The sequence below is a fragment of the Streptomyces sp. NPDC054975 genome, from assembly GCF_053609105.1.
On the sequence record NZ_JBSGWV010000026.1, the window covers coordinates 1 to 56068 of the forward strand.

At 72.3% G+C, this 56068-nt stretch carries 50 protein-coding genes (1 of these 50 cut by a window edge); 24 read left to right on the forward strand and 26 right to left on the reverse strand.

All coding sequences use genetic code 11. The features are described from left to right. Positions 1–243: 243 nt before the first annotated feature. Both murC and msrB read left to right on the forward strand, forming a co-directional pair. Entirely contained in the window at positions 244–1635 is a 1392-nt protein-coding gene (gene murC / locus ACWF79_RS22155) for a UDP-N-acetylmuramate--L-alanine ligase (protein ID WP_453729847.1), read from the forward strand. Between the two features lie 10 nt (positions 1636–1645). Then, entirely contained in the window at positions 1646–2074 is a 429-nt protein-coding gene (gene msrB / locus ACWF79_RS22160) for a peptide-methionine (R)-S-oxide reductase MsrB (protein WP_453729848.1), read from the forward strand. Positions 2075–2086: 12 nt separating this feature from the next. Here msrB and ACWF79_RS22165 read toward each other — a convergent pair whose 3' ends face one another. Further along, complete coding sequence (locus tag ACWF79_RS22165) at positions 2087–3337, reverse strand: benzoate/H(+) symporter BenE family transporter (RefSeq protein WP_453729849.1); 1251 nt, start codon at positions 3335–3337, stop codon at positions 2087–2089. A gap of 115 nt (positions 3338–3452) precedes the next feature. Here ACWF79_RS22165 and ACWF79_RS22170 point away from each other — a divergent pair, with 115 nt between their 5' ends. Continuing rightward, positions 3453–5009 carry a TerD family protein gene (locus ACWF79_RS22170; RefSeq protein WP_453729850.1) on the forward strand — a complete coding sequence of 519 codons (1557 nt, stop codon included), beginning with the start codon at positions 3453–3455 and terminating at the stop codon, positions 5007–5009. 7 nt (positions 5010–5016) lie between these two features. Here ACWF79_RS22170 and ACWF79_RS22175 read toward each other — a convergent pair whose 3' ends face one another. Next, on the reverse strand, positions 5017–5409 hold the full coding sequence (locus ACWF79_RS22175) for a VOC family protein (RefSeq protein ID WP_453729851.1): 393 nt from the start codon (positions 5407–5409) through the stop codon (positions 5017–5019). Positions 5410–5456: 47 nt separating this feature from the next. Between ACWF79_RS22175 and ACWF79_RS22180 the strand changes: the two genes are divergently transcribed. Further along, positions 5457–6092, forward strand: a complete 636-nt coding sequence (locus tag ACWF79_RS22180) for a nucleoside/nucleotide kinase family protein (protein WP_453729852.1) — start codon at positions 5457–5459, stop codon at positions 6090–6092. 26 nt (positions 6093–6118) lie between these two features. Here the strand turns inward: ACWF79_RS22180 and ACWF79_RS22185 are convergent, their stop codons facing one another. Next, on the reverse strand, positions 6119–6841 hold the full coding sequence (locus tag ACWF79_RS22185) for a CTP synthase C-terminal region-related (seleno)protein (RefSeq protein ID WP_453729853.1): 723 nt from the start codon (positions 6839–6841) through the stop codon (positions 6119–6121). Positions 6842–7084: 243 nt separating this feature from the next. Between ACWF79_RS22185 and ACWF79_RS22190 the strand changes: the two genes are divergently transcribed. The 3 genes from ACWF79_RS22190 to ACWF79_RS22200 all read left to right on the forward strand — a co-directional run bounded on the left by ACWF79_RS22190 (position 7085) and on the right by ACWF79_RS22200 (position 10274). Then, the gene (locus ACWF79_RS22190; RefSeq protein WP_453729854.1) at positions 7085–7957 is read left to right on the forward strand and encodes a LysR family transcriptional regulator; all 873 of its coding nucleotides are present in this window, start codon (positions 7085–7087) and stop codon (positions 7955–7957) included. 115 nt (positions 7958–8072) lie between these two features. After that, positions 8073–9044, forward strand: a complete 972-nt coding sequence (locus ACWF79_RS22195) for a hypothetical protein (protein ID WP_453729855.1) — start codon at positions 8073–8075, stop codon at positions 9042–9044. A 39-nt stretch (positions 9045–9083) separates the two neighbouring features. Beyond that, positions 9084–10274, forward strand: coding sequence for an aminopeptidase P family protein (locus tag ACWF79_RS22200; RefSeq protein WP_453729856.1), 1191 nt, complete (start codon positions 9084–9086; stop codon positions 10272–10274). Between the two features lie 11 nt (positions 10275–10285). Here ACWF79_RS22200 and ACWF79_RS22205 read toward each other — a convergent pair whose 3' ends face one another. The 3 genes from ACWF79_RS22205 to ACWF79_RS22215 all read right to left on the reverse strand — a co-directional run bounded on the left by ACWF79_RS22205 (position 10286) and on the right by ACWF79_RS22215 (position 14068). Then, complete coding sequence (locus tag ACWF79_RS22205; protein WP_453729857.1) at positions 10286–11119, reverse strand: bestrophin-like domain; 834 nt, start codon at positions 11117–11119, stop codon at positions 10286–10288. A gap of 135 nt (positions 11120–11254) precedes the next feature. After that, positions 11255–13006 (reverse strand): malto-oligosyltrehalose trehalohydrolase, encoded by a 1752-nt coding sequence (treZ, locus tag ACWF79_RS22210; RefSeq protein ID WP_453729858.1) that lies wholly within the window; start codon positions 13004–13006, stop codon positions 11255–11257. 72 nt (positions 13007–13078) lie between these two features. Beyond that, complete coding sequence (locus ACWF79_RS22215) at positions 13079–14068, reverse strand: GNAT family N-acetyltransferase (RefSeq protein ID WP_453729859.1); 990 nt, start codon at positions 14066–14068, stop codon at positions 13079–13081. A 153-nt stretch (positions 14069–14221) separates the two neighbouring features. On the opposite strand from ACWF79_RS22215, the gene ACWF79_RS22220 reads away from it, so the two are divergent. The 3 genes from ACWF79_RS22220 to ACWF79_RS22230 all read left to right on the forward strand — a co-directional run bounded on the left by ACWF79_RS22220 (position 14222) and on the right by ACWF79_RS22230 (position 18330). After that, a complete protein-coding gene (locus tag ACWF79_RS22220; protein ID WP_453729860.1) occupies positions 14222–14770 on the forward strand; it encodes an FHA domain-containing protein in 549 nt (182 codons plus the stop codon). A 109-nt stretch (positions 14771–14879) separates the two neighbouring features. Further along, the gene (locus ACWF79_RS22225; RefSeq protein ID WP_453729861.1) at positions 14880–17096 is read left to right on the forward strand and encodes an MMPL family transporter; all 2217 of its coding nucleotides are present in this window, start codon (positions 14880–14882) and stop codon (positions 17094–17096) included. 139 nt (positions 17097–17235) lie between these two features. After that, entirely contained in the window at positions 17236–18330 is a 1095-nt protein-coding gene (locus tag ACWF79_RS22230; RefSeq protein ID WP_453729862.1) for a cytochrome P450, read from the forward strand. On the opposite strand, the gene treY is transcribed toward ACWF79_RS22230, so the two are convergent. Next, positions 18314–20701 carry a malto-oligosyltrehalose synthase gene (treY, locus tag ACWF79_RS22235; RefSeq protein ID WP_453729863.1) on the reverse strand — a complete coding sequence of 796 codons (2388 nt, stop codon included), beginning with the start codon at positions 20699–20701 and terminating at the stop codon, positions 18314–18316. The two genes, ACWF79_RS22230 and treY, sit on opposite strands and share 17 nt — an antisense overlap. Before the next feature lie 90 nt (positions 20702–20791). Here treY and ACWF79_RS22240 point away from each other — a divergent pair, with 90 nt between their 5' ends. Beyond that, positions 20792–22051 (forward strand): MFS transporter, encoded by a 1260-nt coding sequence (locus ACWF79_RS22240; protein ID WP_453729920.1) that lies wholly within the window; start codon positions 20792–20794, stop codon positions 22049–22051. Here the strand turns inward: ACWF79_RS22240 and glgX are convergent. Beyond that, on the reverse strand, positions 22035–24155 hold the full coding sequence (glgX, locus tag ACWF79_RS22245) for a glycogen debranching protein GlgX (RefSeq protein ID WP_453729864.1): 2121 nt from the start codon (positions 24153–24155) through the stop codon (positions 22035–22037). The two genes, ACWF79_RS22240 and glgX, sit on opposite strands and share 17 nt — an antisense overlap. Positions 24156–24597: 442 nt before the next feature. On the opposite strand from glgX, the gene ACWF79_RS22250 reads away from it, so the two are divergent. Then, positions 24598–25848 carry an SAV2148 family HEPN domain-containing protein gene (locus ACWF79_RS22250; RefSeq protein ID WP_453729865.1) on the forward strand — a complete coding sequence of 417 codons (1251 nt, stop codon included), beginning with the start codon at positions 24598–24600 and terminating at the stop codon, positions 25846–25848. Between the two features lie 86 nt (positions 25849–25934). Then, positions 25935–26657, forward strand: a complete 723-nt coding sequence (locus ACWF79_RS22255; protein ID WP_453729866.1) for an exonuclease domain-containing protein — start codon at positions 25935–25937, stop codon at positions 26655–26657. Positions 26658–26693: 36 nt separating this feature from the next. On the opposite strand, the gene ACWF79_RS22260 is transcribed toward ACWF79_RS22255, so the two are convergent. Both ACWF79_RS22260 and ACWF79_RS22265 read right to left on the reverse strand, forming a co-directional pair. After that, positions 26694–27524 (reverse strand): alpha/beta fold hydrolase, encoded by an 831-nt coding sequence (locus ACWF79_RS22260; RefSeq protein WP_453729867.1) that lies wholly within the window; start codon positions 27522–27524, stop codon positions 26694–26696. A 53-nt stretch (positions 27525–27577) separates the two neighbouring features. Then, positions 27578–28441, reverse strand: coding sequence for a phosphotransferase enzyme family protein (locus tag ACWF79_RS22265; protein ID WP_453729868.1), 864 nt, complete (start codon positions 28439–28441; stop codon positions 27578–27580). A 149-nt stretch (positions 28442–28590) separates the two neighbouring features. Between ACWF79_RS22265 and ACWF79_RS22270 the strand changes: the two genes are divergently transcribed. The 7 genes from ACWF79_RS22270 to helR all read left to right on the forward strand — a co-directional run bounded on the left by ACWF79_RS22270 (position 28591) and on the right by helR (position 37267). Further along, positions 28591–29520: a carbohydrate ABC transporter permease gene (locus ACWF79_RS22270; RefSeq protein WP_453729869.1), complete on the forward strand. Its 930-nt coding sequence runs from the start codon at positions 28591–28593 to the stop codon at positions 29518–29520. Then, positions 29517–30359, forward strand: a complete 843-nt coding sequence (locus ACWF79_RS22275; RefSeq protein ID WP_453729870.1) for a carbohydrate ABC transporter permease — start codon at positions 29517–29519, stop codon at positions 30357–30359. The genes ACWF79_RS22270 and ACWF79_RS22275 overlap by 4 nt, the downstream gene beginning before the upstream one ends. After that, positions 30359–31651, forward strand: a complete 1293-nt coding sequence (locus tag ACWF79_RS22280) for an ABC transporter substrate-binding protein (RefSeq protein WP_453729871.1) — start codon at positions 30359–30361, stop codon at positions 31649–31651. The genes ACWF79_RS22275 and ACWF79_RS22280 overlap by 1 nt, the downstream gene beginning before the upstream one ends. 79 nt (positions 31652–31730) lie before the next feature. Then, complete coding sequence (gene mgt, locus ACWF79_RS22285; protein ID WP_453729872.1) at positions 31731–32927, forward strand: macrolide-inactivating glycosyltransferase; 1197 nt, start codon at positions 31731–31733, stop codon at positions 32925–32927. A gap of 224 nt (positions 32928–33151) precedes the next feature. Then, complete coding sequence (locus tag ACWF79_RS22290) at positions 33152–34354, forward strand: S8 family peptidase (RefSeq protein ID WP_453729873.1); 1203 nt, start codon at positions 33152–33154, stop codon at positions 34352–34354. Between the two features lie 71 nt (positions 34355–34425). Beyond that, on the forward strand, positions 34426–34980 hold the full coding sequence (locus ACWF79_RS22295) for a DUF1697 domain-containing protein (protein ID WP_453729874.1): 555 nt from the start codon (positions 34426–34428) through the stop codon (positions 34978–34980). 136 nt (positions 34981–35116) lie between these two features. Then, a complete protein-coding gene (gene helR, locus ACWF79_RS22300; RefSeq protein WP_453729921.1) occupies positions 35117–37267 on the forward strand; it encodes an RNA polymerase recycling motor ATPase HelR in 2151 nt (716 codons plus the stop codon). On the opposite strand, the gene ACWF79_RS22305 is transcribed toward helR, so the two are convergent. Next, the gene (locus tag ACWF79_RS22305) at positions 37264–38115 is read right to left on the reverse strand and encodes an aldo/keto reductase (RefSeq protein ID WP_453729875.1); all 852 of its coding nucleotides are present in this window, start codon (positions 38113–38115) and stop codon (positions 37264–37266) included. The genes helR and ACWF79_RS22305 overlap by 4 nt on opposite strands. A gap of 72 nt (positions 38116–38187) precedes the next feature. On the opposite strand from ACWF79_RS22305, the gene ACWF79_RS22310 reads away from it, so the two are divergent. Then, on the forward strand, positions 38188–38760 hold the full coding sequence (locus ACWF79_RS22310) for a TIGR03086 family metal-binding protein (RefSeq protein WP_453729876.1): 573 nt from the start codon (positions 38188–38190) through the stop codon (positions 38758–38760). A 9-nt stretch (positions 38761–38769) separates the two neighbouring features. Here ACWF79_RS22310 and ACWF79_RS22315 read toward each other — a convergent pair whose 3' ends face one another. Beyond that, positions 38770–39315 (reverse strand): hypothetical protein, encoded by a 546-nt coding sequence (locus ACWF79_RS22315; protein WP_453729877.1) that lies wholly within the window; start codon positions 39313–39315, stop codon positions 38770–38772. A gap of 128 nt (positions 39316–39443) precedes the next feature. Here ACWF79_RS22315 and ACWF79_RS22320 point away from each other — a divergent pair, with 128 nt between their 5' ends. Then, positions 39444–40547: a hypothetical protein gene (locus ACWF79_RS22320; protein ID WP_453729878.1), complete on the forward strand. Its 1104-nt coding sequence runs from the start codon at positions 39444–39446 to the stop codon at positions 40545–40547. Here ACWF79_RS22320 and ACWF79_RS22325 read toward each other — a convergent pair. The 14 genes from ACWF79_RS22325 to ACWF79_RS22390 all read right to left on the reverse strand — a co-directional run bounded on the left by ACWF79_RS22325 (position 40544) and on the right by ACWF79_RS22390 (position 54468). After that, entirely contained in the window at positions 40544–41419 is an 876-nt protein-coding gene (locus ACWF79_RS22325; protein WP_453729879.1) for a sirohydrochlorin chelatase, read from the reverse strand. The two genes, ACWF79_RS22320 and ACWF79_RS22325, sit on opposite strands and share 4 nt — an antisense overlap. Positions 41420–41427: 8 nt before the next feature. Next, positions 41428–42306 carry an ABC transporter permease gene (locus tag ACWF79_RS22330; RefSeq protein WP_453729880.1) on the reverse strand — a complete coding sequence of 293 codons (879 nt, stop codon included), beginning with the start codon at positions 42304–42306 and terminating at the stop codon, positions 41428–41430. Further along, the gene (locus tag ACWF79_RS22335) at positions 42293–43087 is read right to left on the reverse strand and encodes an ABC transporter ATP-binding protein (RefSeq protein ID WP_453729881.1); all 795 of its coding nucleotides are present in this window, start codon (positions 43085–43087) and stop codon (positions 42293–42295) included. Before ACWF79_RS22335 ends, ACWF79_RS22330 begins: the two co-directional genes overlap by 14 nt. A 43-nt stretch (positions 43088–43130) precedes the next feature. Next, complete coding sequence (locus tag ACWF79_RS22340; protein ID WP_453729882.1) at positions 43131–44237, reverse strand: ABC transporter substrate-binding protein; 1107 nt, start codon at positions 44235–44237, stop codon at positions 43131–43133. A gap of 203 nt (positions 44238–44440) precedes the next feature. Beyond that, positions 44441–45793: a sulfate adenylyltransferase subunit 1 gene (locus ACWF79_RS22345; protein ID WP_453729883.1), complete on the reverse strand. Its 1353-nt coding sequence runs from the start codon at positions 45791–45793 to the stop codon at positions 44441–44443. 2 nt (positions 45794–45795) lie between these two features. Beyond that, positions 45796–46731, reverse strand: coding sequence for a sulfate adenylyltransferase subunit CysD (gene cysD / locus ACWF79_RS22350; RefSeq protein WP_453729884.1), 936 nt, complete (start codon positions 46729–46731; stop codon positions 45796–45798). A gap of 91 nt (positions 46732–46822) precedes the next feature. Further along, positions 46823–47407: an adenylyl-sulfate kinase gene (gene cysC / locus ACWF79_RS22355; RefSeq protein ID WP_453729885.1), complete on the reverse strand. Its 585-nt coding sequence runs from the start codon at positions 47405–47407 to the stop codon at positions 46823–46825. Then, positions 47389–48099 (reverse strand): phosphoadenylyl-sulfate reductase, encoded by a 711-nt coding sequence (locus ACWF79_RS22360; protein ID WP_453729886.1) that lies wholly within the window; start codon positions 48097–48099, stop codon positions 47389–47391. Before ACWF79_RS22360 ends, cysC begins: the two co-directional genes overlap by 19 nt. Next, positions 48096–48275, reverse strand: a complete 180-nt coding sequence (locus ACWF79_RS22365; RefSeq protein ID WP_453729887.1) for a hypothetical protein — start codon at positions 48273–48275, stop codon at positions 48096–48098. Before ACWF79_RS22365 ends, ACWF79_RS22360 begins: the two co-directional genes overlap by 4 nt. Then, positions 48272–49969: a nitrite/sulfite reductase gene (locus tag ACWF79_RS22370; RefSeq protein WP_453729888.1), complete on the reverse strand. Its 1698-nt coding sequence runs from the start codon at positions 49967–49969 to the stop codon at positions 48272–48274. Before ACWF79_RS22370 ends, ACWF79_RS22365 begins: the two co-directional genes overlap by 4 nt. A gap of 126 nt (positions 49970–50095) precedes the next feature. Beyond that, entirely contained in the window at positions 50096–50179 is an 84-nt protein-coding gene (locus ACWF79_RS22375; protein ID WP_352077884.1) for a putative leader peptide, read from the reverse strand. A gap of 147 nt (positions 50180–50326) precedes the next feature. Next, complete coding sequence (locus ACWF79_RS22380; RefSeq protein ID WP_453729889.1) at positions 50327–50896, reverse strand: GNAT family N-acetyltransferase; 570 nt, start codon at positions 50894–50896, stop codon at positions 50327–50329. 383 nt (positions 50897–51279) lie between these two features. Then, positions 51280–52608 (reverse strand): GAF domain-containing protein, encoded by a 1329-nt coding sequence (locus ACWF79_RS22385; protein WP_453729890.1) that lies wholly within the window; start codon positions 52606–52608, stop codon positions 51280–51282. Positions 52609–52830: 222 nt separating this feature from the next. Further along, complete coding sequence (locus ACWF79_RS22390; RefSeq protein WP_453729891.1) at positions 52831–54468, reverse strand: acyl-CoA dehydrogenase family protein; 1638 nt, start codon at positions 54466–54468, stop codon at positions 52831–52833. A 17-nt stretch (positions 54469–54485) separates the two neighbouring features. Here ACWF79_RS22390 and ACWF79_RS22395 point away from each other — a divergent pair, with 17 nt between their 5' ends. Further along, positions 54486–55601, forward strand: coding sequence for a YihY/virulence factor BrkB family protein (locus tag ACWF79_RS22395; RefSeq protein WP_453729892.1), 1116 nt, complete (start codon positions 54486–54488; stop codon positions 55599–55601). A 22-nt stretch (positions 55602–55623) separates the two neighbouring features. Continuing rightward, positions 55624–56068 carry the 5' portion of a helix-turn-helix domain-containing protein gene (locus ACWF79_RS22400; RefSeq protein WP_453729893.1) on the forward strand. Its footprint extends 287 nt past the window's final position, so 445 of the gene's 732 nt are visible here — the first part of the coding sequence; it begins with the start codon at positions 55624–55626; the stop codon falls past the right edge of the window.

Sequence of the window (56068 nt, forward strand, 5' to 3'; positions counted from 1 at the left end):
GAGGCGCGGTGCCAGGGCCCGCGAGCCCGGCATGATCCAAACGAGAGGCCCTAGGCCAGACGGCGACCGCCGTGTCCGCGCCGCCCCCGGACGGGCGGCGCGGACACGCACGGGAAGCGGCGGGTCGGTGAGGCCCGCGCCGAGGTCGGGGAGGCCCGCGCCCCGGGGCCGTCGGCCCAGGGCTGTCACAGGGAGCCACTAGGCTGGGGACCTCCTGTACGTCGTCCCCCGGGGAGAACACTCATGGCACCCGCCATCCCTGCCGCCATGGAACGGCCGCACTTCATCGGCATCGGCGGTGCCGGAATGTCGGGCATCGCGAAGATCCTCGCCCAGCGCGGAGCGAAGGTCGCCGGCAGCGACGCGAAGGAGTCCGCGACCGCCGAGGCGCTGCGCGCGCTCGGGGTCACGGTGCACATCGGGCACGCCGCCGCCCACCTCGCCGACGACGCCTCTGCCGTCGTCGTCTCCAGCGCCATCCGCGCCGACAACCCCGAGCTGGCCCGCGCCGCCGAGCTGGGCATCCCGGTCGTCCACCGCTCCGACGCGCTCGCCTCCCTCATGGACGGCCTGCGCGCCATCGCCGTCGCCGGTACGCACGGCAAGACCACGACCACGTCCATGCTGGCCGTCGCGCTCACCGAGCTCGGTCTCGACCCCTCGTACGCCATCGGCGGCGACCTCGCGGGGCCGGGCACGAACGCCCGCCACGGCGCCGGGGAGGTCTTCGTCGCCGAGGCGGACGAAAGCGACCGCAGCTTCCAGAAGTACGACCCCGAGGTCGCGATCGTCCTCAACGTCGAGCTGGACCACCACGCGAACTACGCCTCCATGGACGAGATCTACGAGTCCTTCGAGGCCTTCACCGCCAAGATCCGCCCCGGCGGCACCCTGGTCGTCGGCGAGCACCCCGGCGCCCTCGAACTGGCCCGGCGCGTCTCCGGCAACGGCGGCCCGCACGTGGTCACGGTCGGCGAGACCGAGGGCTCCGACGTGTGGATCCGCTCGATCGTCCCGAACGGCATGACCAGCGAGGTCACCGTGGTCATGGACGGCGCCGAGCACACCTTCACCGTCTCCGTCCCCGGCCGCCACTACGCCCACAACGCCGCCGCGGCCCTCGCCGCCGGCTCGCGCGTGGGCATCGACCCGGCGGAGCTGGCCCAGGCCCTCACCGCGTACACCGGTGTCGGCCGCCGCCTGCAGCTCAAGGGCGAGGCGGCCGGCGTGCAGGTCATCGACTCGTACGCGCACCACCCCACCGAGATGACCGCCGACCTGGAGGCCATGCGCGGTGCCGCCGGGGACGCGCGCCTCCTGGTCGTCTTCCAGCCGCACCTCTTCTCCCGCACCCAGGAGCTCGGCAAGGAGATGGGCGACGCCCTGGCCCTCGCCGACGCCTCCGTGGTCCTGGACATCTACCCGGCCCGCGAGGACCCGATCCCCGGCATCACCAGCGAGCTGATCATCACGGCGGCCCGCGCGGCGGGCGCGGACGTGACGGCCGTGCACGACAAGGGCACGGTCCCGGACGTCCTCGCGGGAATGGCCAAGGCCGGTGATCTCGTTCTGACGATGGGCGCGGGCGACGTCACGGAGCTCGGTCCGGAGATCCTCGCCCGCCTGTCGAACTGAGGAGCGTGTGATGGCGGCGTACGAGGTCGAGAAGCCGGACGAGCAGTGGCGTGCCGAGCTGACCCCGCAGGAGTACCAGGTCCTGCGCCAGGCGGGCACCGAGCCCGCGTTCCGGGGTGAGTACACGGACACGAAGACGAAGGGCGTCTACTCCTGCCGGGCGTGCGGCGCCGAGCTGTTCACGTCGACGGAGAAGTTCGAGTCGCACTGCGGCTGGCCGTCCTTCTACGACCCGAAGGAGAGCGAGGCGGTCGAGCTGATCGAGGACCGCTCGCACGGGATGGTGCGCACCGAGGTCCGCTGCGCCCGCTGCGGCTCGCACCTGGGCCACGTCTTCGAGGGCGAGGGCTACCCGACCCCCACGGACCAGCGGTACTGCATCAACAGCATCTCGCTGCGGCTGACGCCGGACTCGGAGCCGTCGGCGACGGAGTCGTAGACGGAACAGGGCTCAGCGGTTCAGCGAGTCCTGCGCCGCCTCGGACTTCGGGGCGGCGCTCCGAGGCTCCTCGGCGGAGCGGCCCTTGCGCCGGGCGAGGTCGCCCACGGCGAGCGTCAGGACGCCGGCGAGGAGACCCCAGAACGTCGAGCCGATGCCGAAGAGCGTGAAGCCGGACGCGGTCGCGAGCAGCGTGACCACGGCCGGCTCGCGCAGGCGGTCGTCCCGGAGGGCCGAGGTGAGGGAGCCGCCGATCGTGCCGAGCAGCCCGATACCCGCGATGCCCAGGACCAGGGCCGGCGGCATCGCGGTCAGCAGCCAGCCGACCGTTCCGCCGAACAGGCCGACCAGCAGGTAGAAGACGCCCGCCCAGACGCCGGCCACGTATCGCTTCCTGGGGTCCGGGTGCGCGGCCTCGCCGCTGCAGATCGCCGCCGTGATGGCGGCCAGGTTCAGGCCGAAGCAACCGAAGGGCGCGAGGACGGCGTTGACCGTTCCGGTCCAGGTCAGCAGCGGGGAGATCGGCGTGGAGTAACCGGCGTTGCGGAGCACGGCCACCCCGGGGAGGTTCTGCGAGGCCATGGTCACGGCGAAGAGCGGCAGCCCGACGCCGACGAGCACCTGCCAGTCGAACTCCGGGCGTACGAAGGACGGTTCGGCGAGCGTGAGCTCGAAGCCGTCCAGCTTCCAGGAGCCCTGCCACGCCGTCGCCGCGACCCCGACGGCGAGCGCCGCGACGACCGCGTACCGGGGGAACCAGCGCCGGCCGACCAGATACGCCAGGAACATGGGAACGGCGATGACGCCGTTCCGCTCCATCTGCGTGAACAACTCGGTGCCGAACTGGAGCAGGACACCGGCGAGCAGCGCCGAGGCGAGCGGGACGGGGATCCGGTTCATGATCCGCTCGAACCAGCCGGTGACCCCGCTGATCACGATGAGCACGGCGGACAGCAGGAACGCACCGACCGCCTGCGCCATCGTCACGCCCTGCAGGCCGGTGGCGAGCAGGGCGGCGCCGGGCGTCGACCAGGCGGTGACGACCGGCGCGCGGTGGCGCAGCGACAGGCCGATGCAGGTGACGCCCATCCCGATGCCCAGGGCGAAGACCCACGAGGTGAGTTCGGCGGAGGTGGCCCCCGCGGCCTTGGCGGCCGTGAAGACCACGGCCACGGAGCTGGTGACGCCGATGAGGACGGCGAGGAATCCGGCGGAGACGGCGGTGGTCGGCGCGGCGGATCGGAAGTGTCGTATGAAAGCCATGGCTTGGGCATCCTGGCACACCGCGTCGATGGTGCCCGAGGGGTTTTCCACAGGCCTTGTCGAGGGGGCCTCGATGGCCGCAAGATCCAGGAGTGATCCATTTTGGGGAGGGGAAATGATCAAGGGAGACAACGCCTTCGTACCGACGGTGCCGCTGCGGATCGCGGTGCGGGGCGGGGTTGATGTCGCGGTTCTGCTTCTGACCGAGGCGGGCCGGGTCCGGGGGGACGCGGACATCGTGTTCCACGGAGCGCCGGTCCATCCCTCGGGCGCGGTGCGCCTGTCGGGGGAGGAGCACGGCACGGGCACGGTGTGGCTGGAGACCAGCCTCACGCACATCGAGGCGCAGATCGCGCACGTCCTGGTGGTCGGGTCGACGGAGAACGGCGCGCTGCGGGACGCTCGCGGCCTGTCCGTGGAGGCGTTCGCGCCGGACGGCACGTCGGTCGCGCGGTACGACGTGACGGACGCGGGCGGCGAGACGGCGATGGTGCTCGGCGAGCTGTACCGGCGGGCGGGGGGCTGGAAGGTCCGCGCGGTGGGCCAGGGCTGGCTTAACGGCCTCGCCGGCCTGGCGAGGGACTACGGCGTGGACGTGGCGGACGAGCCGCCGACTGCGGGCGGGGCCTCCGCCCCGGCCCCGGCTTCGGTTCCTGGGCCGGGGTCGGCCCATGGCCCGGCTCCGGCTTTCCAGGCGCCGCCCCCGGCGCCGACCGCGTACCCGGCGCCCGCTCCGGCACCGGCTCCTGGGCCGGTTCCGTTCCAGGCCCCGGCGCCCGCTCCGGCACCGGCTCCTGGGCCCGTCCCGTTCCAGGCCCCGGCGCCCGCGCCTGCTCCGTACCAGGCTCCGCCTCACGCTCCGGTCCCGGCACCGGCTCCGGCTTTCCAGGCGCCTCCGCCCGCGCCTGTGCCTCCGCCCGTGCCCGGGCCCGCGCCGGGGTTCGCCGTGCCCGGCGGGGAGCCTCCCGCGGAGCCGGTGCCGCCGCAGCCGAGCGAGGCGGACTGGACGTTCGGAGGGGTCTTCCCGCCGTACACACAGGACGGCCGGGACAACGACGTGCTCACCGTCGACGGGCTCCCGCCCGGGCCGGTCGTCGTCGAGCTCGAGATCAGGGGAGACGGGTACACCGGTCTGTGGCCCCTCACCCGGTTCAACAAGGAGGGGTCGAGCCTCGTCAACTCGACCGAGGAGAACTTCCGGGGCCGCATGCTCGCCATGGTCCCCGAGAACGGCCGTCTGCGGCTGAAGCTGAGGGCCGAAGGTCCCTGGCGGTTCCAGGTGCTGCCGCTGGCCGCCGCGGCGCGCCTGACCGAGCAGGAGATGGAGAACCGCGGCCCCGACGTCCTTCTCCACACGGGCGGAGCGGCCGACCTCGCCCTCCACTACCGAGGCGACGAGAACCTCATCATCCACGTCTACGAACTGGCGGGACACGACGATCCCACGACCCTGCCCTCCTACGACAACGCGGTCAACGAGATCGGCAAGCGGCGGGAGACGGTTCCGCTCCCCGAGGGCCCGGTCATCGTGCACATGGAGATGGCGGACGGGCCGTGGCGGGCGCGGTTGAAGCACCTGCAGCCGCACAGCCGGCCGTCGGGCGACGGCGGGCTGGCGCCGGTGACCGACATAGGCAAGGCCCAGGGCTGGCTGCGGCGGGGGAGGCGCTGACCGCTCCTCAGCCCGTCGGCTCCAGCAGGTCCCAGCGGTTGCCGTAGAGGTCCTCGAAGACCGCCACCGTGCCGTACGGCTCGTGGCGCGGTTCCTCCAGGAAACGGACGCCCGCGGCGGTCATCCGGGTGTGGTCGCGGCTGAAGTCGTCGGTGTGGAGGAAGAAGCCGACCCGGCCGCCCGTCTGGGCGCCGACGGCTTCCTCCTCCGCCGCGTTCTTCGCGCGGCCCAGGACCAGGGCCGTGCCGGCGGGGCCGCCCGGCGGGCGGACGACGACCCAGCGGGTGCCGTCGCCGCGGTCGGTGTCCTCGACGAGGTCGAAGCCGAGGGCGTCGGTGTAGAAAGCGACGGCCTCGTCGTAGTCGCGGACGACGAGAGTGACGAGAGCGATGAAAGACATGCTCCGAGGTTATACGTATGACCGGAGGGGCGCCATGCGGTGCGACAATGCACCGCATGGACGCCCGCCTGCTCGCCGAGCTCACCGACCGCGCCCTGCTCCTCGCCGTCCCCGGTCGGCGGCGGATCCTCGGGCTCGCCGGGGCGCCCGGGGCCGGGAAGTCCACCCTCGCGGCCCGCCTCGTCGCCCGGCTCGACGGGCTCGCCGTTCTCGTGCCGATGGACGGCTTCCACCTGGCGCAGGCGGAGCTGGAGCGGCTCGGTCGCGCGGAGCGCAAGGGGGCGCCCGACACCTTCGACGCCGCCGGCTACACCGCCCTGCTCGCCCGCCTCCGCGCCCCCGAGCCGGGCACCACGGTCTACGCGCCCGCCTTCGACCGGACCCTTGAGGAGCCGATCGCCGGAGCGGTACCGGTCGCCCCCGACGTCCCGCTCGTCGTCACCGAAGGGAACTACCTGCTCCACGACGAGGCCCCGTGGGCCGGCGTCCTGCCGCTGCTCGACGAGGCGTGGTTCCTGGAGCTCGACGACCACCGCAGGGTGCCCCGGCTCGTCGAACGCCACGTCCGCTTCGGCAAGGAGCGCGCCCATGCCGAGCGCTGGGTCCGCGACTCCGACGAGGCCAACGCCCGCCTCGTCGCCCGCGGCCGCGACCGGGCCCACCTCGTCGTCCCCATGGCGTAGCGAGGCCTGCGGGAGGCGGGCAGGGGTCAGCCCGCGTGCGTCGTCGCCGCCTGCGCCAGCGCACGGACGATGGGGTGCGGGCGCGAGCCGTCACCGGCGAGTTCCGGCTGGAAGAGCGTGGCCAGGAAGAAGGGGTGGCCCGGCAGTTCCGCGATCCGGACCTGGCCGTCCTCGTCCTCGCCCGTGAACCGCAGCCCGTGCGCCCGGAGCCTCTCCAGGTGGCGACTGTCGGCGGCGTAGGCGCAGTGGTACCGCTCCGTCGTCCGCTCGGCGCCGAGCACCGACTCCGCGAGCGAGCCCGGCGTCACCCGCACCGCGCCTTCGTGCCCCACCAGGGAGCAGGCGAGCGGAGTGATCAGCAGGTCGTCGTCGGCCGCCGACGGGTCGTTCTCGGCGTGCGCTGCGGAGGTCAGACCGCAGACGTCGCGGGCGAACTCGAGCAGTGCGTGCTGGAAGCCGCCGCAGGTGCCGAGGAAGGGGATGCCGTCCTCGCGGGCCGTGCGGATCGCCGCGAGCGCGCCCGCCTCGCTCTCGTACGGGCTTCCCGGCAGCACCCACACGCCGTCGAAGCCCTTCACCGCGCCCGGCGCCTCCGCGTCGCGGGTCGGGATCCAGTACGCGTCGAGGACGAGCCCGTCGCGCTCGGCAAGGGCGTCGAACAGGGCGGGGATGCGGACATGGGACGTCACGTGCGGGGAACGGTCGCCGACGAGAGCGATCCGGGGAGTGCGGGTCGTTGCCTGGGTCATGCCGACCATGCTGGTCGGCGGGGCAGGTTCACGTCCAACGATGATTCCTGCACTCCCGATCGCGAACGCTTATGCCCAGGCGGGGGCGGGGCGAGGTCGAGTGCGAGGTAGCCTCGCCACCGCACACTGTCCCGGGGGAGCGCCTCGCACATGAATCCGATCTCGTTCGAACTCGCCCACATGGACGCCCATCACGACGGCGGACGCTTCCTGAGCCGCCTGGACGTCCCGGACTTCTGACCCATGGACCCGCACCACCTCCGTACGTTCGTCACCGTCGCCCGGCTCGCCTCCTTCTCCGAGGCCGCCCGCGCACTCGGGTACACCCAGTCCGCCGTCTCCCAGCACATCGCCGCCCTGGAGAACGACCTCGGCCTTCCGCTCCTCGGCCGCCGACCCGTCGTTCCCACACCGGCGGGCGAGCGTCTGCTCGAACACGCCGGGTCGCTGCTCCTTCGGCTCGACGCCGCCCGCGCCGACCTCGCCCGGTTCGCCGCCGCGCCGCCCGAGACGCTGACCCTCGCCGCTTCCCCGCTCGCCGTCCACCCCCGTACCCTCGCCGCCCTGCCCGCCGCCGGCGTGACCCTGCGGATCCTGCCCCGCGAAGAGGTGGCCGCGGCCGTCGCGACCGGAGCGGCCGACCTCGGCCTGGTCGACGGACCGGCCGCCCCCAGCGACCCGTTGCGGCTCCCCGACGTCGCCCCGCTCACGGCCACGCGTGTCACCGAGGAACCGCTCGCCGTCGTCCTGCCCGTCGGTCATCCGCTCGCCGCCCGCCCCGGTCTGCGCCTCGCCGACCTCGTCGACGCCCGTTGGCTCGACGCCCCCGAGGCCGGTGTCCCGCTCGACCGGCTGCGCGCCGCGCACGGCGGCCCGGCCGGCCAGGGCTTCCGTACCGCCCTGCGCCACGAGGGCACCGACAGCCGGGTCGTCGGCGCCCTGGCCGCAGCCGGGCACGGGCTGACCCTGCTGCCCGTCTCCCTCGCCGCCGCGGTCACGGGAGCCGTCGCCGTACCGCTGATCGCCCCGCGCCTCGTCCACCGCGTCGAACTCCTCCACACCGGCACCGAACCCGACGGCCCGGCGGCGGAGTTGGCCCGCCGACTCGCCGCGTGACCGGCGACACCCCAGGGGGCGCCCGGCGGGTCGGAGCCGGGGCCACGGCTGTCCGACCCCGACCCGCCGGACACCCCCTAGGCTGGTGTCACGGCGAGTGGGAAGGCGGGCTGACGTGGGACTGTTCAGGCGAGGGCCACGGCGTGACGGTGAGGACGCGCCCAGGGACCCCGAGTTCTCGTACTTCTCCGTCCGCGAGGCCGCCCTCTTCCGCAGCCGTGTTCGCGAGGCGTTCGCCGAACTCGGCCTCGAAGTCACCGTCTACGCCGACCTGGTGCGCGACGCCGACGGCCGCGCCTTCGGTCTCGGCAACCTCGCCGCCGTCTGCCACAACGACCGGCGCGGCCCGCGCGTCTGGCCCGCGCTGATCCGCCGTCATGTCGGCCTGGTACTGCGGACCATGGACGGCCCCTCCGCGCTCGACACCCTCCGGCCCGAGCAGATCCGCGCCCAGCTCTACCCGCGCGTCGTCAGCGGCGAGGGCATCGACCCCAACACCTTCGGCTACGCCCGGAGCATGGCGCCCGGACTGTACGAGATCCTCGCCCTCGACCTCCCCGAGAGCGTCATGATGCTCACCGACGACGCGCTCGAACCCCTCGGAGACCTCGACGACCTGCGCGACCGGGCGCTCGCCAACCTGCGGGGGCTGCCCGTCGAAGGCCACGAGACGGTACGGGACGCCGACGGCATGTGCTTCGAGGTGATCCTCGGCGACTCCTTCTACACCGCGAGCCGCGTCCTCGACCTGGACGCCGTCGTGCGGCGCGTCACCGGGCAGCCGCTCGGCGAGCACGGTGCCCTGGTCGCCCTGCCGTTCCGGCACCAGCTGGCCTTCCACCCGATCCGCGACACGACGATCGTCCCCGCGCTCGGCGCGATGGCCTCGTTCGCCGCCTCCGGCTACGAGGACACGCCCGGCGCCATCAGCCCGTACGTCTTCTGGTGGCGCGGCGGCACGCTGACGCAGCTCAGCGACCGCGACGCCGACGGTGGAGAGCTGCGGATCGTCGTCGGCGAGGACTTCCACGAGCTGCTCGAACGCCTCATCGCCCAGGGCCCCGGGCCCGGTACCGACCCCCGCTGAGCGCTCGCGTCCCCTGCCCGCGCCGGGCAGGATGACCCCATGTCGAGTACGCCCGAAACCGGTACGCCCGCGCCCCGCACGTCCCCGTCCTCCGCCCCCGCGCCCTTCACCGCCGACGACTACCGGGCCCGGATGACCCGTGCCGCCGAGTCCGCGGCCGACGCCGGACTCGCCGGGGTCCTCGTCGCGCCCGGCCCCGACCTGGTCCACCTCACCGGCTACCAGCCGACCGCGATCACCGAACGGCTCACCGTCCTCGTCCTCACCGCCGGCCAGGACCCGGTCCTCGTCGTGCCGACCCTGGAGGCCCCGGACGCCGAGAAGGCCCCCGGCGCCGCCGCGTTCACCCTGCGCGACTGGACCGACGGCCAGGACCCGTACGCCGCCACCGCGCCCCTCCTCGACATCGACGGCCGCTTCGGCATCAGCGACAACTCCTGGGCCATGCACCTGCTCGGCCTCCAGAAGCAGCTGCCCGGCACCTCCTACGTCTCCCTGACCGAGGCGCTGCCGATGCTGCGGGCCGTCAAGGACGCCCACGAGCTGCAGCGGATCGCGGCGGCCGGCGCCGCAGCCGACCAGGCGTACGGCGAGATCCTCAAGGTCGCCTTCGCCGGCCGCAGGGAGACCGAGGTGGCCGCCGACCTCGCCGCGCTGCTCATGCGGTTCGGCCACTCCCAGGTCGACTTCACCGTCGTCGGCTCCGGCCCCAACGGCGCCAACCCGCACCACGAGGCGGGCGAGCGGGTCATCGAGCGCGGGGACATGGTCGTCCTCGACTTCGGCGGCCTCAAGCACGGGTACGGCTCCGACACCACCCGTACCGTCCATGTCGGCGAACCGACCGACGAGGAGCGGCGCGTCCACGACCTGGTGCGGGAGGCGCAGCAGGCCGGCTTCGAGGCGGTACGCCCCGGCGCCGCCTGCCAGGACGTCGACCGGGCGGCCCGCAAGGTGATCACGGACGCGGGGTACGGCGAGTTCTTCATCCACCGCACCGGCCACGGCATCGGCGTCACGACCCACGAACCGCCGTACATGATCGAGGGAGAGGAGCGCCCGATCGTGCCGGGCATGTGCTTCTCCATCGAGCCGGGCGTCTATCTGCCGGGCCGCTTCGGGGTCCGCATCGAGGACATCGTGACCTTGACCGAGGACGGCGGCCCGGACGGTACCGGCTCAGGCCGCCGCTTCAACAACACCCCACGAGAGATGGCGATCGTGGACTAGGGGACCAGGCGCTAGGTGCCGGTGCGCGTACCGCCGTTGACGCGGGTGCCGGTCTCGTCGCAGGGGAGCGTGGATCTCGGGTGGTCCTTGGCGAAGTCCTCCGAGATGTCCTCGGCGGTGCTGCGCATCTCCGCGTCCGTGATCCGGATCTGACCGTCGAAGGGCCGGTCCATGTCCTGGATCAGCAGCAGGGAGCCGGTGAACAGCACTGCGAGGACGGACAGCAGGACCATGTGCGAGGGTCCGCGTCGGCGCGGGAGCCCGAAGGCGAAGGCGCCGACGGTGGCGGCCAGCGAGACGACCATGAACCAGTAGACGACGGGAGGGATGGCGGGGGTGGCCTCGCCGAGCCGGGTGTTCCGGGCCGTGGACCGTTCGTCGTCGGCTGCGACGAGGAGTTCGAAGGTCGGGTCCGCCCGATGGGCGAGTGCCTTGAACGACGTGCGGAAGTCGCTGGACCAGACCGAGGCGCGCGGGGAGGCGTTGCCGCCCTCGGCCATCATGGGCCACTCCGCGTGCTGGATGGCGCGCGCGTAGCAGACCGCCGAGGCGTGGAGCTGCTCCCGCTGCGGTTCCGGGGCGTAGTCGGCCACTTCGTAGAGCTGGTCGACCCGGCTCGCCTCCGCGCCGACGGCTTCGCCCGCCGCACCGAAGGACTCCGCGGCCACGACGATGACGAAGGCGACCAGCAGGACGGCGAGGGTCTCCAGCGGGCTGATGAGATCGCTGACGGATGCCTCGGAGTCCTCCTGCTCGTCCGCGGTGCGGGCGCTGCGCACCCGGTTGGCGAAGAGCCCGGCGACGAGGGCGATCAGCATGATGGCGACAGTGAGCAACGTGGTCATGCGCGGCCCCGGGCGAAGGTCGGTCGTACCGGACACCCCCACCGGGCCCCAGCCCACCACGCCGTCGGCCTCGCGTGCCAGGGACAGGCCGGACCATGATCCCTTTGGCCCAGGGCCGCGCCTCGTCCAGAGCAGTCAGCCGTCCGTCAGGACCACCGTGCACTCCGCCGGGAGCCGCAGCAGGCCGTCGGCGCCCGGGGCCTCGACCGGCTCCCAGGCCGCGAGGACCCGGTCGCGGCCGTTCGTGCCCAGCGGGATCTCCACCGGCTCCTTGCCGAGGTTGACCGCGATCCGCAGCACCCCGCGCCGGAACGCCAGCCAGCGGGCCTCCTCGTCGAAGGCGACCCGGACCGCCGCCAGGTCCGGGTCGGTGAGGTCCGGCAGGGTGCGGCGCAGCGCGATCAGCTCCCGGTGCCAGGCAGCGAGCCGGTTGTGCGGGGTGCGCTCGCGCTCCGTACGGTCCAGGACGGAACGGTCCCGGGTCGACGGGTCCTGCGGGTCGGGAATGTCCTCCTCCGCCCAGCCGTGCTCCGCGAACTCCCGCCGCCTGCCCTGCCGTACCGCCTCCGCGAGCTCGGGGTCGGTGTGGTCGGTGAAGTACATCCAGGGGGTGGTCGCCCCCCACTCCTCGCCCATGAACAGCATCGGCACCGAGGGCCCCGTCAGGACCAGCGTCGCCGCGCAGGCGAGCAGCCCGGGGGAGAGGGTGGCCGCGAGCCGGTCGCCCAGGGCCCGGTTGCCGATCTGGTCGTGCGTCTGGGCGTAGCCGAGGAAGCGGTGCGCGGGTGTACGGACCCGGTCCACCGGGCGCCCGTGGTGGCGGCCCCGGAAGCTGGAGTACGTACCGTCGTGGAAGAAGACATGGGTCAGCGTCTTGGCGAGCGCGGCCAGCGGGGCACGCGCGAAGTCGGCGTAGTAGCCCTGGGACTCGCCGGTCAGCGCGGCGTGCAGGGCGTGGTGGAAGTCGTCGTTCCACTGGGCGTGGATGCCCAGGCCGCCCGCGACGCGCGGGGTGGTCGTGCGCGGGTCGGCGAGGTCCGACTCGGCGATCAGGAAGTGCTGGCGGCCCTGCTCTCGGGCCAGCTCGTCCACCGCCTCGCTCAGCTCCTCCAGGAACGTCAGCGCCCGGCCGTCCACGAGTGCGTGCACCGCGTCCAGGCGGAGCCCGTCGATCCGGTAGTCCTGGAGCCAGGCGAGCGCGCTGTCCCGCAGATACGCGCGGACCTCGTCCGAGCCCGGCGCGTCCAGGTTCACGGCCGCGCCCCACGGCGTGTGGTGGGTGTCGGTGAAGTACGGGCCGAAGGACGGCAGATGGTTGCCGGAGGGGCCCAGGTGGTTGTGGACCACGTCCAGGACCACGCCCATCCCGAGCCCGTGTGCCGTGTCCACGAAGCGCTTGAGCGCCGTCGGGCCGCCGTACGGCTCGTGGACCGCCCAGGGCGCCACGCCGTCGTACCCCCAGCCGTGCTTCCCGGGGAAGGGGCAGAGCGGCATCAGCTCCACATGGGTGATGCCCAGCCCCGCCAGCTCCCCGAGTCGCTCCGCCGCCGCGTCCAGGGTCCCGTCCGGGGTGAAGGTGCCGACGTGCAGCTCGTACAGGACGGCGGCGCGCAGCCGTAGCCGCGGAGCCTCGTTGAACCAGACGTACGCGGAGTGGTCGACGACCGCGCTCAGACCGTCCGGGCCGTCCGGCTGGCGGCGTGAGCGGGGGTCGGGCAGGACCGGCCCGCCGTCCAGGGAGTAGCCGTACCGGGCGCCGTCCTCGGCCGGCACGACGCCGGTCCACCAGCCGGCCCGCTCGGCGTCCCGCTCCAGCGGGTGTCCGGTGCCGCCCAGCTCCAGCGTCACCCGGTCACGGGCCTGCGGGGCCCACACCTCGAACAGCACCGGCCGATCCCCTCGTCGTTGGTCCTCGTGCCACGGCAGCGGCGACAGCGACTACGGCTTACATCCTGGCAGTCACGGCCGGGCCGCGCCCGGCGTGTCCCACACGAAGTCGATCTGCCGCTCGAAGTTCACATACCCCGCCCGGGCGAACGACTTCGCCATGGGTACGTTGCCCACGTCGGTCGCCGCGCGGATCCGGGGCACGTCATGAGCGGCCAGGATCCGGGTGCCCTCGGCGAGGATGTCGTCGATGTAGCCCTTGCCGCGGTGGGTGGGAAGTACACCGATGTACGCGATGGTGTGGTGGTAGTTGTTCCGCGCCGGAACGACGAAGCCGACCGGCTCGCCGCTCTCCGGCAGCTGCGCGACCTGCCACCACTCCCGCGGCGAGGTGTAGTGCGCGAACTCCTCGTCGTAGTGCAGTTCCGCGGCCTCGCGGGCGGACATCCCCGACGCGAGGTCGGCCTGCCCGTGCGCGTCGAGCGTGCCCTCCATGGCCGGGGTCATCAGGGCGACGAGGTCCTCGCGGTCGCGCACCGGGCGGAACTCCAGACGCCCCTTCGGCTCCGGTACGGGGGTGCCGGGGCGCCACTCCAGGCGCAGCCGTTCGACCAGCGGGCGGGCCCCGGAGGCCTCCAGGACGCCGAAGAGCGTCTCCAGAGCGGCGCGGGTCTCCGGCACCTCGCGCCAGTCCGGCGGCATGTACCGGCCGAACTCGGGGCGGACCGTGCCCGCCGGCACGACGGCGGCGGTCGCCGTCTCCAGGAGACGCAGGCCGATCGCCGCGCGCTCCTCCTCGGGCAGTTCGGGGTCGAGGTCGAAGAAGTCGAGGAAGAGCGGATCGCCGCCCTCCTTCTTGGTCCACCAGGAGAGCCTGGCCAGGACACGGTCGCCGCGCAGGGCGACCCACATCCACGCGGGCACACGGCGACCGGCGGCGAGGTCGCCCTCGAGTTCGTGGTCGAGGACGTAGCTGAGCCCTTGGAACAGGTCCAGCTCCTCAGGCCCGGAGAGCGGGCGGAGTATCACGCCGTCGGGCGTGCCGGTCGAGGACGTGGTCACGTCATATCCCCCTGGGAGTCGCGTGCGCAGAAGGTACCAACGATCTTGATCGGGCGGGTACGGGATTTCCGTCAGCGGTGCGACCCGAGGGCCGTGGCAGCGCCCGCGGCCCCGTTCTGGACACCTCGGCCCTCTCGGACCGACAATCACGATGTGACGACCCCTTTCGAGTTCTCCACGCACCCCGCTCGGCTCTCCGACGCCGAGCGGGACCGCGCGCTGGAGCTGCTCCGTGAGGGTGCCGCGCAGGGCAGGCTCTCGCACGACACCTTCCTGTTCCGGATGGAGCGGGCGCTCGCCGCCCGGCAGCCGGACGAACTCGCCCTCCTCACCGCCGATCTGCGGACGGAGTCCGGCTGGACCCGGCGGGTGGTCGGCGCGGTGGAGAAGATGTCCGCGTTCACGGCGAAGCTCGGCCGGGCCTGGCACACCGAGCGCCTCCCGAAGCTGCTGCTGCCCGAACCGGGCCCGTATCCGCTGCGGATCGGCCGCGACCCGGTGAACGGGCTGCGGCTCAGCCACGAGACGGTCTCCCGGATGCACGCCGAACTCTCCCTCCAGGGCGGCCTCTGGGTCCTGCGTGACCTCGGCTCGACCAACGGCACGACGGTCAACGGGCGCCGGGTCACGGGCGCGGTGGCGGTCCGGGCCGGGGACGCCGTCGGCTTCGGCCAGATGTCCTTCCGGCTCTCCGTGCGCTGAACACCCCTTTCGTACCTGGGGACTTCCCCTACGGGTAGGGCTGGCCCCCCTTCCGTACACGGGATTCCACCAGTGACCGGCTGCCCCCTCCGACGGGAGGCTTCTCACCATGAGAAGAACAGGCGAGCAGTCCCCGCCCCGGACCGGAGTCCCGGTCACGGTCCGCACGGCGCGATGGTGTGCGACCCACCCGTGGAAGGCGATCGCCGGGTGGGTGCTGCTGCTCGCCCTCTGCGTCGGCGCGGGGGCGGCCGTAGGCACGAACAAGGGGACGTTCGCCGACTTCTGGATCGGGGAGGCGGGGCGGGCGGAGGCGATGGCCTCCGGCAGCGGCCTGACGCCCCCGCCGGTGGAGCAGGTGCTGATCGAACGGACGGCGAAGGCCGGCGGGCACGAACCCGCCGCCGCCGCGAGCGAGATCCGCCGGAGGATGGCGGCGCTGCCGGCCGTCGAGTCGGTCGGCGCACCCGCCGCCTCTTCCTCCGGGCCCGGAGGCGCGGTACGGGTCGCGATCACCCTGCGCGGGGACCGGGAGACGGCGAAGAAGGACGTCGAGACCCTCCTCGCCGAGACCGCCGCCGTCCAACGGGCGCACCCGGCCCTGACGATCGAGCAGACCGGCAGCGCGTCCATCTCCGTGGCGGTCAACGCCAAGCAGGGGCAGGAGCTTCAGCGGACGGAGATGATCAGCCTCCCCGTCACGTTCCTCATCCTCCTGGTGGTCTTCGGCGCGGTTCTCGCCGCCGGGATCCCCGTCGTCCTCGCCCTCTTCGCCTTCGTCGGGGCGGTCGGCCTGTACGGGCTCGCCTCCTGGGTCTTCCCGGACGCGGGCGGCGCGGCCCTCAGCGTCATCTTCATGATGGGCATGGCGGTCGGCGTGGACTACTCGCTCTTCTACCTCAAGCGGGCACGGGAGGAACGGGAGCGTTCGGGGGAGACGCTCTCGCACGCCCGCGCCGTCGAACTGGCCGCCGCGACGTCGGGCCGCGCGGTCGTCGACTCCGGCCTCGCCGTCGCCCTCTCCCTCGCCGGTCTCTACCTCGTCGGGGACGTGATCTTCTCGTCGATCGCCACGGGGGCGATCCTCGTCACGCTGGTGGCCGTCGGCGGCTCGCTGACCGTCCTGCCCGCCCTGCTCGCCACGTTGGGCCACCGGATGGACGGCGGCCGGCGCGCCCGCCGCCGTGCGGTCGGCGGGGGCGCCGGCCAGGGACGCGTCTGGGCCGCGCTGCTGCGACCGGTCGTGCGCCGGCCGCTGGTGGCGCTGCTGGCCGGCGGCGCCGCGACCGTCGCGCTCGCCGCGCCCGCGCTCGGGATGCGGCTCGGCACCGAGGGCAAGGAGACGTTCCCCGACAGCATCCCGGCCGTGGCGGCCTACGACCGGCTCGTGGCGGCCTTCCCGTCCGAGGGGCCCGCGCATCTCGTCCTCGTACGGGGCGAGGACCCGGCCGCGCCGCTGCGGAAGCTGGCCGCGGCGACACGTGGCGACGCTCTGTTCGCGCAGGACGCGGCGCCGATGGTGCGGACGGCCGAGGACGGCCGTACGGCGCTGCTCGCGCTGCCCGTCCCGTACGCGGCGAACTCGCCCGAGGCCGGCCGCTCCCTGGAGCGGGTCCGCGAGGTGCTGCTGCCCGCCGCCGTCGCCGACGCGCCGGGTCTCGAACGGGCGGTGTCGGGCGAGATCGCGGCGGGCGCGGACTACGCGGCGCACCAGGAGGAGCGGCTGCCCTGGGTGATCCTCTTCGTCTCGCTGGCCACCCTGGCGATCATGTACGCGGCGTTCCGCTCGGTGGTGATGGCGGCGCTCGGCACCGTCCTCAACCTGGCGGCGGTCCTGGTGGCCTGGGGCGCGCTGACCCTGGTCTTCCAGGGGACGTGGGCGGAGGGACTGCTGGGCTTCGAGTCGCTGGGCTTCGTCGGCTCCCGTACGCCGCTGATGGTCTTCGCGATCCTGGTGGGGCTCTCCACGGACTACCAGATCTTCGTGGTCAGCCGGATCCGCGAGGCCGTACGGCGTGGGGTGCCGACCCGGGAGGCGGTCGTCGACGGGATCGCCGGCTCGGCGAGCGTGGTGACGAGCGCGGCGGTGATCATGGTGTCGGTCTTCGTGAGCTTCCTCTTCATCGACCGCATCGAGATGAAGCAGATGGCGGTGGGCCTGACGGTCGCGGTCCTCTTCGACGCGATCGTCCTGCGCGCGGTGATCCTCCCCTCGGCGATGGCCCTCCTCGGCGACCGCGTCTGGTGGCCTCACCGCCCCACCGGGCCGGCCCCGGAACCGCTCCGGCCGACGACTCCGCCGCCCGGCGAGAAGCTCCTCGTCTGAGCCGTGCCGGGGACGACCACGCGTCGGCCGTCCCCGGGGGCGCGGCCCGTTCACCCGTTCGGCGGTATGCGGGCTGCGTCCGGCCACGGGCGGTGGTCAGGTGGGGAGACGTACGCACGCCGGACCGACAGGGGGCGCGATGAGCGACGAGTCCCAGCCCGGAATACGGCCCGACGGTTGGGCGGACCTGCCGCCCATGGAGCCCGGGCCTCCGCCGATCACCCCGGCCCGCGCCACACTCGCCGCCCCGGCCGCGACAGCGACCGCGGCCGCGGGACGGGTCCGGGCCGCCGGACCCACCCCCATCGAGCGGTCGCCCAGCCGGACCGTCGCACCCAGCCCCCTCGACCCCGGCGCCACGCGTGATCCCTACCGCGTCCACCGCGTCCTGCGCGAGGAGTTCCCGCTCACCTACGACCCCCTGCTGCGCGCCTGGGTCCTCAGTCGGTACGCCGACGTCGCCACCGCCCTCACCGACGCCCGGTTCACCCACGGCCACCGCCCCGGCGACCCGCCCTGCGCCCAGACGCACGTCGACGTCGACGAGGCCGAACTCCGCAGCATCGCCTCCCGTACCGCCCACGTCCTCGCCCGCCGGATCGCCGACCGGCGCCAGGCCGACCTGGTCGCCGACTTCTGCCACTGGCTGCCCGCCGGCACCGTCGCCGCCGCGGTCGGCGTGCCCTACCGGGACATGATGCGCCTGGTCCGGGGCCGCGCCGCCGCCGCGCTCGCCGGCCAGTGCACCGGCCAGATCGCCGTACGGGAGAAGGCCCTCGCCTCCTTCCTCGCCCACGCGCTCGCCGACCCGGACCACGCGCGGGAGCTCCACGCCGCGCCTCCCGGACAGCTCGCCCGCGCCTGGACCGAGTCGCTGCGCCGCGACCCGCCCGTCCAGATCGCCGTCCGCCGCACCGCCGCCGAGGTGCGGGTCAGCGGCGGCACGATCCCGGCGGGGGAGCCCGTCGCCCTGCTGATCGGCGCCGCCTGCCGGGACCCCGAACGCTTCCGCGAGGCCGACCACTACGACCCGCTCCGCGACGACCCCGGCCAGCTCACCTACGGCAGCGGCGCCTGCCCGGCCGTCCTCCTCGCCGGTCTCGAAGCCGAGTACGCCCTGCGCGCGCTCCTGGACGCCATGCCCCGCCTCCGGCTCGCCGTCGGCTTCCGGCCCGAGTGGACCGGCCTGATCACCCGCGCCCCCAGGAGCCTGCTCGTCAGGCCCGCCGGCTGAGCAGCGCCACCGGACGCGCGTCGAAGAGGTCGAGCGGCTTCACCGCACCGCCCGCGAACTCCCGTGTCCCGTCGAGGAGATCGAGCCAGCGGCCCGGCGGCAGCACCAGCTCGGTGTCCTGCCAGCCGCCCGCCTCCACCAGCCGCAGCGGCAGCCGCGTGACCGCCGTGACCACCTCGGGCGCGGCGCCCGCGCACCCGCGCGCGAAAGCCAGACAGTGCGGCGCGGCGGCCCCGGTCACCGTCAGCGGCACGTACGAGTCCGGCGAGGCGAAGACCTCGGGCCGCAGCCGTCGCAGAGCCAGCGCGGCCCGCACGACCGCCGTCCTGTCGTCGTCCTCCCCCACGGTGAACGGCCGCCGGTTGTCCGGGTCGACCAGTGCCCGGTACTCCCGCTCCGTCCCCTGGTACAGCTCCGGCACCCCCGGCATCGTCAGCTGGACCAGCGTCGCGCCCAGCATGTGCGCCCGGATGTGCGGCTCCAGCGCGAAGGCCGCCTCCGAGGCCGCCCGCAGCGGGATCCGGCCGGGCCCGGCCGCGACGAAGTCGGTCACCGCCCGCTCGTACGCCGCGTCGGGCTCGGTCCAGCTCGTGTGCAGGCCCGCCTCCCGTACGGACTTCAGCACCGCCGGGCCGATCCGCTCCGGATCCGGGGTGCCGAAGCCGAACGCCGTCTGCCACGCCGTCCACGCCAGATGCGGGTCCGGCGCCGGAACCCCGGCCACCTCGTCGAGCAACTCCGCCCACACGTCCGGGCACTGCGAGAGGACGGCGATCCCCGCGCGGACGTCCGCGCTGCGCTTGGTGTCGTGCGTGGACAGCACCGTCCCGGTCGCCGGCCAGTCCCGGGACAGCCGCAGACAGTACGCGTGGAACTCCTCCGGCCCGACGGCCGGACGCCCGGGGTCCCCGCCCACCTCGTTCGCGGACAGCAGCGGGGTGTAGCGGTAGAAGGCGGTGTCCTCCACGGACTTGGCGCGCAGCGCCGACGAGGTCTGCGCGAACCGCGCCCGGAACGCCCGGTGTTCGGGGCCGTCGCCGAGCTGCCCCAGCGCCAGCTCCCATACGGTGTCGACCGCCGCGGCCTCCTCCGGTACCGCGAAGGCCGCCTTCGCGCCGCGCGCCGCGTCCGGGGTCAGGACCGAGGCGGCGTCGGTGCGGTAGAAGCGGTAGACCGGTACGCGGACGAGGAGTTCACGGATCGCCGTCCTGAGCGCCCAGGGGGCGTGGTCGCGCAGCCCCGGGTCGGCGGCGCAGATCCGGCCCGCGAGCCGTGTCAGCGCCGCCGTCTCGGCGGCGAGGTCGTGCGTCACGACCTCGTACGCGGCGCGGCGGGCGGTCGCCTCCCAGGCGCCGCCCCTGTCACCGGCCCGGCCGACGAACTCGCGGTACAGGTCGGCGAGTTCGTCGGCGCCCGGCCCGTCCACGAAGACGCCGTCCACATACCGCAGGGCGTCGTAGCCGGTGGTGCCCGCGACCGGCCAGGACGGCGGCAGCGGCTCCGTACCGGTCAGAATCTTCTCGACGACCGTCCAGCACCGGCCGCCCGTCGCCTCCCGCAGCCGCTCCAGATACCCCTCGGGATCGGCGAGCCCGTCCGGGTGGTCGATCCGCAGCCCGTCGATCACCCCGTCCCGTACCAGCTCCACGATCGTGGCGTGGCTCGCGTCGAAGACCTCGGGGTCCTCGACCCGCACCCCGATGAGCTCCGAAATGGTGAAGAAGCGCCGATAGTTGAGCTCCGTACGGGCCAGCCGCCACCAGCCGAGCCGGTACCACTGGGCGTCGAGCAGCTCGGGCAGCGGCAGTCCCTCCGTGCCCGCGCGGAGCGGGAACGACAGGTCGTCCAGGTGCAGCGCGCCGTCGGCGACGCGCATCCGCTCCCGTACCTCCGGCAGGCGCGCCGGCAGCACCGGCAGCAGGATCCGGCCGTCGCCCGCCGCCCAGTCGACGTCGAACCAGCGGGCGTACGGCGAGTCCGGGCCGTCCCGGAGCACCGCGCGCAGCGCGTGGTTGTGCGTGGGGGAGGCCGCCATGTGGTTGGGCACCAGATCCACGACCAGGCCGAGTCCGTGCGCCCGGGCGGTCGCCGCGAGCGCCCGCAGCCCCTCCTCACCGCCCAGCTCGTCCCGGATCGCGCGGTGGTCGGTCACGTCGTACCCGTGCGTCGAGCCGGGCACGGCCTGAAGGACGGGGGAGAGGTGGAGATGCGAGATCCCGAGGCCGGCGAGGTACGGGACGGCCCGCGCCGCGGCCGAGAAGGGAAAGTCCGGCTGGAGTTGGAGCCGGTACGTGGCGGTGGGCGGGGTCGGGGCGGTGGGATCGGCCGGCGTGGTCCGGGCGGACGGCGAGGACGGGAACGAGGGCGTCATGCGAACGTACGTACCCGGCGCGACGGCTTCTGTGTCATCGGCTCATGCGCCCGTTCGGGTGCATCGCGTTACGTTCTGGCGATGCTCCGCATGTATCGCGACACGTTGTCCCTGCTCGGACCGGTCCTCCCGGTCGTGTCCTTCCTGGGCCGGCTCCCGACCGCCATGTGCCAGCTCGGCAGCCTGCTCCTGGTCGCCGAGACGAGCGGATCGCTGACGACGGCGGGCCTCGCGGGCGGGGCGCTCGCGGCGGGGCAGACGGTCGCCGGGCCCGTCATCGGCCGGCTCGCGGACCGGCGCCGACAGCGCGGGGTGGTCCTGGTCGCGTCCCTCGCCAACGCGGTGGCCGTCGCCGCGCTGGTCCTCGCCGCGCTGGCGCACGCCGCGACGGGGTGGCTGGTCGTCCTCGGCGCGCTCGCCGGGGCGACCGTCCCGCAGGTCGGGCCGCTCGCCCGGACCCGCTCCGTCGCCCTGGCCAGGCGCTCGGGCGCGGACGACCGGCTGGTGGGCACGGTGCTCTCCTTCGAGGGGACCCTGGACGAGGTCTCCTTCGTCCTCGGGCCGGCTCTCGTCGGCCTTGCCGCCGCCCTCGCCCATCCGGCGGCCGCCCTGCTGACGGCGGCGGCCCTTCTCGCGACCTGCGGTACGGCGTTCGCGCTGCACCCGTCGGCCGGGGTCGCCGAGGGCGGGGCGAAAGCCACCATCACCCGTACGGGCGCCGCCGAACGAGGTCGGCTGCCGGGTTCCGCGTACGCCCTTCGGGTCGCGATGGTCCTCCAGGGCGCCATGTTCGGGGCCTCGCAGGCCGGGATCACCGCGCTCACCGAGCACCTCGGGGAACCCGCGCAGGCGGGGCTCGTCTACGCGGCCATGGGCGTGATGAGCGCCGTCGTGGGCCTCTCGATGGCCGCCGTGCCCGCGCGGATCGGGCTGCGGACGCGCTGGCGCGCGGCCACGGCCGCACTGGTCGTGCTGTCGGTCCCGCTGCTGTTCGTGGACTCGCTCGTGGGGCTGTACGTGGTGGTGACCGTCCTCGGCGCGGCGTACGCGCCGCACCTGATCACCGTCTTCGGCCTGACGGAACGGACCGTCCCGGCGTCCCGGCTCGCCGAGTCCATGGCCTTCCTCACGAGCGGGATCGTCGGCGGCCAGGCGTTGGCGTTGGCGCTGGCGGGGGGACTTGCGGAGGGACACGGCGCCGGCGCGGCGTTCGCGGTGGCGGTCACGGCGGCGGCCGCCTGCGCGGCGCTGCCCTGGTCCGTCCCCGTGAGGGGCAGGCGTACCGCTGTACGGAACGCCTGCCCACCATCCGGGGTGAGCGCCCCCGACGGGCCTACGCCGGGCGCTTGAGGACCGTCAGGCTCAGCGGGGCCAGGGACACCCGTTCACCCGCTCCCACCTTCGGGCCCTCCTGGGGCGGGATGCCCTCCGGGTGGGAGGTGTCCACCACGACCCGCCAGGACTCGCCGTGGTTCATCGGCACCTCGAACTCCAGCTCCTGCGACGAGGCGTTGAACATCAGCAGGAACGAGTCGTCCGCGATCCGTTCCCCCTGCGGCCCCGGCTCCGAGATCGCGTTGCCGTTCAGGAAGACCGACAGGGCCCGCGCGTGCGCCGCCTGCCAGTCCCGCGCCGTCATCTCCTCGCCCTCCGGCGTGAACCAGGCGATGTCCGTCAGCTCGTCGTGCGTCCCCTCCACCGGACGCCCGTGGAAGAAGCGGCGGCGCCGGAAGACCGGATGGTCCCGCCGTAGTCGCACCATCGCCCGGGTGAACTCCAGGAGCGTGCCCTCCTCCGAGGCGCCCGGCTCCGGCCAGCGCACCCACGACACCTCGTTGTCCTGGCAGTACGCGTTGTTGTTGCCGCCCTGCGTCCGGCCGAACTCGTCGCCGTGGCTGAGCATCGGCACGCCCTGCGACAGCATCAGCGTCGCGAGGAAGTTCCGCATCTGCCGGGCCCGCAGCTCCCGGATCCCGATGTCGTCCGTGTCGCCCTCGGCCCCGCAGTTCCACGAACGGTTGTAGCTCTCGCCGTCCCGGTTGCCCTCCCCGTTCGCCTCGTTGTGCTTGCCGTCGTACGACACGAGATCACGCAATGTGAAGCCGTCGTGGCAGGTCACGAAGTTGACCGAGGCGAGCGGCCGGCGGCCGTCGTCCTGGTACAGGTCGGAGGAGCCGGTGAGCCGGGACGCGAACTCGGCCAGCGTGCGCGGCTCGCCCCGCCACAAGTCCCGGACGCAGTCCCGGTACTTGCCGTTCCACTCGGTCCACAGTGGCGGGAAGTTCCCCACCTGGTAGCCGCCCTCGCCGACGTCCCACGGCTCGGCGATCAGCTTCACCTGGCTGACCACCGGGTCCTGCTGCACCAGGTCGAAGAAGGACGACAGCCGGTCCACCTCGTGGAACTGCCGCGCCAGCGTCGCCGCGAGGTCGAAGCGGAAGCCGTCGACGTGCATCTCCGTCACCCAGTACCGCAGGCTGTCCATGATCAGCTGGAGTACGTGCGGGGACCGCATGAGCAGCGAGTTCCCGGTGCCGGTGGTGTCCATGTAGTACCGGGGGTCGTTCGCGAGCCGGTAGTACGAGGGGTTGTCCAGGCCCCGGAAGGAGAGCGTGGGGCCCAGGTGGTTGCCCTCCGCCGTGTGGTTGTAGACCACGTCGAGGATGACCTCGATCCCCGCCTGGTGCAGGGCCCGCACGGCCGACTTGAACTCCAGCACCTGCTGGCCACGGTCGCCCCAGGAGGCGTACGCGTTGTGCGGGGCGAAGAAGCCGATCGTGTTGTAGCCCCAGTAGTTGGAGAGGCCGGAGTCGACCAGCCGGTGGTCGTTGACGAACTGGTGCACCGGCATCAATTCCAGAGCCGTCACGCCCAGTTCCTTCAGGTGCCCGATCACCGCCGGGTGCGCGAGCCCCGCGTACGTCCCGCGCAGCTCCTCCGGCAGCTCCGGGTGGAGCATCGTCAGGCCCTTCACATGGGCCTCGTAGATCACCGTCCGGTGGTAGTCCGTGCGCGGCCGCCGGTCGTCGCCCCAGTCGAAGTAGGGGTTGACCACGACCGAGCTCATCGTGTGCGGCGCCGAGTCGAGGTCGTTGCGCGAGTCCGGCCGCCCGAAGTGGTAGCCGTACACCGCCTCGCCCCACTCGATCGAGCCCGAGACCGCGCGGGCGTAGGGGTCCAGGAGCAGCTTCGCCGCGTTGCAGCGCTGCCCGCGCTCGGGCGCGTACGGACCGTGGACCCGGAACCCGTAGCGCTGACCCGGCATCACTCCCGGCAGATAGGCGTGGCGGACGAAGGCGTCCGTCTCGCGCAGCTCCACCGCTGTCTCCGAGCCGTCGTCATGGAGCAGACACAGCTCGATCCTGTGGGCGGCCTCCGAGAAGACCGCGAAGTTGGTTCCGGCGCCGTCGTACGTGGCGCCCAGGGGATACGCCTGTCCCGGCCAGACCTGCATAGATAAGACTCTTCCATTCTGATGCGGGTGTGGGGGTGCACTCCGGCCAGATCCTGCCCGAAAGAGGGCCGGGGGCGGGCGACCCGACACGCCGGGCGCGGCGAGCCGGGCCACGCAGGGTCGTCGCGGCCCGGCCGCGTCAACGGCGGGACGCCCGCCGACCCTGTCGTACCGGTCGACATCGTGTTCCCTTCCCGGCGTGACCCGGGCCGCCGGCCGCCCGCCGCCGCGCGGTGGGGGTCACGGCGCGCACGCAGGGACGTTTCCGCTATGAATCCGCTCACTCCGGCCGATCTCGTCTGACGGAACGACGCTCGGAATCACGGGAGTTGAGCAAGCAGCCTGTCGATCCTGCTGCACTGCCTCCCGCTCGCGGAGTACCCTTCCTTGATCGTTGACAGATGGTCGGATCGGGCGTCCAGGAGCAGAAGGCGGTGCGCGGGTGAGCTCGGGAGGTCTGGAGCTGCCCCCAGGTGACGCGGGTCACGAGGGGGGCTCGCCCGACCCCGTGGACGTACCGCCCGGAGCGGTCTCCGTCGCCAGGCCGATGGAGATCGGGGCGGAGCTCGACTGGGGCGCCGAGGCCTGGAGCGAGGTGCGGACCCGCGCCCAGCGCGCCGGACGGGCCTATATCTGGCTGAATCTCGTCGAGCAGCGGCTCCGTGCGGTGGTGGCCGCCGTGCTGCGCCCGGTGTACGAACCGGTGCACGGCGAGGAGTGGGTGGTGGCCGCCGCCGGGCCCGCCGGTCAGGAGTGGGTGCAGCGCGCCGTCGCCGTCCGCGAGGTCTCGCGGCGCAAGGGCTACCTCCTGGACCCGGCCGACGACAACGTCCTCAGCTTCCTCACGCTCCCGCAGCTGCGGGAGCTGATGGTGCAGCACTGGCCGTGCTTCGAGCCGTACTTCGACGACCGGCGCGAGGTCGAGCTCGCCCTGGACGAGCTGGAGGTGACGCGGAACGTCGTCTCCCGCAACCGCGCCCTCTCGCTCACCGTCCTCGCCCAGTCCGAACGGGCCTCCGCCCGGCTCCTGGAGATCCTCGGCAGCGGGGCGGGCGTGCCGTCCGCCGACCGGCTGCCGGTCGACGCGGTCGAGGACCTGGTCGGCGACCGGTACGCGGACGTGGTCTCCGTCCACCCCGACCGGGTGCGGCTGCAGCGCCAGCTTCCGGCCGAGGACCTCTTCGGCGGAGCCCGCCGCCTCGACGCCACGGGCATAGGCCTGAACCTCCTCGTGCAGAACTTCTCCGGGCGGCGCCTCGTGCGGCTCGCCGAGTCGGGCTGTCGCATACGCCTGCTGTTCCTGAACCCGGCGAGCAGCGCCGTCAAGCGGCGCGAGCGCGAACTCGGGCTGAAGAAGGGCGAGCTGAGCCGCTCGGTGGAGATGAACATCCTCCACATGCGGCGGGTGCGGTCCCGACTGCGCGACCCGGGTGCCTTCCAGATCCATGTCTTCGACGAGACCCCGCGCTTCACGGCGTACCTGGTGGACGGGGACGGGCCGGACGGGGTCGCCGTGATCCAGTCGTACCTGCGGAAGGCGCGGGGGATGGAGGCGCCGGTGCTCGTGCTGCGCGGGGGAGGCCGGAACCTGGTCCGTTCCGGACAACAGGGGCGCGACGGCGAATACGGACTTTTCTCTACATATCGCGAGGAGTTCGAGTCGGTCTGGCTCGACTCGCGCCCGGTCTCCTGAGGCCAGGGGGCCGCCCGCGCGGCCCGTTGTCAGTGGCGCGTGCGAGGGTGTTCAGCACCACGGGGGAGATCACGTAAGGAGGCCCGATGGCTTGGCACGGGGAACCGCTGGTCGGATTCGACCTGGAGACGACCGGTACGGAACCGCTGGAGGCGCGGATCGTGACGGCCTCGATCGTCGGCGTCCACCGCGGACGGGTGGTGCGGCAGCGGGACTGGCTCGCCGACCCCGGCATCCGCATCCCGGCGCAGGCGTCCGCGATCCACGGCATCAGCAGCGAGCGGGCGGCCGCCGAGGGGCGACCGGTCGTCGAGGTGGCCGACGAGATCGCCGAGACCCTCACGGGGTACTGGAACCAGGGCGTCCCGATCGTGGCGTACAACGCCTCGTTCGACCTCACGCTCCTCTCCGCCGAGCTGCGGCGCCATGGGCTTCCCTCGTTGAGCGAGCGGCTTGGCGGCGCCCCGATAGGCCCGGTCGTCGACCCGTACACCATCGACCGGGCCGTCGACCGGTATCGCAGAGGCAAGCGGACGCTGGAGGCGGTCTGCGCGGAGTACGGCGTCGTCCTCGAAGCGGCCCATCAGGCGGCCGCCGACGCGGAGGCCGCCGTGCGGGTCGCCGTCGCGATAGCCGAACGGCACGCGGCCGTCGCCGAGCTGACCCCGGCCGAGCTGCACGGGCGTCAGATCGACTGGTACCGCGCGTGGGCCGAGGACTTCCAGGAGTTCCTGCGCCGCAAGGGCAGCCCGGATGCGGTCGTCGACCCGTCGTGGCCGCTGCGGGAGCTCGCCTCGGTGGGCGGCTGACGGACCCCCGACCCGGCCTGGCGCGCGCGGTCGTGGTCAGCCGATCGGGTTCTCCGCCAGGAAGTCCAGGAGCAGCGTGTTGATCCGCTCCGGCTGGTCCAGCTGGAGCCAGTGGCCGGCGTTCTCCACGCGCTCGTAGCGCCAGGTGCCGTCCACGTGCTTGCCGGTGCCGGTCATGGACTGCTCGGTCAGGAAGCGGTCGCCGGTCGACCAGACACCCAGGACCGGACCCCGCAGCGGCGGGAGGGGCAGGGCGGGGCCGAACTGCACCTCGGCGGGGAGACCGGCCCGGTAGATGTTCACCGCGGCCGTCAGCGCGCCCGGCGCCCGCAACGGCTCGATGATCGCGTCCGCGTCCGGGTGCTCGCCCAGCATCTCCCGGAGGTTGGCGAAGTCGTCCCGCGCGAGCCAGTCCTCCGCGAGCCCCGGGAACTGGAACAGGATCATGTACCAGGACCGCTGCTTCTGCTCGAAGCCCGCGTCGCGGATCGACGCCAGATGGCCCACGGACAGGATGCTCAGGGACGCCACCCGCTCGGGCGCCACCTGGGCCAGGCCCTGGACGATGCCCGAGCCCCAGTCGTGCCCGACGAGATGGACGTGGTCGATCTCCAGGCGCGCCAGGAGTTCGATCAGGTCGCCGACGTGCTTGGCCGGGTGGTACGCCTCGATGCCGCCCTCCGGCCGGCCGGAGGCGCCGAAGCCCCGCAGGGTGGGAGCGACGCATGTGTACCCGGCCGCGGTCAGCGCCGGAACCTGGTGGCGCCAGAGATGGTGGCTGTCGGGGAAGCCGTGCACCAGCAGGACGGCCGGGCCGTCTCCGCTCACCTCGACGTCGAGCGTCACCTCGGACAGTTCCACGCGCATCACAACACCCCGTTCGTGAGTGGGAAATGGGTCCGGGCCGCCCCGACCTGATGTCAGAAGGGGTACCACCGCACCGTGGCATCACCCTCCCGCAGCGAGGCCACCCTCCGCTCGAATTCGGCCAGGGCCTGGGGGTTCGTCGGCGCGTGCTGGGCCACCCACGCGCAGCTCGCGGTCTCCCGCGCCCCGCGCAGCACCGCGCACCCGTCCCACTCCCGGACGTCCCAGCCGTACGCCTCGGCGAAGGCGTCGTAGGCGGCGGGGTCCAGTCCGTACCGGTCGCGGGAGAGGGCGAGAACGACCAGATCGTGCTCCCGCAGATCGGAGGAGAAGGTCTCCAGGTCGACCAGAACCGGTCCCTCGGGACCGACATGGACGTTACGGGGGAGGGCGTCACCGTGGATCGGGCCGGGGGCGAGGCGCGGGGTGAGGTCGGCGGCCGCCGGGGCGAAGGCGTCGCGCCGCTCGCGCAGGAAGGCGGCGTCGGCCGGGTCAATGGCGTCGCCCGCGAGCCGCAGCCACCGCTCGACCCCGCCGAGGAGCTCGCGGCGCGGCAGCGTGAAGCCCTCCGGCTCGGGCAGGGCGTGGATCCGCCGCAGGAGGGGCGCCAGATCGCGGGGCTCGGCAGGCCGTACCGGCTCGGGCAGCCTGTGCCAGAGGGTGACCGGGTGTCCGTCCACCAGGCGCGGCTTGGGCTCCGCCGCCCGTACGGCCGGGATGCCGGTCTCCGTCAGCCAGGCCGCGAGCGCGAGTTCCCGCTCGGCGCGGGGGAGGAGCTCCGCGTCCCGGCCGATCTTCACCACGAGATCGCCCACGGCGAAGACCGCGTTCTCCCCGAGCGCGAGCAGCCGCGCCCCGGGCTCGCGGGTCGGCGCCCCCGTGGCGGCCAGGATCTCCCGTGCCCGCGCCTCGTCCATCCGTCTCTCCCCGCTGCCCCGATGCCTGTACGAATCAGCCAAAGTCTCGCACCCATGCAGGTTGTCTTGACGAACCGACGGCCCGTCAGGACCATGACGGAGGCCGGGGGTAAAGTCGTAAAAGGTGCATAAGGGGTCGATCTGTGGGAGTGGCGACCGCAACGAAGCGGTCCGGCGGGACGACGGCCGCCGGCAGGAGACCCGGTCCCGTGGGGGACCACGGCGCCTGGTTCCTGGTGCTGCCCGCACTCCTGCCCATCCTGGTCCTGAGCGTCGGCCCGCTCCTCTACGGCATCGCGCTCGCGTTCACCGACTCCCAGTCCGGCCGCACCCGGCCCACCCAGTGGGTCGGCACCCTCAACTTCCAGGACCTGCTGCACGACACCCTGTTCTGGGACTCGTTCCGGATCGGCCTCGTCTGGGCCGTCGGCGTCACCGTGCCCCAGTTCCTCCTCGCCCTCGGCCTCGCGCTGCTGCTCAACGAGAAGCTCCGCTTCCGCTGGCTGGCCCGGGCGCTCGCGATCATCCCGTGGGCCATGCCCGAGGTCGTCGTCGGCATCATGTGGCGCCTCGTCTACAACCCGGACGCGGGCATCCTCAACGAGACCCTCCGCGACCTGGGCCTCGGCGACGGACACGACTGGCTCACCGGGCTCGCCACCGCCCTGCCCGCCGTCATCCTCGTCGGCATCTGGGCGGGCATGCCCCAGACCACGGTCGCCCTGCTCGCCGGCCTCCAGAACACCCCGCACGAACTCCACGAGGCCGCCGCCCTCGACGGCGCGGGCGCCTGGCGCCGCTTCCGCACGGTGACCTGGCCCGCCCTCAAGCCGGTGGCCCTCGCCATCACGGCCCTCAACTTCATCTGGAACTTCAACTCTTTCGCCCTGGTCTACGTCCTGACCAACGGCGGCCCGGGCGGCCGCACCCGGCTGCCCATGCTCTTCGCCTACGAAGAGGCCTTCCGCTACGGACAGTTCGGCTACGCCGCCGCCATGGGCTGCGTCATGGTCGCCGTCATCTCCGTACTCCTCGCCCTCCATCTCGTCGGACGGCTGAAGGGGGACCAGGACCGGTGAGCACCTTCCGCACCAGCAGGCCCGCGCGATGGGGCCAGTACCTCGCGCTCCTCGCGTACTTGGTCTTCCTCGCCTTCCCGTTCCTCTGGCTGATCTCCACCGCCTTCAAACCGGCGACCGAACTCGGCTCGCTCCACCCGACCTGGATCCCCAAGGACCCGACCCTCGCCAACTTCCGGCAGGCGTTCGACGAGCAGCCGCTGCACCAGGCCGCCGGGAACAGCCTGATCGCCGCGCTCGCGGCGGCCCTGATCGCCGTCGTCGTCGCCACGCCCATGGCCTATGTGATGGCCCGCCACCGCAGCAGGCTCTCCACGGCCGCCACCGGCTGGGTCGTGATCAGCCAGGCGTTCCCCTTCGTGCTCGTGATCATCCCGCTCTTCCTCGTCCTCAAGAACCTGCACCTCATCAACAGCCTCGTCGGCCTCGTCCTGGTGTACGTCGTCTGGTCGCTGCCGTTCGCGCTCTGGATGCTGGTGGGGTACGTACGGGCCGTCCCGGCCGAGCTGGAGGAGGCCGCGGCCGTCGACGGCGCCGGCAAGCTCCGTACGCTCGTCTCGGTCACCGCCCCGCTGCTCGCTCCCGGCATCGTCGCCACGGCGCTCTTCGCCTTCATCACCGCATGGAACGAGTTCTTCTTCGCGCTCGTCCTGCTCAAGACCCCGGAGAAGCAGACCTTGCCGGTCGTCCTCACCCACTTCCTCGGCGCGGAGGGCGTCGCCGACCTCGGACCGCTGGCCGCCGCCGCGTTCCTGGCCACGATCCCCTCGCTCGTCGTCTTCGCGATCATCCAGAAGCGCATCACGGGCGGGATGCTGGCCGGGGCGGTGAAGTCCTGATGCGGGTACGGAGGCTGGCGGCGACCGCCGCCGCGCTGGCGCTGCTCCTCACCGGCTGCTCGGCGGGGGACGCATCCGACGGCGGCCCGGTACGGCTCCGCTTCCAGTCCCTGGCCTGGCAGAAGGAGTCCGTCGACGCCAACAAGGAACTGGTCGCGGAGTGGAACGCCACCCACCCCGACGTCCAGGTCGACTACGTCCAGGGCAGCTGGGACTCCGTCCACGACCAGCTCCTCACCTCCTTCGAGGGCGGTGAGGCCCCCGACATCATCCACGACGCCTCCGACGACCTGGCCGACTTCGCCTACGGCGGCTACCTCGCCGATCTGACCGGCCTCCTGCCCGAGCGGCTCAAGGCCGACATCCCCGCCCGCAGCTGGGAGACCACGACCTTCGGCGGCGGGATCTACGGCGTGCCGTTCCTCCAGGAGCCGCGCGTGATCATGGCGAACAAGCAGATCCTGGAGTCCTCCGGGGTCCGCCTCCCGACCCCCGAGAAGCCCTGGAGCTGGCCGGAGTTCCGGCAGATCACCAAGGAGCTGACGGCGACGATGGGCCAGGGGAGGTACGCGATCGCCTGGCCGCTCAAGGAACCGGTCTCGGTCAGCCTCAACCTGGGGCTCTCGGCCGGCGGACAGCTCTTCCACCGGGAACCCGACGGGAAGGTGACGATCCGCTTCACCGAGCAGGACGGCGTCGTGCCCGGCACCGTCCACGACCAGGTCAACACCGACCGGAGCGCCTCGCGTTCCACCCTCGGCACCGGCGGCTCGGACGCCCTCCCGGGCTTCTTCGGCGGCAAGTACGCGATGGTCCCGCTCGGCTTCTCGTACCGCCAGCAGATCAACCAGCAGGCGCCGAAGGGCTTCGAGTGGATCGTCCTGCCCGCGCCCGCCGGGGAGGACGGGCTCGCCCAGGGGGTCAGCCCGCAGACGCTCTCGGTCGCCGAGGACAGCCGGCACAAGAAGGAGGCGGCGCAGTTCCTCGACTTCTTCCTCCAGCCGGCCAACATGGTCCGCCTCGCGCGCGGTGACTGGATGCTCCCCACGGGGACGGCCGCGCTCGCGGACCCGTCCCTGCGCACCGCGAAGGACGGCTGGGCGACCGGCGCCGCAGTGGCCGCGCACCTGCGCTCCGCGCCCGCGCAGTCCGTCCGCGGCTATCCGGAGTGGAAGGACAAGGTCGCGACCCCGGCCTATCAGGAGTACTACAGCGGGGCGATCGACGCGGCGGAGCTGCGCAGGCGCCTGGAGAAGGACGGCAACCTCGTCCTCGCCCGCTACCAACGCTGATGGTCCCCTCTCTTGCCGCCCGCGGCCCGCCACTTTCAATAGACTGGACGAGACGTCTCGTCTCGCTTACTGTGGGCGCATGACCACCACGCCGCGCCCCGCTCACCTCGCCATGTTCTCCATCGCCGCCCACGGACACGTGAACCCGAGCCTCGAAGTGATTCGCGAGCTCGTCGACCGGGGCCACCGCGTCAGCTACGCCATCCCCGCCTCCTTCGCGGAGAAGGTCGCCGCGACCGGCGCCACTCCCGTCATCTACACCTCCACGCTCCCCACCGACGACGACCCGGACGCCTGGGGGACCGAGCTGATCGACCACATCGAACCGTTCCTCGCCGACGCGATCCAGGCACTGCCCCAGCTCGCCGAAGCCTTCGAAGGCGACCGGCCGGACCTCGTCCTGCACGACATCACCGCCTACCCCGCGCCGGTCCTCGCACACCGGTGGGGCGTCCCCGCCGTCGGACTCTGGCCGAATCTCGTTCCCTGGCAGGGGTACGAGGAGGAGGTTGCCGAGCCCATGTTCCGCGAACTCAAGGCCTCCGAACGGGGGAAGGCGTACTACGCCCGCTTCGAGAACTGGCTCGCCGAGCACGGCGTGGACACCCACCCGGACCGCCTCGTCGCCCGGCCCCGCCGTGCGATCGTCCTCATCCCGAACGCCCTCCAGCCGAACGCCGACCGGGTCGACGAGTCCGTCTTCACCTTCGTCGGCGCCTGCCAGGGCGAGCGGGCGGACCAGGGGGAGTGGCACCGCCCCGCAGGGGCCGAGAAGGTGCTGCTCGTCTCGATGGGCTCGGCCTTCACCAAGCTGCCGGACTTCTACAGGACGTGCGTGGCCGCCTTCGGTGACCTGCCCGGCTGGCACGTGGTGCTCCAGATCGGCGCCTTCGTGGACCCCTCGGAGCTGGGTGAGATTCCGGCCAACGTCGAAGTGCACTCCTGGGTGCCCCAGTTGGCCATCCTGAAGCAGGCGGACGCCTTCATCACCCATGCCGGCGCCGGCGGCAGCCAGGAGGGGCTCGCCACCGCGACCCCGATGGTCGCGGTCCCGCTGGCGACCGACCAGTTCGGCAACGCGGACATGCTCCAGTCCCTCGGCGTGGCCCGCCGGATGGACATGGACGAGGTCACCGCCGAGGGGCTGCGCGAGGCCGTGCTCACCCTCGCCGGTGACCCCGAGGTGGCGATCCGCGCCAAGGAGGCCCAGGAGCGGATGGCGCGCGAGGGCGGTACACACCGGGCGGCGGACCTCATCGAGGCCGAACTGCGCTGATTTCACGACGAGATGGCCCCCGGGTGAACCCGGGGGCTTTGTCGTGTGCCTGAGTTGGGCGGGAACGTCGATTTTATTATTACGAAACCTTGTTGCTTAAGTCACAGGCGCGTGAAGGTCTTGATTTGCACTCGTCAATGAGCAAGGGTTTTCGAAGCAGTCGCCGGAGAACTTCCTTCCGGTGGCTCAACCCCCCACAAATCCTGACGAGGAGACCCCTCTTCATGGCAATACACAAGCGTGTCCGCCGGACCAAGCTCATCGCCGTCTCGACCGCGATAGCAGCCGCAGCCGGAGTCACCGTCCTCACAAGCCCGTTCGCCGGCGCGGCCCCCACGCCCGCCCTCGGAACGGTCCACGGACTCGGCGTCGAAGGCGCCGTCGCAGGCAGCTACATCGTTCTGCTGGACGAGAAGGCCGACAAGGGCGATCTGGCGAAGGAGTACGGCGGCACCCTGCGCCGTAGCTACGACTCCGCCGTCAACGGCTTCTCGGTGAACGGCCTTTCGGAGACCGAGGCCAAGCGCCTCGCCGCCGACCCGGCCGTCGCCAAGGTCGTCCAGAACAAGAAGTTCTCCATCAACGCCACCCAGGAGAACCCGCCGTCCTGGGGCCTGGACCGGGTCGACCAGGCCGAGACCGCCGGCGACAAGAAGTACACCTACCCGGACGGTGGCGGCGAGGGCGTCACGGCCTACGTCATCGACACCGGAGTCCGCACCACGCACAAGGACTTCGAGGGCCGGGCCACCTCCGGCTTCGACGCCGTCGACAACGACGACGACGCCTCCGACGGCAACGGCCACGGCACCCACGTCGCGGGCACCATCGCCGGCGCAGCGCACGGCGTCGCCAAGAAGGCGAAGATCGTCGCCGTCCGCGTCCTCGACGACAACGGCTCCGGCACCACCGAGCAGGTCGTCGCGGGCATCGACTGGGTCACCAAGAACCACCAGGGCCCGTCCGTCGCCAACATGAGCCTCGGCGGAGGTGCCGACCCGGCCCTCGACGAGGCCGTCAAGAAGGCCATCGCCGCCGGAGTCACCTTCGGTGTCGCCGCCGGCAACGAGTCCTCGGACGCCGGCGCGGGCTCCCCGTCCCGGGTCCAGGAGGCGATCACCGTCGCCTCCTCCACCGAGGACGACCAGCAGTCCAGCTTCTCCAACTTCGGCTCCGTGGTGGACCTCTACGCCCCGGGCTCGGAGATCACCTCGACGTGGAACGACAGCGACGAGGGCACCAAGACCATCTCCGGTACGTCCATGGCCACCCCGCACGTGGTCGGCGCCGCGGCCGTCTACCTCGCGGCACACAAGGACGCCACGCCGGACAAGGTCGCCGAGGCGCTGGTTGCCGGGGCCACCCCGGACAAGATCAGCAACCCGTCCGGGGGCACCGCCAACAAGCTGCTGAAGATCGTCGAGTAGCCGGCCCCCGCTGAACCGGCGGCCGCCGTGCCCTCCCCCACTGGGCACGGCGGCCGCCTTATGGTGTGCCCATGACGACGACGTACGCCGCGCTCCTGCGCGGGATCAACGTGGGCGGCCACCGCAAGGTCCCGATGGCGGAGCTCCGTTCCGTACTGGAGGAGCTCGGGCACCGTGACGTCCGGACCTATCTGCAGAGCGGCAACGCCGTCTTCACCACCGACGCCGACGGGCCGAACGACGCGGAGTTGACCACCGCGCTCCAGGACGCCATCGAGAAGCACTTCGGCTTCCGCGTCGACTGCCTCGTCAGGGACGCCGCCTACCTCGCCGCGGTCGCCGACGCCTGTCCGTTCCCGGCCGCCGAACTGCAGGGCAAGCAGCTCCACGCGACGTTCTTCTCCGAGCCCGTCGGGCCCGAGCGGCTCGCCTCCGTCGACCAGGACGCCTTCCTCCCGGAGGAGTTCAGGCTCGGCGACCGCGTGCTCTATCTCTATGCGCCGTGGGGTCTGGGCCGGTCCAAGCTGGGGGAGGCGCTCGCCCGGCCCGCTCTCTTCAAGGGCGTCGTCGCGACGTCACGCAACTGGAACACCGTGCTGAAGCTGGTGGAGATGACCCGAGGCTAGGTCGCTGAGAGGAGAAGGAGGTGCACCCACTCCTTTCCACTCTTAACTTATAGCGTATGGGGGGGCTTGCGGCAAGGCCCCGGTGGTGGCGCAGAATCTCAGGCCTTGGCCCCAATCCGTGGAAACCACCGAGGAGATGAACCCCCTGACCACCAGCGCGTTCGACCTTTCCGACCGACTGTCCTCCAAGGCCGACCCGGCCCTGATCGCCGGCGACGAACAGCACTTCGCGGCCGTCGCGGACTGCCTCGACCGGACGATCGCCGAGCTGTCCGAGCAGCTCGACGCCGCGCGCAAGGCGCCCGGCGGCGTCGGCCGCGAGGCGATGGACCGGGACGCGGAGATCCACCGGCTCACCGCCCGCCTGCGCACCCTGCGCCGGTTCGGCCTGGACCTGTGCCTCGGGCACGTCGTCCTCGCCGACAGCCCCGAGCCCGTCTACATCGGCCGCCTCGGCCTCACGGACAGCACGGGCCGCCGGCTGCTGCTCGACTGGCGTTCCCCCGCCGCCGAGCCGTTCTTCGCGGCCACCCACGCCCACCCGATGGGCCTGGCCAGCCGCCGCCGGTACCGCTGGACCCGTGGCCGGATCAGCGACTACTGGGACGAGGTCTTCACCGCCGAGGGGCGCGAGGGCCACGTGGCGCTCGACGACCACTCCGCCTTCGTCGCCAGCCTGGGCGCCGAACGGTCGTCCCGGATGCGTGACGTGCTCTCCACCATCCAGGCCGACCAGGACGCCATCATCCGCGCCGGTTCCCGGGGCGCCCTCGTCGTGGACGGCGGCCCGGGCACGGGCAAGACGGTCGTCGCCCTGCACCGCTCGGCGTACCTCCTCTACTCCGACCCGCGCCTCGGCCACCGACGTGGTGGTGTGCTGTTCGTCGGCCCGCACCAGCCCTACCTGAACTACGTCGAGGACGTCCTGCCCAGCCTCGGCGAGGAGGGCGTACAGACCTGCACCCTGCGCGACCTCCTCCCCGAGGGGGCCAAGGCGGCGCCCGAGAGCGACCCGGAGGTGGCACGCCTGAAGTCGTCCGCCGACATGGTGCGGGCCATCGAGAAGGCCGTCCGCTTCTACGAGGAGCCGCCCACCCAGGGCATGACCGTCACGACCCCCTGGTCCGAGGTCCGGCTGACCGCCGACGACTGGGCCGAGGCGTTCCGCGCGCCCGGCCCGAGCACCCCGCACAACGAGGCGCGCGAGGAGATCTGGGAGGAACTGGTCACGATCCTGCTGGACAAGCACAGCGGTGACGTCCCGTCCGAGCAGCAGTTCCGCACGTCGCTGCTCCATGACGAGGAGCTGGTCGAGACCCTCGACCGCGCGTGGCCGATGATCGACGCCGCCGACCTGGTCGGCGACCTCTGGTCGGTCCCCGCCTACCTGCGGATGTGCGCGCCCTGGCTCGGCCCCGACGAGGTGCGCGCGTTGCAGCGCAAGCACGCGCCCCAGGCCTGGACGGTCTCCGACCTGCCCCTCCTGGACGCGGCCCGGCAGCGGCTCGGCGACCCGAAGGCGTCCCTGCGCAAGCGCCGGCGCGAGGCCTCCGTGGCCGCCGAACGCGAGCGCATGGCCGGTGTCATCGCGAACGTCATCGCGGCCGACGCCGACGGCGAGGGCGCGGTGACGATGCTGCACGGGCGGGACCTGCAGGACAGCCTGATCGACGAGGACGCGCTGCCCGGTACGGAGCGCGAGCTGCTCGACGGGCCGTTCGCGCACGTCGTCGTCGACGAGGCGCAGGAGCTGACCGACGCCGAGTGGCAGATGCTGCTGCTGCGCTGCCCGTCCCGGAGCTTCACCATCGTCGGCGACCGCGCCCAGACCCGGCACGGGTTCACCGAGTCGTGGGAGGAGCGGCTCAAGCGGGTCGGGCTCGACCGGATCGAGGTGGCCACGCTCTCCATCAACTACCGGACGCCGGAAGAGGTCATGGCGGAGGCCGCGCCGGCCATCCTGGCCGCGATCCCGGACGCCAACGTGCCGACCTCCATCCGCAGCAACGGCATCCCCGTCCTCCACGGCTCGGTCGCGGACCGGGACGCGATCCTCGACGACTGGCTCGCCGCCCACACCGACGGGGTCGCCTGCGTCATCGGCGATCCCTCCTTCGAGGAGACCTCCCGCGTGCGGTCGCTGACGCCCGGCCTGTCCAAGGGGCTCGAGTTCGACCTGGTCGTGGTCGTCGACCCGGAGGCGTTCGGCGACGGCGTCGAGGGCGCGGTCGACCGCTACGTCGCGATGACCCGGGCGACCCAGCGGCTCGTCGTCCTGAGGAGTTAACGGGTGAGCGCGTCCAGGAGGGCGAGGTCGGAGGCGTCGAGGCGCAGCTCGGCCGCGCGCAGGTTCTCCTCCAGGTGCGCGAGGGAGCCGGTGCCGGGGGTGGGCAGCAGGACGGGGGAGTGGTGGAGCAGCCAGGCCAGGGCGATCTGGCCCCGGCTCGCTCCGTGCCGGCCCGCCACCGCGTCGAGAGTGTCCGCCGCCCCGTCGGCCAAGGCGCCGTTGGCCAACGGGAACCAGGGCAGGAACGCCAGACCGTGCGCGGCGCAGAGCTCCAGAACGTCCGCCGACGTCCGGTCGAGCAGGTTGAAACGGTTCTGCACCGACACGATCGAGGACGTCAGGGTCAGTGCCTCCGTCAGCTGCTCGGCCGTCACCGAGTCCAGACCGATGTGGCGGATCTTCCCCTCGGCGCGCAGCTCGTCCAGCGCGCCGAGCTGCTCCGCCATCGGGACGTCCGGGTCGAGCCGGTGCAACTGGTAGACGTCGATCCGGTCGGTCCGCAGCCGCCGCAGGCTCGCCTCGCACATCGCGCGCAGCCGCTCCGGCCGCCCCTCGATGTGCCAGGCGCTGCCGCCGGTCCGTACGACCCCGCCCTTGGTGGCGACCACGAGGTCGTCCCGGTACGGGTGCAGCGCCTCGGCGACCAGCTCTTCGGCGAGGTCGGGGCCGTAGTTGTCGGCGGTGTCGATCAGCGTGACCCCGCGCTCCACGGCCCGCCGCAGGACGGCGACGGCGTCGCCCCGCTCACCGCGCGGCCCCCAGTAACCCGGGCCGGTCAGCTGGGCGGTGCCGTAACCGAGGCGCCGTACCAGCAGCTCCCCGCCGATCGCGTACGTGTTCGAGATCATGGATGGACGCTACATCAAGCCTGTCGCGATTCTTCAAGACCGGGCGGCCGGGCGCTTCGTAGCCTCGGCGTCATGAACGCCATCCACACCCACCTCACCGTCTGCGCCGCCGAGGCCGCCCGTGTCGCCCGTGGCGTCACCGCCGAGCAGCTCGACCGGCCGTCCGTCTGCGCCGACTGGACCGTACGCGAACTCGTCAACCACCTCGTCCTCTACTCCTCCCACGGCCTGGAGCACCGCGCCCGGCGCGAGCAGCTGCCCGAGTCCACCGTCGAACGGGACTTCACCACCGACGTCGACTGGGCGGAGCAGTACGCGGCCCAGCTGGACCGCGCGCTCGCCGCCTGGGAGAAGCCGGACGTCTGGGAGGGAGACGTGGACACCGGCTACGTGACCATGCCGGCCCCTGACATCGCCTCCCTGATCGTCAAGGAACTCGCCCTGCACGGCTGGGACCTGGCCCGTTCCACCGGCCAATGCCTCACCGTCCCCGCCGAGACGGGCACGTTCCTCCTCGCGGTCGTCGAGGAACACGCCGAGGTCTACCGCCAGTACGAGGGCTTCGCCGCCCCTGTCGCCGTACCGGAGAACGCGACCGACTTCGAACGAGCCCTCGCCACGAGCGGCCGCGACCCGCGCGCCTGAGCGCGCCTGTCAGGGCAACGGGTAGGTGATGACGGCGCGAGCCGGGCTCGGGAAGGCGTCGGGGACGAGCGGGGAGCGTTCGACGAGCACACCGACCGACTCCTTGCCGTACGACCAGAGGGGTCCGCGCAGCGGCGAACCGCACAGACCCTGCGGGAGTTCGGGCTCGCCGTCACCCAATCCGTACTGGCCGCCGTTCCTCTTGTCGAAGAACGGTGTGCCCTCCGGGTGGAGGTCGGCACCGACGAGGTACTCCGGCATCCGGTCGCTCAGGAAGGAGACCTGAGCCTGGCCGCCCCGGGTGACGTAGTGGACGTCCGAGGCGTCGGCCGGAAGGGGCGTACCCCCGGCGATGATCACGGCGGGCAGAGCTCGCTCGCTCCCCTCGCAGGCCCGGACGTCGCCGAACGGATGGAAGAGTTCGTCCTGGAACAGCCAGGCAAGGCCCCCGACCGGCACCGCGAGCACCAACAGGACGATTCCGAGCAGGGCGGGCCAACGCCGGGGGCGGGCCTGCCGGCTCGCGTCCTCTTCCTGATGTTCCGTCACGCTCATGCCTCTGATCCGCCCTCTGCCGTTCTCGATCGTCGCGCTCCTGGAGCCTAGGCGTGTGCCCGGCGTGACATGGACGTGATCGGTACGCCGTAGCCTCCTTGTGATCAGGAGCGATCACGGGGGGACACATGACATACCGGAGAGCGGTGATACCGGCAGTGGCCGGAGGGCTGTTGCTCACGGCGTTGCTGTGGTGGGCGGGGGCGAGCGCGCAGGCGCTGCACCTGCCGGGTGCCACCGGCACGATCGGTGGTCCGGCCACCGCCGAGCTGGACCGCTGGCTCGCCCCCTGGGCGTACGACCCGCCGGCCTCGTACGGGCCGGGCACCGGGGACACCGCCTTGACCGACACCAGCCGCTACCTCTCGCTCCACACGACCGGCATGCAGATCCGGTTCGGGGCGGTCTTCGCCTTCTTCGTGCCCGGGGCGCTGCTGCTGATCCGGCGGCTGCCGCCCGTGGCGGGCCGGATGCCGGCCACGCTGCTCGGCGTCTGGGCCTGGGGGCTCGTGGCCGGAACGCTCGCGGTGGCCGTCTCCGCGCCGTGGGTCATCGCGGCGCAGGGACGCGGCAGTTACCGCTTCCTGCCCAACCTGGCGAGCGTGATCGCCTCCGGACGGCAGGTCCTCGTCCTCACCGCGCTCCTCACGGCGGCCGTGACCGTGCTCGTCGCGTGGGCCGCCGTGAAGGGCGCCGAGCCGCGGCCGAGGCGGACCGTCCCGGCGCGCGCCGCCCGCCTGGCGGCCACCGCGGGGACCGCCGTCGTCGCCTTCTCTCTCGTGGTCCTCTCGTACCACCCCGTCGCCGCGACGATCCAGACCTTCTCGCCGGACGGCGGCCCACTCGCCGAACCCGGTGATCTGCTGCGCCAATGGCTGCTCCTGGGCGCCTGGGCGGGGCCGGCCGGCGGCTCGATGGGCGCCTGGCTGCTGTACCGCGCCGCCGACGTGCTGCTGCTCGCCGTGGTGTGGTGGGCGCTGCGCGTCCTGCCCGGACTGCTCACCCGGGTCACGGTCCCGGCCATGGCGGCCGGCGCGGTCTGCGCGACCGTCCTCGGGCTGCTCGCGAGCCAGCTCCTGCGGATCGCGACGGACGGCACGGGCCTCCGCTGGGGTCTCCTCCACCTGTCCGCCACCCTCGGCAACGGCGTCCCGGCAGCCCTGACGTGGGGCTTGGTGGCGGGAGTCGCGGCGGCACTCACGCTACGACCGACCCTGCGGGATGCCCCTTAGGCGACGGCCACGCGCTCGGCGGCGCGGCACTCGTCGTACCGCTGGATCAGGAGCCGGGCCAGCTCCTCGGAGGGGCCGAGGACGTCCGCCAGGACGTCGGCCTCCACCGCGCCCGCGGCGATGCGGTCCGGGAGGCGGCCGGGGGCGATCACGTAGGGGGCCACCGCCACCCGCCGCACGCCGTCGGCGCGCATCGCCCGGACCGCGTCCTCGGTCCTCGGGAGAGATGCGGAGGCGAACGCAGGCCGCACGGAGCACCAACCGGTGCGCCGCAGCTCCCGCGCCGTTTCTGCGATCGCTGCGATCGCCTCCGGGTCTGTGGAACCCGCCGAGGCCAGGACGACCCCGGTCGAGCGCTTCATCTCGTCGACCGCCCGGCGCCACGCGGTGGTTGCTGCCGGGGGTCCGGGGGTTGTCCCCCGGGCGGACACAGTTGCGATCGCTGCGATCGCCTCCGGGTCCGTGGAACCCGCCGAGGCCAGGACGACCCCGGACGTCGACCTGTCGGCGGGTGTGAGGCCGGCCTCGTACAGGCGTTGCTCCACCGCCGCGATCAGCAGGGGCGACGGGCCGAGGACATCCGCCTGGCGGACGCGGAGGCTCGACGGGGCCTGGCGCAGGGCGGACGGGATGTCGGCCTTCGCGTGGAAGGCGCGGGTCAGGAGCAGCGGCAGGGCCACCACGTCCCGTACGCCCTCGGCCGCGAGGCGGTCGAGCGTGCCCGGGACGGACGGCAGGTTGAAGTCCAGGAACGCCGTCTCCACGCGGAGCCCCGGCCGCAGCGACCTGACCCGCCGCACCAGCGCGTGGACGGTCGCGGCGTGCCGCGGATCGCGGCTGCCGTGGGCGACGACGAGAAGGACCTCGGACATGGCGCGACTCAGCCCTTCACCAGCAGACCGCGGCCGCGCAGCACGGCGCGCTCCAGCGGGCTGAAGATCAGCAGGTCGATGGCGACACCGACGAGCAGGATCAGGATGATCGCGAGGAAGATCCCCGGCATGTCGAAGTTGTTCCGGCCGTTCTCCAGCAACTGGCCGAGCCCCAGGCCCAGATCGGGCGAGGACGCGATGATCTCGGCAGCCATCAGCGACCGCCACGAGAACGCCCAGCCCTGCTTCAGACCCGCGAGATAGCCCGGCAGCGCGGCCGGCATCACGATGTGCCAGGCGCCCCGCAGACCGGTCGCGCCGAGCGTCCGCCCGGCCCGCAGGAAGAGCGGCGGGACCTGGTCGACGCCGGCCACCAGGCCGTTCGCGATCGACGGCACGGCGCCCAGCAGGATCACCGCGTACATCATCGAGTCGTTGAGGCCGATCCACAGCACCGCCGGGGCCACCCACGCCACCGAGGGCAGCGACTGGAGACCCGCGAGCACCGGCCCGATCGCCGCGCGCACGAACCGCACCCGGGCGACCAGCAGGCCCAGCGGCGTACCGATGGCGAGCGCCATCAGGAAGCCCAGCAGGGCGCGCGACACGCTCGTCCAGAGGACGCCGAGGAGCGTGCCCTCCAGCCACATGGTCTTCAGGCTGTCCCAGACCGCCAGCGGCGCGGGCAGCTTGGACTCGTCGGTGACCTCGGCCGTGACGAGCAGCTGCCAGACCGCGAGGACGAGCAGCACGGCCACGACCGGCGGCAGGACCTTCTTGACCAGGACCTCGCGCACCGGCGTGCGGCGCACCTGCACCGCGTCCAGCGCGTCGAGTCCTGCCTCCAGACCCGCCAGGTCGTCCGTCTTTGTCTCAGTGCTGGCCATGACGGCGGATCTCCCCACGCAGTTCTTCGGTGATCTCGACGGACAGCTCCGCCACGGCGGCGTCCTCGATACGGCGCGGCTGCGGGATGTCGATGGTCCACTCCCGGGCGATCCGCCCCGGCCGGGACGACAGCAGCACCACGCGCTCGGCCAGCCGCACGGCCTCGCGCACGTTGTGGGTCACGAACAGCACCGAGAGGTTCGTCTCGCGCCAGATCCGGGTCAGCTCGTCGTGCAGCACGTCCCGGGTGATGGCGTCGAGCGCCGCGAACGGCTCGTCCATCAGCAGCAGGTCACTGTCCTGGGCGAGCGCCCGGGCCAGCGCGACACGCTGGCGCATGCCGCCGGACAGCTCGTGCACCCGCTTGCGGTACGAGCCCCCGAGCCGCACGAGGTCGAGCAGACGCTCCGCCTCGCCGCGCCGCTCGGACTTCGGCACCCCGCGCAGCCGCAGGGCGAGTTCGATGTTCTTGCCCGCGGTCAGCCACGGGAAGAGGGCGTGCTCCTGGAACATCAGGGCCGGCCGGCCGCCGGGGGTCTCGATGGACCCGGCCGAGGGCCGGTCGAGCCCGGCGACCAGGTTGAGCAGCGTGGACTTTCCGCAGCCGGAGGCGCCGAGCAGGGTGACGAACTCACCCGGGGCGACATCGAGCGAGATGTCGTCAAGGACGAGCTGTCCCCCGGCGGGTCCGCCGAAGGACTTCGAGACATGTTCGAGCCGGGCGGCGTGCGTCACCGCCGCACGGTCCTCGGCCTTGGCGAGCGTCGCGGTCGTGGCCATGGTCGTCACCTCCTGGGAATCCTGAACTCGGGCTGATGTGCGGTTACTTGGCGCCGAGACCGGCGTCGGAGGCCGCGGGTCGGCCCGCTGCCTTCAGGACCCTGTTGAGGGGCCCCAGGTCGTAGATGCCGTTCAGGTCGGGCTGCTTGAGGAGACCGGCCTTCACCGCGTGGCCGGCCTGCGCCTGGAGGGTCGCCGCCAGCGGGTCGTCCGTGAACTGAATCGACGGCCACGCGCCGTTGATCACCTTGGCGCCCAGCGGCTTGCCGGTGAGTTCCTTGAGTTTGGTGTTGGCGGAGGCCTTGGCCTTGTCGGGGTTGGCGTTGATCCACTGGTTCGTCTTCAGTGAGCCGCGGAGGACGGCCTCGACGACGTCGGGGTGCTGGGTGAGGAACTTCTGGGACACGATGATGTTCGTGATGACGAACTTGTTGTCGGGCCAGAGGGTGGACTCGTCGAGGAGGACCTTGGCGCCTTCGCTGACCAGCTTGGAGGCGGTGGGCTCGGGGACCCAGGCGCCGTCGATGGCGCCGGTCTTGTAGGCGTCGGGGGTGACCTTGTTGTCCGTGCGGAGGACGGAGACGTCGCCCTTGCCGCTTTGGGGGTCGACCTTCCAGCCCTTCTCCGAGATCCAGTTGAGGAAGGCGACGTCCTGGGTGTTGCCGAGTTGGGGGGTCGCGATCCGCTTGCCCTTGACGTCGTCCAGGGTCTTGATCTTGGCCGGGTTGACCACGAGCTTGACGCCGCCGGAGGCGGAACCGGCGATGATGCGCAGGTTCTTGCCCTTGGACTTGGCGTAGCCGTTGATCGCGGGGGAGGGGCCGATGAACCCGATGTCGATCGAGTCGGCGTTCAGTGCCTCGATCTCCGAGGGGCCGGCATTGAAGGTGGAGACCTTCAGCTCCGTGCCGCCGAGCTCCTTCTGGAGGATGCCCTCCTGGTCGCCCACCAGGGCGGTGGCGTGGGTCAGGTTCGGGAAGTAGCCCACCCGGACCGACTCCGCCGAGAGCTTCGCGCCCGCCGGGACCACCTTCCGCTCGTCGCTCTTCGCCTGGGACCCGTACCCGCACGAGGCGAGCGCGCCGATCAGCAGCGGCAGCGCCGCGAGAGCGGCGATCGAGCGGCGCGGAGTGGGACGGAAGGCAGGCACGGAGGTGGTTCCCCTCAGGGTCTTCGAAGATTTCTTCGGCTATGTCGTTCGTGGTACGGGTCGAGCGGCATCGCGCCGCGTACACGGCGCTTCGGCATCAGCAGGCACATCGCGCGACACCTCCGCTCCCCGCGCCGAGGGCGCCGGAACCCACGCGGCCGCCCTCCTTGGCGAAGGTGCCGTAGACGTCGTCGTAGGCCATGTCAGAAGTCCCAGCCCTCGTCGTCGCCCGCCGCGTCCGCCCCGGCCGTCACGGCCTTGGCGTCGGCGAAGGACGCGCCCGCCATGCCGGCCGCGAGCGTCGTGCCGTCCGCCGGGTCGATCAGCAGGAACGAGCCGGTACGGCGCGAGTCGGCGTACGCGTCGAGCGCGAGCGGCTCGGCGGTACGGACCTTCACCCGGCCGATGTCGTTGGCGACGAGCTGCCCCGGCTCGGGGTGCTGGGAGAGGTCGTCCAGGGTCAGCCGGGACGGGATCTCCTTGACGATCGCCTTGACCGTGCGGGTGGTGTGCTTGAGCAGCACCCGCTGGCCGACGGTGAGCGGCTGGTCCGCCACGTGGCAGACCGTCGCCTCGACGTCCTGGCTGGTGGCCGGGGCGTCACCGCTCGGGGCGAGCAGGTCGCCTCGCGAGATGTCGATGTCGTCGGCGAGCCGGATCGTCACCGACTGCGGCGCCCAGGCGATGTCCACCGACTCGCCCAGCGCGTCGATCGCGGTGATCGTGGACGTCTTCCCCGAGGGCAGGACGGTGATCTGCTCGCCGACCCGGAAGGCGCCGGCCGCGATCTGGCCCGCGTAACCCCGGTAGTCCGGGTGCTCGGCGGTCTGCGGACGGATCACGTACTGCACGGGGAACCGCGCGTGGCAGGCCGTCAGGTCGTGGCTGACCGGGACGGTCTCCAGGTGCTCCAGGACCGTCGGGCCGCCGTACCAGTCCATGTTGGCGGACGGCTCCACCACGTTGTCACCGGCCAGCGCGGAGATCGGGATCGCGGTGATCTCCGGGACGCCGAGCTCGGAGGCGTACGTCGTGAACTCCTCGGCGATCGCGGCGAAGACGGGCTCCGCGTAGTCGACGAGGTCCATCTTGTTGACCGCAAGGACCACGTGCGGGACCCGCAGCAGCGCCGCGACGGCCGCGTGCCGGCGGGTCTGCTCGACCACACCGTTACGGGCGTCGACCAGGACCACGGCCAGCTCGGCGGTCGAGGCGCCGGTGACCATGTTCCGGGTGTACTGCACGTGCCCCGGGGTGTCGGCCAGGATGAACCGGCGGCGCGGGGTCGCGAAGTAGCGGTACGCCACGTCGATCGTGATGCCCTGCTCCCGCTCGGCCCGCAGACCGTCGGTGAGCAGCGCCAGGTCGGGCGCCTCCTGGCCGCGCTTGAGGGAAGCCGCCTCCACGGCCTCCAACTGGTCCGTCAGGACCGACTTGGAGTCGTGCAGCAGCCGGCCCACCAGCGTGGACTTGCCGTCGTCGACGGACCCGGCGGTCGCGAAACGCAGCAGGGTGGTCGCCGAGACGTCGGCGAACTGCTCGGTGGTGCTCGTCATGGCTAGAAGTACCCTTCGCGCTTGCGGTCTTCCATCGCGGCCTCGGACATCTTGTCGTCGGCGCGGGTCGCACCCCGCTCGGTGAGGCGGGAGGCGGCGATCTCGGCGATGACGGCGTCCAGCGTCGTGGCGTCGGAGTCGACGGCGCCCGTGCAGGACATGTCACCGACGGTGCGGTAGCGGATCAGCCGCGTCTCCACCGTCTCGGTGTCCTTGGGGCCGCCCCACTCGCCGGCCGTCAGCCACATGCCGTTGCGGGCGAAGACCTCGCGCTCGTGGGCGAAGTAGATCTCCGGCAGCTCGATGGACTCGCGGGCGATGTACTGCCAGACGTCCAGCTCGGTCCAGTTGGAGAGCGGGAAGACGCGGACGTGCTCACCGGGCGCGTGGCGGCCGTTGTAGAGCTGCCACAGCTCCGGGCGCTGGCGGCGCGGGTCCCACTGCGAGAACTCGTCGCGCAGCGAGAACACCCGCTCCTTCGCGCGGGCCTTCTCCTCGTCGCGCCGCCCGCCACCGAAGACGGCGTCGAAACGGTGCTGCTGGATCGCCTCGGTCAGCGGCACCGTCTGCAGCGGGTTGCGCGTCCCGTCGGGACGCTCGCGCAGCTTCCCGGCGTCGATGTACTCCTGCACGGAGGCGACGTGCAGCCGCAGCCCGTGCTGGGCGACGACCCGGTCGCGGTACTCGATGACCTCGGGGAAGTTGTGCCCCGTGTCGACGTGCAGCAGCGTGAACGGCACCGGCGCCGGCGCGAACGCCTTCAGCGCCAGGTGCAGCATGACGATGGAGTCCTTGCCGCCGGAGAAGAGGATCACCGGCCGCTCGAACTCGCCCGCCACCTCACGGAAGATGTGGACGGCCTCGGACTCCAGCGAGTCCAGGTGCGACAGCGCGAACGGGCTGTCGGTCTCCTCATGAACATGGGCAACGGTGGTCACTCTGCACCCCTTTCGTTCGCTTCTCCGCCTGCGCGGCGCAGAGGCGCGAGCATCGTCGTCGTCTGCGGACCGGCGGCCGCGCACGCGTCGCTCACAGCAAGCCCCTCTCGGTGAGCAGCGCGTACAGCTGCGCCGCGGACTCCTGCACGGTCTGGTTCTGGGACTCGATCCGCAGATCCGGGTTGAGCGGCTCGTCGTACGGGTCGTCGACCCCGGTCAGGCCGCTGAGCTCGCCTGCGGCCTGCTTGGCGTAGAGCCCCTTCACATCGCGTACGGAGCACACGTCCACCGGAGTGGCGACGTGCACCTCGACGTACGGGGTGCCCTCGGACTGGTGGCGCTTGCGGACGGCCTCGCGGCTGTCCTCGTACGGGGCGATGACCGGGACCAGCACCTTCACGCCGTTCGAGGCGAGCAGTTCGGCGACGAAGCCGATCCGCTGCACGTTGGTGTGCCGGTCCTCGCGGCTGAAGCCGAGGCCCGCGGAGAGGAACTCGCGGATCTCGTCGCCGTCGAGCACCTCGACCTGGTGGCCTTCGCCGCGCAGGGTGCCGGCGAGCTCGTACGCGATGGTGGTCTTGCCGGCGCTGGGCAGGCCCGTGAGCCAGATGGTGGCACCGGTCACGTGATTCTCCTGGGAATTCTCAGTGGTGGTCATCAGCCGTGCAGCCCGCATTCGGTCTTGGACCGGCCGGCCCAGCGGCCGGACCGGGCGTCCTCGCCCTCCGCGACGCGGCGGGTGCAGGGCGCGCAGCCGACGGAGGCGTAACCGTCCATGAGGAGCGGGTTGGTGAGGACACCGTGCTGGGCGACGTACGCGTCGACGTCGTCCTGGCTCCAGCGGGCGATGGGGGAGATCTTGACCTTCTGCCGCTTCTCGTCCCAGCCGACGACCGGGGTGTTCGCCCGGGTCGGGGACTCGTCGCGGCGCAGGCCGGTCGCCCAGGCGCGGTACGCGGTCAGGCCCTCTTCGAGCGGCTTGACCTTGCGCAGCGCGCAGCAGAGGTCGGGATCGCGGTCGTGCAGCTTCGGGCCGTGCTCGGCGTCCTGCTCGGCGACCGTCCGGCGCGGCGTCAGGGTGATGACGTTGACGTCCATCACGGCGTCGACCGCGTCACGGGTGCCGATGGTCTCGGGGAAGTGGTAGCCGGTGTCGAGGAAGACCACGTCCACGCCGGGCATGGCGCGGGAGGCGAGGTGGGCGACCACGGCGTCCTCCATGGAGGAGGTCACGCAGAACTGCTTGCCGAAGGTCTCGGCCGCCCACTGGAGGATCTCCAGCGCGGAGGCGTCCTCCAGGTCGCGCCCGGCCTGCTCGGCGAGCGCCTTCAGGTCGGTGGACTCGGTGATGCTCTGAGTGGTCGTCATATCTCTTCCCCTCCAGCGGATTTGCTCGAAGTACCCGGGGCGAGGAGCCCCAGGAACTTCAGCTGGAAGGCTCGACTGCATGCCCGGCATTCCCAGGCGCCGTGACCGTTCTCGTGCGGGAACAGGTCCTCGTCGCCGCAGTACGGGCAGTAGAACGGGGCTGCACGCTCGCTCACGACAGCGCCTCCTCGGAGGCACGCGCCGCCCAGGTGGCGAAGCGCTCGCCGTCCTCGCGCTGCTCCTGGAAGCGCGTGAGGACCCGCTCGACGTAGTCCGGCAGCTCGGCCGAGGTGACCTTCAGGCCACGGACCTTGCGGCCGAAGCCGGCCTCCAGGCCGAGGGCGCCGCCCAGGTGGACCTGGTAGCCCTCGACGCGGTTGCCGTCGTCGTCAAGGACCAGCTGGCCCTTGAGACCGATGTCCGCGACCTGGATACGGGCGCAGGCGTTCGGGCAGCCGTTGATGTTGATGGTGATCGGCTCGTCGAACTCGGGGATGCGGCGCTCGAGTTCGTCGATGAGGGAGGCGCCGCGCGCCTTGGTCTCGACGATCGCCAGCTTGCAGAACTCGATGCCCGTGCAGGCCATCGTGCCGCGCCGGAACGGGGACGGGTTGACCTGCAGGTCGAGCGCCTCCAGGGCGGCGACCGCCGCGTCGACCTGGGCCTCCTCGACGTCCAGCAGGATCATCTTCTGGTCGGCGGTGGTCCGCAGCCGGGCCGAGCCGTGCTGCTCGGCCAGGTCGGCGATCTTGGTCAGGGTGGCGCCGTCGACCCGGCCGACGCGCGGCGCGAAGCCCACGTAGAAGCGGCCGTCCTTCTGCCGGTGCACGCCCATGTGGTCGCGCCACTGTCCGGCCGGCTGCGCGGGGGCGGGGCCGTCGGTCAGCCTGCGCTTCAGGTACTCGTCCTCCAGGACCTGGCGGAACTTCTCCGGGCCCCAGTCGGCGACGAGGAACTTCAGCCGGGCGCGGGTGCGCAGCCGGCGGTAGCCGTAGTCGCGGAAGATCGAGATGACGCCCTCGTAGACGTCCGGGACCTCCTCCAGGGAGACCCAGGTGCCCAGGCGGACGCCCAGCTTGGGGTTGGTGGAGAGGCCGCCGCCGACCCAGACGTCGAAGCCGGGGCCGTGCTCGGGGTGTTCGACTCCCACGAAGGCGATGTCGTTGATCTCGTGCGCCACGTCGAGCAGCGGCGAGCCGGAGACGGCCGACTTGAACTTGCGGGGCAGGTTGGAGAAGTCCTTGTTGCCCACGATCCGGCGGTAGATCTCGTCGATGGCGGGCGTGCCGTCGATGATCTCGTCCTCGGCGATCCCGGCGACCGGCGAGCCGAGGATGACGCGCGGGGTGTCGCCGCACGCCTCGGTCGTCGAGAGGCCGACGGCCTCGAGCCGGTTCCAGATCTCGGGAACGTCCTCGATGCGGATCCAGTGGTACTGGACGTTCTGCCGGTCGGTGATGTCGGCGGTGCCGCGCGCGAACTCCTGGGAGATCTCGCCGATGACCCGCAGTTGTTCGGTCGTCAGCCGGCCGCCGTCGATGCGGACCCGGAGCATGAAGTACTCCGCGTCCAGCTCCTCCGGCTCCAGGACACCCGTCTTGGTGCCGTCGAGGCCCTCCTTGCGCTGGGTGTAGAGACCCCACCAGCGCATCCGGCCCCGCAGGTCGTTGGGGTCGATCGAGTCGAATCCACGCTTGGAGTAGATCGTCTCAATGCGTGTCCGCACATTGAGACCGTCGTCGTCCTTCTTGAACTGCTCATTGCCGTTCAGCGGGGTGAAGTGCCCCACGGCCCACTGGCCCTCGCCACGGTGACGGCTCACCTTGCGGCGGGGCGTGGCGGGTGCGGAGTTTTCCGGGGTGGCGGCCATGGCGTTTTGTCCTTCGGGACTGCGGGAGGGCGGCTCTGACCTGCACACTCGTACGTGGGTCAGGGGATGGCGCGACGGTGCGCAGCAGGGTCGGTCTGAAAGGTGCTCGCGGCGGTGCTGGTTCTCTCAGCGCGCCGAACACATGGCGCTGGACATGCGGCCGAGGTCGACGTGCCGCCGACTCACCAAGGCAATTCCAGTTCCAGACATGACGGAAGCGTGTCACGGGACTTTGGACCCAGTCCAGCTTCGTCCGCTATGTGGACATGACTGTCTCGTCTGGCGAGATGGTGTGGTGTGGGTCACACCCCGGCCCTCCCGCGGGCCCGGGACGTGCGCCTCCGCCGTGGCTCAGGCTCAGGCGTGCGCGCCGGGCCACGGGCCGGGCGTCTCGGACTCCTCGACCTCCTCCACCTTGGTGTCGAAGAGGCGGAAGCCCCGGCGCAGGTAGTTGTCCATCGCGTGCGGCCCGTCCAGCGAGCACGTGTGCAGCCACACCCGCCGCGTCGCCTCCCGCTCCGGCCACCGCTCGGCCAGGTCCCAGGCGCGCTGGACGCCGTACGAGAGCAGGTGCCCGCCGATCCGGCGGCCCCGGAAGGCGGGGATCAGCCCGAAGTAGATGATCTCCACGACCCCGTCGGCCTGCGGGTCCAGCTCCACGTACCCGGCCGGCGTCCCCTTGTCGTACGCCACCCAGATCTCGGCCCCGGGCTTCTCGACGATCTCCTGCCACTGCTTGTACGTCAGCGACAGCCGGTCGTTCCAGCGGATGTCGCCACCGACCGCCGTATAGAGGAAGCGGCTGAACTCGGGCGAGGGCACCTCGGCACGCCGGATCGTGACGTCGTCCCCCTCCGGCGGGGTCGCGGGACGCAGATCGGACGGCGAGGTCTGTTCGAGGGACCAGGTGGTGAGAGTGATGCGCATGCCTTCATCGCATCATGCGGAGCACCGGATTCCCAGGGCGGCCCCTGGCCGGGGGCCAGGCGGACGCCACCGTGAGCCGACTGTCCGCATGCTGGACAGGGGGAGATCCCAGGCCGGCCCGGGGGGCCACGCGAGCCGCGCTCTGGCCTACGCCCGTCCCGCTCTGGCCTACGCCCGTCCCGCTCTGGCTGGCCTACGCCGGTCCCGCTCTGGCCTAACGCCGGTGCCGCTCTGGCCTACGCCGGGCCCGGTCTGGCCTACGCCGGTGCCGCTCTGGCCTACGCCGGTCCCGGTCTGGCCTACGCCGGCCCCGACCTGGCCTACGCCGGTCCCGGTCTGGCCTACGCCGGCCCCGACCTGGCCTAGCCGAGTCCCGACCTCGCCTACGCGAGCCCCGACCGGGCCGACCTGGCCGACCGGACCGCCGGGGCCGTCGAATGGGGCAGCAGGTCCGCCGGGTCGTCCGGGCCCACGATCTCGACCCCGACCTCCTCGCTGAAGCGGTACGGGCGGTGGGCCAGCACGCTCGCGAGGTTGCGGCGGATCCGCGACATCTCGGCGCGTACCGTCACCGTCCTCGTCCGGTCGCCGAACACGTCCTCGGCCAGCTCCGCCGCGGTCCGCCCGTCCCGGTGCAGCGCCAGGACGTACAGCAGCTCCGCGTGGCGCGGGCTCAGCTCCTGCGACCAGCTGCCCGCCGCCCCGAACACCGCCAGCGACCAGCGGCGCGGCCGGCTCAGATCGAGCACCACCCGGCTGACCGCCTCCGCGCCCGGCGCCGCCGAGGCCCCCGACCGGCGGTCCTCGACCCGGAGCAGCCAGCCGCCCGGCAGCGGCTCCACCGCGCACATCCCCAGCGACGGCAGCCATACCCGCCCGGCCCGGAACGACTTCGGCAGCGCGATCCGGTCCACCGGCGCGAGCCCGGTGACCGCGGCCGTCCAGCCGTGCGCGTCCACCGCGACCGCGCGCCCGCCCACCCGGCACAGGATCGGCGCGGCCACCGAGCGCAGCCGCTCGATCGACCGCAGATGGCGGTCGCGCATCTCCGCCTCGGCGAGCTGCGCCACCGAACCGACGAGCGCGAGCGTCGACGGATGGAAACTCGACGCCGGTCCGCTCACGTCCACGATCCCCAACAGCCGCTGGTCGCGCGGATCGTGGACCGGGGCCGCCGCACAGGTCCAGCTGTGCAGCGTCTGGACGTAGTGCTCGGCCGAGTGGACCTGGACGGCCCGTCCCATGGCGAGCGCCGTGCCCACCGCGTTCGTCCCGGTGGTGTGCTCGGTCCAGGCCGCGCCCTCCTCCAGGCAGATGCCGTTGGCCTGCCGCATCACCGAGAGGTTGCCCTCGCGCCACAGCACCCGGCCCTGCTCGTCGGTCACCACCATGATCTGCATCGAGGCGTCCGCGATCCCGGCGAGCATCGTGCTCAGGGTGCGCATCACCTCGCCGAGGACGGTCGTGCGGCGCCGCTGCTCCAGCTCGTCGCGCTGGAGCAACACACTGCTGGTGCCCTGGTCCGGGTCCAGACCGAGCCGGAACATCCGCTGCCAGGAGGCGTCGATGACCGGCCGGGGAGCGATCGGCGGCGTCCGGCCGGCCAGGGTCTCCTCCCGTACCTGGTGCAGCAGTCGGGTCGCCTGGGCGGCGTCCATGGCGGCGAGCCGGCTCATGTCGAGCCGAGTGTCGTTCAGCTGCGTGTTCTTCATCGGTCTCTCCCAGCCACCCTCGCTGCTGCGTGTGCTGTATCGGTTCTGCGGGATTCCGGAGCCTGGTGCCCATCGTGCCGTCCGACAAAGCACGCGTCTCGCAATCCTGCAACCCTTTGCAACTCTGGTAGCAACCGCTCTCGTGCGTGAGGGTGGTGCGAGCGGAGGGTGGTGCCGTGTCGGCGCAGCACCACCCACCGCTTTTCCGTCATGAGCCGGGGATCAGACCTCCACCCGCGCCCGCTCCACCACCGCCGCCAGATCCAGCGTCGAGGGCAGCGTCCCGAACGCCGTGCCCCAGTCGCCGCCCAGCCGCGAGGCGCAGAACGCGTCCGCCACCTCCGCCGGCGCCCACCGCACCAGCAGCGACCCCTGCAACACCAGGGCCATCCGCTCCACAAGCCGCCGCGCCCGCCCCTCGATCCCGTCCAGGTCGGCCAGTTCCGCCAGCATCTCCCGGATCGCCCCGTCCAGCCGGTGGTCCGCGCCCCGCGCCTTCCCGACCTCCGTCAGGAACGCGTTCAGTGCCACCGGCTCCCTCTGCAAGGCCCGCAGCACGTCAAGGGCCTGGACGTTCCCGGAGCCCTCCCAGATCGAGTTGAGCGGCGACTCGCGCAGCAGCCGGGGCATCCCCGACTCCTCGACGTAGCCGTTGCCGCCCAGACACTCCAGCGCCTCCGCCACCATCGGCGTACACCGCTTCGTCACCCAGTACTTCGCCACCGGCACCGCGATCCGCGCGAACGCCCGCTCGTCCTCGCTGTCCGTGTCGTACGCCGCCGCCAGCCGCATCCCCAGGGCCGTCGCCGCCTCCGACTCCAACGCCAGATCCGCCAGGACGTTGCGCATCAGCGGCTTCTCGATCAGCACCCCGCCGAACGCCCGCCGGTACGCGGCGTGGTGCACGGCCTGGGCCACCGCCTGCCGCATCAGCGCCGCCGAGCCCAGCACACAGTCGAGCCGTGTCGCCGCCACCATCCCGATGATCGTGCGGACCCCGCGTCCCTCGTCCCCGACCCGGCGCGCCCACGTCGTCCCGTCGAACTCGACCTCGGCGGAGGCGTTCGACCGGTTGCCGAGCTTGTCCTTGAGCCGCTGGATCGCGAACGCGTTCCGCGTGCCGTCCGGCAGGATCCGGGGCACCAGGAAGCAGGTCAGGCCGCCGGGCGCCTGCGCGAGGACGAGGAAGGCGTCCGACATCGGCGCCGAGCAGAACCACTTGTGCCCGGTGAGCACATACGTGCCGTCCTCGGCCAGCGGCCGCGCCTCGGTCGTGTTCGCCCGTACGTCGCTGCCGCCCTGCTTCTCCGTCATCCCCATCCCGAAGAGCACCCCGGCCTTCTCCGTCGGCGGCCGCAGCCCCTCCTCGTACACGAGCGAGGTCAGCAGCGGCTCCCACACGGCGGCCAGCTCCGGGTCCGTCCGCAGCGCGGGCACGGCCGCGTGCGTCATCGACAGCGGGCAGCCGTGCCCCGCCTCGATCTGCGTCGTGAGGACGAAGCCCGCGGCGCGCCGCACATGACCACCCGGACGGCCCCACGCGTTCGTCAGCCCGGCGCCCACCGCCCGTCCCAGGAGCCGGTCCCAGGCGGGGTGGAAGTCGACCTCGTCGATCCGGTTGCCGTACCGGTCGTGCGTCCGCAGCCGAGGCGGACACGTGTTCGCGAGCTCCCCCCACACCCGCGCCTGATCCGAACCGGCGGACCGGCCGAAACCGGCCAGCTCCTCGCGCGCGTCGGCGTAGACGTCCGGGTCGAGATGGCGTTCCACCGCCTCGCCGAGGGCCCGGTCCGCCGAGAAGACGTCGTATCCCACCAGGGGCGGAGGCTGGTTGGTCACGGTGTGGGTGCTGGCTGCCATGCCGATACGGTAAGGAGGTGCAGGCAGCAAAAGAAACACCCGAGCGGCGGCCCGGGAACCGACTCCACCGGGCGCGAGTCCTCTACCGCAACGTATCGAAGCGGAAGATGGTCTGGCTGCTCCTGAAGGACACCGTCAACTCGTGCATCGAGTACCGCATCCTCGGCCTCGCCGCCGAAGCCGCCTTCTTCACCCTGCTGTCCCTGCCGCCGCTGCTCCTCGGGCTCATCGCCCTCCTCGGCTACGCCGACGACTGGACCAACACCGACACGGTCGCCAGCATCGAGGAGAACATCCTCAACGCCGCCCGGACCGTCCTCTCCGACCGGGGTGTCCGCGAGATCGCCAAACCGCTCCTGGACGACGTCACCCAGGGCACCCGCCCCGAACTCGTCTCGCTCGGCTTCGCCATCGCCCTGTGGTCCGGCTCGCGCGCCGTCAACGTCTTCATCGACACCATCACCGTGATGTACGGACTCGACGGCCACCGCGGAATCGTCAAGACCCGGCTCCTGGCCTTCCTGCTCTACATCGTGGCGCTGCTCATCGGCGCGGTCGTGCTGCCGCTCGCCGTCGTCGGACCCGACCGGGTGGTGGAGCTGATCCCGTGGGGCACGGAGGTCGTCTCCGTCCTCTACTGGCCGGTCGTCATCCTGCTCTCCATCGCCTTCCTCACCACGCTGTACCACGTGTCCGTGCCGGTCAGGTCGCCGTGGATCGAGGACATCCCGGGCGCGCTGGTGGCCCTCGGGATGTGGGTGCTCGGCAGCTTCCTGCTGCGGATCTACCTCACCAGCCAGGTCGAGGGCCCGACCATCTACGGCTCCCTCGCCGCGCCCATCGCCGTCCTCCTGTGGATCGGCATCTCCGCCTTCGCCGTGCTCGTCGGCGCGGCGGTGAACGCGGCGATCGACCGGGTCTGGCCCTCGGTCGCCACCGCCGCCGCCCGTGAGGCCTCCGACCGCGCCCGCGCCGCCCAGGCAGCCGACCTCGTCGCCCGCCTGCGCGCGGAGGCGGACGACGTGGACGAGGACGACCCCGACATGCCGTCGGAGTTCCCCGAACGCTGGTCGCGCTTCCTGCCCCCGGACGACGTCAAGTCACGGCTGCACTCCGGCTGGGAGAAGGACTGACACCGCACCTACCCTCGGAAGGGTGTACGAGGAACGCCCCGCGGTGCTCGACGGCGCGGTCGTCTGGACGCTGACGCCAGGGCCTCAGGCCCCGGTGCCCGTGCTGCCCGACGGCTGCATGGACCTGCTGTGGCACGACGGCCGGCTGCTCGTCGCGGGCCCCGACACGTTCGCGTACGTCCCCGAGGGCGCGCCGGGCCGCTACACCGGCCTCCGCTTCGCACCCGGTGACGCGCCCGCCCTGCTCGGCGTACCGGCGAGCGCCCTGCGCGACCGGCGGGTCGACCTGGGCGCGCTCTGGGGCGAGGCGCGGGCCCGGCGGCTCGCCGAGCAGGTGTCCGCCACGCCCGACCCGGGCGCCGCCCTGGAGGCCCTCGCCGTCCGCCGGGCGGCGGACGCCCCGGACCCCGACCCGCTGATCCGTACCGTCGCCCGCCGCCTGGCCGCCGGACGGCCCGTGGCGGAGA

What these genes read in the sequence shown, in the direction of transcription:
- murC (WP_453729847.1), top strand. Translation starts at nt 244, where the DNA reads ATGGCACCCGCCATCCCTGCCGCCATGGAACGGCCGCACTTCATCGGC.
- msrB (WP_453729848.1), top strand. Translation starts at nt 1,646, where the DNA reads ATGGCGGCGTACGAGGTCGAGAAGCCGGACGAGCAGTGGCGTGCCGAG.
- ACWF79_RS22165 (WP_453729849.1), bottom strand. Translation starts at nt 3,337, where the DNA reads ATGGCTTTCATACGACACTTCCGATCCGCCGCGCCGACCACCGCCGTC.
- ACWF79_RS22170 (WP_453729850.1), top strand. Translation starts at nt 3,453, where the DNA reads ATGATCAAGGGAGACAACGCCTTCGTACCGACGGTGCCGCTGCGGATC.
- ACWF79_RS22175 (WP_453729851.1), bottom strand. Translation starts at nt 5,409, where the DNA reads ATGTCTTTCATCGCTCTCGTCACTCTCGTCGTCCGCGACTACGACGAG.
- ACWF79_RS22180 (WP_453729852.1), top strand. Translation starts at nt 5,457, where the DNA reads ATGCACCGCATGGACGCCCGCCTGCTCGCCGAGCTCACCGACCGCGCC.
- ACWF79_RS22185 (WP_453729853.1), bottom strand. Translation starts at nt 6,841, where the DNA reads ATGACCCAGGCAACGACCCGCACTCCCCGGATCGCTCTCGTCGGCGAC.
- ACWF79_RS22190 (WP_453729854.1), top strand. Translation starts at nt 7,085, where the DNA reads ATGGACCCGCACCACCTCCGTACGTTCGTCACCGTCGCCCGGCTCGCC.
- ACWF79_RS22200 (WP_453729856.1), top strand. Translation starts at nt 9,084, where the DNA reads ATGTCGAGTACGCCCGAAACCGGTACGCCCGCGCCCCGCACGTCCCCG.
- ACWF79_RS22205 (WP_453729857.1), bottom strand. Translation starts at nt 11,119, where the DNA reads ATGACCACGTTGCTCACTGTCGCCATCATGCTGATCGCCCTCGTCGCC.
- ACWF79_RS22225 (WP_453729861.1), top strand. Translation starts at nt 14,880, where the DNA reads ATGAGAAGAACAGGCGAGCAGTCCCCGCCCCGGACCGGAGTCCCGGTC.
- ACWF79_RS22230 (WP_453729862.1), top strand. Translation starts at nt 17,236, where the DNA reads ATGAGCGACGAGTCCCAGCCCGGAATACGGCCCGACGGTTGGGCGGAC.
- treY (WP_453729863.1), bottom strand. Translation starts at nt 20,701, where the DNA reads ATGACGCCCTCGTTCCCGTCCTCGCCGTCCGCCCGGACCACGCCGGCC.
- ACWF79_RS22240 (WP_453729920.1), top strand. Translation starts at nt 20,792, where the DNA reads ATGTATCGCGACACGTTGTCCCTGCTCGGACCGGTCCTCCCGGTCGTG.
- glgX (WP_453729864.1), bottom strand. Translation starts at nt 24,155, where the DNA reads ATGCAGGTCTGGCCGGGACAGGCGTATCCCCTGGGCGCCACGTACGAC.
- ACWF79_RS22255 (WP_453729866.1), top strand. Translation starts at nt 25,935, where the DNA reads ATGGCTTGGCACGGGGAACCGCTGGTCGGATTCGACCTGGAGACGACC.
- ACWF79_RS22260 (WP_453729867.1), bottom strand. Translation starts at nt 27,524, where the DNA reads ATGCGCGTGGAACTGTCCGAGGTGACGCTCGACGTCGAGGTGAGCGGA.
- ACWF79_RS22265 (WP_453729868.1), bottom strand. Translation starts at nt 28,441, where the DNA reads ATGGACGAGGCGCGGGCACGGGAGATCCTGGCCGCCACGGGGGCGCCG.
- ACWF79_RS22280 (WP_453729871.1), top strand. Translation starts at nt 30,359, where the DNA reads ATGCGGGTACGGAGGCTGGCGGCGACCGCCGCCGCGCTGGCGCTGCTC.
- mgt (WP_453729872.1), top strand. Translation starts at nt 31,731, where the DNA reads ATGACCACCACGCCGCGCCCCGCTCACCTCGCCATGTTCTCCATCGCC.
- ACWF79_RS22290 (WP_453729873.1), top strand. Translation starts at nt 33,152, where the DNA reads ATGGCAATACACAAGCGTGTCCGCCGGACCAAGCTCATCGCCGTCTCG.
- ACWF79_RS22295 (WP_453729874.1), top strand. Translation starts at nt 34,426, where the DNA reads ATGACGACGACGTACGCCGCGCTCCTGCGCGGGATCAACGTGGGCGGC.
- helR (WP_453729921.1), top strand. Translation starts at nt 35,117, where the DNA reads ATGAACCCCCTGACCACCAGCGCGTTCGACCTTTCCGACCGACTGTCC.
- ACWF79_RS22305 (WP_453729875.1), bottom strand. Translation starts at nt 38,115, where the DNA reads ATGATCTCGAACACGTACGCGATCGGCGGGGAGCTGCTGGTACGGCGC.
- ACWF79_RS22310 (WP_453729876.1), top strand. Translation starts at nt 38,188, where the DNA reads ATGAACGCCATCCACACCCACCTCACCGTCTGCGCCGCCGAGGCCGCC.
- ACWF79_RS22315 (WP_453729877.1), bottom strand. Translation starts at nt 39,315, where the DNA reads ATGAGCGTGACGGAACATCAGGAAGAGGACGCGAGCCGGCAGGCCCGC.
- ACWF79_RS22320 (WP_453729878.1), top strand. Translation starts at nt 39,444, where the DNA reads ATGACATACCGGAGAGCGGTGATACCGGCAGTGGCCGGAGGGCTGTTG.
- ACWF79_RS22325 (WP_453729879.1), bottom strand. Translation starts at nt 41,419, where the DNA reads ATGTCCGAGGTCCTTCTCGTCGTCGCCCACGGCAGCCGCGATCCGCGG.
- ACWF79_RS22330 (WP_453729880.1), bottom strand. Translation starts at nt 42,306, where the DNA reads ATGGCCAGCACTGAGACAAAGACGGACGACCTGGCGGGTCTGGAGGCA.
- ACWF79_RS22335 (WP_453729881.1), bottom strand. Translation starts at nt 43,087, where the DNA reads ATGGCCACGACCGCGACGCTCGCCAAGGCCGAGGACCGTGCGGCGGTG.
- ACWF79_RS22345 (WP_453729883.1), bottom strand. Translation starts at nt 45,793, where the DNA reads ATGACGAGCACCACCGAGCAGTTCGCCGACGTCTCGGCGACCACCCTG.
- cysC (WP_453729885.1), bottom strand. Translation starts at nt 47,407, where the DNA reads ATGCGGGCTGCACGGCTGATGACCACCACTGAGAATTCCCAGGAGAAT.
- ACWF79_RS22360 (WP_453729886.1), bottom strand. Translation starts at nt 48,099, where the DNA reads ATGACGACCACTCAGAGCATCACCGAGTCCACCGACCTGAAGGCGCTC.
- ACWF79_RS22370 (WP_453729888.1), bottom strand. Translation starts at nt 49,969, where the DNA reads ATGGCCGCCACCCCGGAAAACTCCGCACCCGCCACGCCCCGCCGCAAG.
- ACWF79_RS22375 (WP_352077884.1), bottom strand. Translation starts at nt 50,179, where the DNA reads ATGTCTGGAACTGGAATTGCCTTGGTGAGTCGGCGGCACGTCGACCTC.
- ACWF79_RS22380 (WP_453729889.1), bottom strand. Translation starts at nt 50,896, where the DNA reads ATGCGCATCACTCTCACCACCTGGTCCCTCGAACAGACCTCGCCGTCC.
- ACWF79_RS22385 (WP_453729890.1), bottom strand. Translation starts at nt 52,608, where the DNA reads ATGAAGAACACGCAGCTGAACGACACTCGGCTCGACATGAGCCGGCTC.
- ACWF79_RS22390 (WP_453729891.1), bottom strand. Translation starts at nt 54,468, where the DNA reads ATGGCAGCCAGCACCCACACCGTGACCAACCAGCCTCCGCCCCTGGTG.